54 protein-coding genes and 2 tRNA genes (1 of these 56 cut by a window edge) are annotated in these 57,671 nt (G+C 40.9%); 33 read left to right on the top strand and 23 right to left on the bottom strand.

Annotated features, from left to right (window positions below; genetic code table 11):
• From ACOQOA_RS03705 to ACOQOA_RS03690, 4 genes are all read left to right on the top strand, one after another.
• Positions 1 to 808: the 3' portion of a choline ABC transporter substrate-binding protein gene (locus tag ACOQOA_RS03705; RefSeq protein WP_420547304.1), read on the top strand. Its footprint begins 146 nt before the window's first position; the window shows 808 of its 954 coding nt (coding positions 147-954); the start codon falls outside the window, past its left edge; the stop codon is at positions 806 to 808.
• 118 nt (positions 809 to 926) lie between these two features.
• Positions 927 to 1,772, top strand: coding sequence for a choline ABC transporter permease subunit (choW, locus tag ACOQOA_RS03700; RefSeq protein WP_420547303.1), 846 nt, complete (start codon positions 927 to 929; stop codon positions 1,770 to 1,772).
• Between the two features lie 5 nt (positions 1,773 to 1,777).
• Positions 1,778 to 3,004 (top strand): choline ABC transporter ATP-binding protein, encoded by a 1,227-nt coding sequence (gene choV / locus ACOQOA_RS03695; RefSeq protein WP_420547302.1) that lies wholly within the window; start codon positions 1,778 to 1,780, stop codon positions 3,002 to 3,004.
• A gap of 38 nt (positions 3,005 to 3,042) precedes the next feature.
• Complete coding sequence (locus ACOQOA_RS03690; protein WP_420547301.1) at positions 3,043 to 3,756, top strand: HAD family hydrolase; 714 nt, start codon at positions 3,043 to 3,045, stop codon at positions 3,754 to 3,756.
• Positions 3,757 to 3,766: 10 nt separating this feature from the next.
• Here the strand turns inward: ACOQOA_RS03690 and ACOQOA_RS03685 are convergent, their stop codons facing one another.
• The 3 genes from ACOQOA_RS03685 to ACOQOA_RS03675 form a co-directional block, all read right to left on the bottom strand.
• Positions 3,767 to 4,531 (bottom strand): class II glutamine amidotransferase, encoded by a 765-nt coding sequence (locus tag ACOQOA_RS03685; RefSeq protein ID WP_420547300.1) that lies wholly within the window; start codon positions 4,529 to 4,531, stop codon positions 3,767 to 3,769.
• A gap of 66 nt (positions 4,532 to 4,597) precedes the next feature.
• On the bottom strand, positions 4,598 to 5,767 hold the full coding sequence (locus tag ACOQOA_RS03680) for a GNAT family N-acetyltransferase (protein ID WP_420547299.1): 1,170 nt from the start codon (positions 5,765 to 5,767) through the stop codon (positions 4,598 to 4,600).
• Positions 5,768 to 5,786: 19 nt separating this feature from the next.
• On the bottom strand, positions 5,787 to 6,254 hold the full coding sequence (locus ACOQOA_RS03675; protein ID WP_420547298.1) for a RidA family protein: 468 nt from the start codon (positions 6,252 to 6,254) through the stop codon (positions 5,787 to 5,789).
• Positions 6,255 to 6,456: 202 nt separating this feature from the next.
• On the opposite strand from ACOQOA_RS03675, the gene ACOQOA_RS03670 reads away from it, so the two are divergent.
• A complete protein-coding gene (locus tag ACOQOA_RS03670; protein ID WP_420547297.1) occupies positions 6,457 to 7,344 on the top strand; it encodes an N-formylglutamate amidohydrolase in 888 nt (295 codons plus the stop codon).
• A 7-nt stretch (positions 7,345 to 7,351) separates the two neighbouring features.
• On the opposite strand, the gene yaaA is transcribed toward ACOQOA_RS03670, so the two are convergent.
• Positions 7,352 to 8,137, bottom strand: coding sequence for a peroxide stress protein YaaA (gene yaaA / locus ACOQOA_RS03665; protein ID WP_420547296.1), 786 nt, complete (start codon positions 8,135 to 8,137; stop codon positions 7,352 to 7,354).
• A 116-nt stretch (positions 8,138 to 8,253) separates the two neighbouring features.
• Here yaaA and ACOQOA_RS03660 point away from each other — a divergent pair, with 116 nt between their 5' ends.
• The gene (locus ACOQOA_RS03660) at positions 8,254 to 8,595 is read left to right on the top strand and encodes an ArsC family reductase (protein ID WP_420547295.1); all 342 of its coding nucleotides are present in this window, start codon (positions 8,254 to 8,256) and stop codon (positions 8,593 to 8,595) included.
• Positions 8,596 to 8,601: 6 nt separating this feature from the next.
• Here the strand turns inward: ACOQOA_RS03660 and ACOQOA_RS03655 are convergent, their stop codons facing one another.
• The 4 genes from ACOQOA_RS03655 to ACOQOA_RS03640 all read right to left on the bottom strand — a co-directional run bounded on the left by ACOQOA_RS03655 (position 8,602) and on the right by ACOQOA_RS03640 (position 12,091).
• The gene (locus ACOQOA_RS03655; protein WP_420547294.1) at positions 8,602 to 8,931 is read right to left on the bottom strand and encodes an HNH endonuclease; all 330 of its coding nucleotides are present in this window, start codon (positions 8,929 to 8,931) and stop codon (positions 8,602 to 8,604) included.
• A gap of 11 nt (positions 8,932 to 8,942) precedes the next feature.
• Positions 8,943 to 9,599, bottom strand: a complete 657-nt coding sequence (locus ACOQOA_RS03650) for a hypothetical protein (protein ID WP_155156200.1) — start codon at positions 9,597 to 9,599, stop codon at positions 8,943 to 8,945.
• 121 nt (positions 9,600 to 9,720) lie between these two features.
• Positions 9,721 to 11,181: an NAD-dependent succinate-semialdehyde dehydrogenase gene (locus tag ACOQOA_RS03645; protein WP_420547293.1), complete on the bottom strand. Its 1,461-nt coding sequence runs from the start codon at positions 11,179 to 11,181 to the stop codon at positions 9,721 to 9,723.
• 145 nt (positions 11,182 to 11,326) lie between these two features.
• Positions 11,327 to 12,091: a methyltransferase domain-containing protein gene (locus ACOQOA_RS03640; RefSeq protein ID WP_420547292.1), complete on the bottom strand. Its 765-nt coding sequence runs from the start codon at positions 12,089 to 12,091 to the stop codon at positions 11,327 to 11,329.
• A gap of 36 nt (positions 12,092 to 12,127) precedes the next feature.
• Here ACOQOA_RS03640 and ACOQOA_RS03635 point away from each other — a divergent pair, with 36 nt between their 5' ends.
• Together ACOQOA_RS03635 and ACOQOA_RS03630 are read left to right on the top strand one after the other, a co-directional pair.
• Complete coding sequence (locus tag ACOQOA_RS03635) at positions 12,128 to 12,412, top strand: DUF3572 domain-containing protein (protein WP_420547291.1); 285 nt, start codon at positions 12,128 to 12,130, stop codon at positions 12,410 to 12,412.
• Positions 12,413 to 12,469: 57 nt separating this feature from the next.
• Positions 12,470 to 13,771 (top strand): MATE family efflux transporter, encoded by a 1,302-nt coding sequence (locus ACOQOA_RS03630; protein WP_420547290.1) that lies wholly within the window; start codon positions 12,470 to 12,472, stop codon positions 13,769 to 13,771.
• A 2-nt stretch (positions 13,772 to 13,773) separates the two neighbouring features.
• Here ACOQOA_RS03630 and ACOQOA_RS03625 read toward each other — a convergent pair whose 3' ends face one another.
• Positions 13,774 to 15,102, bottom strand: a complete 1,329-nt coding sequence (locus tag ACOQOA_RS03625; RefSeq protein ID WP_420547289.1) for a class I SAM-dependent RNA methyltransferase — start codon at positions 15,100 to 15,102, stop codon at positions 13,774 to 13,776.
• 147 nt (positions 15,103 to 15,249) lie between these two features.
• Here ACOQOA_RS03625 and ACOQOA_RS03620 point away from each other — a divergent pair, with 147 nt between their 5' ends.
• From ACOQOA_RS03620 to ACOQOA_RS03605, 4 genes are read left to right on the top strand one after another with little or no spacing between them, the layout of a single operon-like run.
• A complete protein-coding gene (locus ACOQOA_RS03620) occupies positions 15,250 to 16,047 on the top strand; it encodes a motility protein A (protein ID WP_420547288.1) in 798 nt (265 codons plus the stop codon).
• A gap of 11 nt (positions 16,048 to 16,058) precedes the next feature.
• The gene (locus tag ACOQOA_RS03615; protein WP_420547287.1) at positions 16,059 to 16,751 is read left to right on the top strand and encodes an OmpA/MotB family protein; all 693 of its coding nucleotides are present in this window, start codon (positions 16,059 to 16,061) and stop codon (positions 16,749 to 16,751) included.
• A gap of 34 nt (positions 16,752 to 16,785) precedes the next feature.
• Positions 16,786 to 17,610: an MBL fold metallo-hydrolase gene (locus ACOQOA_RS03610; protein WP_420547286.1), complete on the top strand. Its 825-nt coding sequence runs from the start codon at positions 16,786 to 16,788 to the stop codon at positions 17,608 to 17,610.
• A gap of 56 nt (positions 17,611 to 17,666) precedes the next feature.
• Positions 17,667 to 19,439: an HD domain-containing phosphohydrolase gene (locus ACOQOA_RS03605; protein ID WP_420547285.1), complete on the top strand. Its 1,773-nt coding sequence runs from the start codon at positions 17,667 to 17,669 to the stop codon at positions 19,437 to 19,439.
• Positions 19,440 to 19,451: 12 nt separating this feature from the next.
• On the opposite strand, the gene ACOQOA_RS03600 is transcribed toward ACOQOA_RS03605, so the two are convergent.
• Positions 19,452 to 20,270 carry a LuxR C-terminal-related transcriptional regulator gene (locus tag ACOQOA_RS03600; protein ID WP_420547284.1) on the bottom strand — a complete coding sequence of 273 codons (819 nt, stop codon included), beginning with the start codon at positions 20,268 to 20,270 and terminating at the stop codon, positions 19,452 to 19,454.
• Positions 20,271 to 20,381: 111 nt separating this feature from the next.
• Between ACOQOA_RS03600 and aguB the strand changes: the two genes are divergently transcribed.
• From aguB to ACOQOA_RS03575, 5 genes are all read left to right on the top strand, one after another.
• Complete coding sequence (gene aguB, locus ACOQOA_RS03595) at positions 20,382 to 21,257, top strand: N-carbamoylputrescine amidase (RefSeq protein WP_420547283.1); 876 nt, start codon at positions 20,382 to 20,384, stop codon at positions 21,255 to 21,257.
• A gap of 16 nt (positions 21,258 to 21,273) precedes the next feature.
• Positions 21,274 to 22,287, top strand: a complete 1,014-nt coding sequence (locus ACOQOA_RS03590) for an agmatine deiminase family protein (protein ID WP_420547282.1) — start codon at positions 21,274 to 21,276, stop codon at positions 22,285 to 22,287.
• A gap of 116 nt (positions 22,288 to 22,403) precedes the next feature.
• On the top strand, positions 22,404 to 22,910 hold the full coding sequence (gene ssb / locus ACOQOA_RS03585; protein WP_420547281.1) for a single-stranded DNA-binding protein: 507 nt from the start codon (positions 22,404 to 22,406) through the stop codon (positions 22,908 to 22,910).
• 181 nt (positions 22,911 to 23,091) lie between these two features.
• The gene (locus tag ACOQOA_RS03580) at positions 23,092 to 24,273 is read left to right on the top strand and encodes a glycerophosphodiester phosphodiesterase family protein (protein WP_420547280.1); all 1,182 of its coding nucleotides are present in this window, start codon (positions 23,092 to 23,094) and stop codon (positions 24,271 to 24,273) included.
• A 176-nt stretch (positions 24,274 to 24,449) separates the two neighbouring features.
• Complete coding sequence (locus tag ACOQOA_RS03575) at positions 24,450 to 25,769, top strand: uracil-xanthine permease family protein (protein WP_420547279.1); 1,320 nt, start codon at positions 24,450 to 24,452, stop codon at positions 25,767 to 25,769.
• 77 nt (positions 25,770 to 25,846) lie between these two features.
• On the opposite strand, the gene ACOQOA_RS03570 is transcribed toward ACOQOA_RS03575, so the two are convergent.
• The 5 genes from ACOQOA_RS03570 to ACOQOA_RS03550 form a co-directional block, all read right to left on the bottom strand.
• Positions 25,847 to 26,701 (bottom strand): ABC transporter permease subunit, encoded by an 855-nt coding sequence (locus ACOQOA_RS03570; protein ID WP_420547278.1) that lies wholly within the window; start codon positions 26,699 to 26,701, stop codon positions 25,847 to 25,849.
• 1 nt (position 26,702) lies between these two features.
• Entirely contained in the window at positions 26,703 to 27,659 is a 957-nt protein-coding gene (locus ACOQOA_RS03565) for an ABC transporter permease subunit (protein ID WP_420547277.1), read from the bottom strand.
• Positions 27,656 to 28,795, bottom strand: a complete 1,140-nt coding sequence (locus ACOQOA_RS03560; RefSeq protein WP_420547276.1) for an ABC transporter ATP-binding protein — start codon at positions 28,793 to 28,795, stop codon at positions 27,656 to 27,658. The genes ACOQOA_RS03565 and ACOQOA_RS03560 overlap by 4 nt, the downstream gene beginning before the upstream one ends.
• A 152-nt stretch (positions 28,796 to 28,947) precedes the next feature.
• Positions 28,948 to 30,042, bottom strand: coding sequence for an extracellular solute-binding protein (locus tag ACOQOA_RS03555; RefSeq protein ID WP_420547275.1), 1,095 nt, complete (start codon positions 30,040 to 30,042; stop codon positions 28,948 to 28,950).
• 280 nt (positions 30,043 to 30,322) lie between these two features.
• Complete coding sequence (locus tag ACOQOA_RS03550; protein ID WP_420547274.1) at positions 30,323 to 30,988, bottom strand: TetR family transcriptional regulator; 666 nt, start codon at positions 30,986 to 30,988, stop codon at positions 30,323 to 30,325.
• A gap of 202 nt (positions 30,989 to 31,190) precedes the next feature.
• Between ACOQOA_RS03550 and ACOQOA_RS03545 the strand changes: the two genes are divergently transcribed.
• From ACOQOA_RS03545 to ACOQOA_RS03525, 5 genes are all read left to right on the top strand, one after another.
• Complete coding sequence (locus ACOQOA_RS03545; protein WP_420547273.1) at positions 31,191 to 32,795, top strand: phytoene desaturase family protein; 1,605 nt, start codon at positions 31,191 to 31,193, stop codon at positions 32,793 to 32,795.
• 4 nt (positions 32,796 to 32,799) lie between these two features.
• A complete protein-coding gene (locus ACOQOA_RS03540; protein ID WP_420547272.1) occupies positions 32,800 to 34,362 on the top strand; it encodes a phytoene desaturase family protein in 1,563 nt (520 codons plus the stop codon).
• 12 nt (positions 34,363 to 34,374) lie between these two features.
• Positions 34,375 to 35,574, top strand: coding sequence for an aminomethyltransferase family protein (locus tag ACOQOA_RS03535; RefSeq protein ID WP_420547271.1), 1,200 nt, complete (start codon positions 34,375 to 34,377; stop codon positions 35,572 to 35,574).
• 146 nt (positions 35,575 to 35,720) lie between these two features.
• On the top strand, positions 35,721 to 37,115 hold the full coding sequence (locus tag ACOQOA_RS03530) for an aminotransferase (RefSeq protein ID WP_420547270.1): 1,395 nt from the start codon (positions 35,721 to 35,723) through the stop codon (positions 37,113 to 37,115).
• Between the two features lie 68 nt (positions 37,116 to 37,183).
• Positions 37,184 to 37,453 (top strand): TfoX/Sxy family DNA transformation protein, encoded by a 270-nt coding sequence (locus ACOQOA_RS03525; RefSeq protein ID WP_420547269.1) that lies wholly within the window; start codon positions 37,184 to 37,186, stop codon positions 37,451 to 37,453.
• Between the two features lie 9 nt (positions 37,454 to 37,462).
• On the opposite strand, the gene ACOQOA_RS03520 is transcribed toward ACOQOA_RS03525, so the two are convergent.
• Positions 37,463 to 38,077, bottom strand: a complete 615-nt coding sequence (locus tag ACOQOA_RS03520; RefSeq protein WP_420547268.1) for a TetR family transcriptional regulator — start codon at positions 38,075 to 38,077, stop codon at positions 37,463 to 37,465.
• Positions 38,078 to 38,370: 293 nt separating this feature from the next.
• On the opposite strand from ACOQOA_RS03520, the gene gyrA reads away from it, so the two are divergent.
• Positions 38,371 to 41,187 (top strand): DNA gyrase subunit A, encoded by a 2,817-nt coding sequence (gene gyrA / locus ACOQOA_RS03515; RefSeq protein ID WP_420547267.1) that lies wholly within the window; start codon positions 38,371 to 38,373, stop codon positions 41,185 to 41,187.
• Between the two features lie 4 nt (positions 41,188 to 41,191).
• Positions 41,192 to 41,686 (top strand): pantetheine-phosphate adenylyltransferase, encoded by a 495-nt coding sequence (gene coaD, locus ACOQOA_RS03510; RefSeq protein WP_420547266.1) that lies wholly within the window; start codon positions 41,192 to 41,194, stop codon positions 41,684 to 41,686.
• Positions 41,687 to 41,728: 42 nt separating this feature from the next.
• On the opposite strand, the gene ACOQOA_RS03505 is transcribed toward coaD, so the two are convergent.
• The 4 genes from ACOQOA_RS03505 to ACOQOA_RS03490 form a co-directional block, all read right to left on the bottom strand.
• Entirely contained in the window at positions 41,729 to 43,417 is a 1,689-nt protein-coding gene (locus tag ACOQOA_RS03505; protein ID WP_420547265.1) for a methyl-accepting chemotaxis protein, read from the bottom strand.
• Positions 43,418 to 43,664: 247 nt separating this feature from the next.
• Positions 43,665 to 43,740: transfer RNA gene (locus ACOQOA_RS03500), tRNA-Lys, on the bottom strand.
• Positions 43,741 to 43,806: 66 nt separating this feature from the next.
• Positions 43,807 to 43,882: transfer RNA gene (locus tag ACOQOA_RS03495), tRNA-Lys, on the bottom strand.
• A 219-nt stretch (positions 43,883 to 44,101) separates the two neighbouring features.
• Complete coding sequence (locus ACOQOA_RS03490; protein WP_420547264.1) at positions 44,102 to 44,797, bottom strand: Crp/Fnr family transcriptional regulator; 696 nt, start codon at positions 44,795 to 44,797, stop codon at positions 44,102 to 44,104.
• A 210-nt stretch (positions 44,798 to 45,007) separates the two neighbouring features.
• Between ACOQOA_RS03490 and ACOQOA_RS03485 the strand changes: the two genes are divergently transcribed.
• Positions 45,008 to 45,724: a DUF502 domain-containing protein gene (locus tag ACOQOA_RS03485; protein ID WP_420547263.1), complete on the top strand. Its 717-nt coding sequence runs from the start codon at positions 45,008 to 45,010 to the stop codon at positions 45,722 to 45,724.
• 8 nt (positions 45,725 to 45,732) lie between these two features.
• Here the strand turns inward: ACOQOA_RS03485 and recG are convergent, their stop codons facing one another.
• Positions 45,733 to 47,817: an ATP-dependent DNA helicase RecG gene (gene recG, locus ACOQOA_RS03480; RefSeq protein ID WP_420547262.1), complete on the bottom strand. Its 2,085-nt coding sequence runs from the start codon at positions 47,815 to 47,817 to the stop codon at positions 45,733 to 45,735.
• Between the two features lie 152 nt (positions 47,818 to 47,969).
• Here recG and ACOQOA_RS03475 point away from each other — a divergent pair, with 152 nt between their 5' ends.
• Both ACOQOA_RS03475 and mfd read left to right on the top strand, forming a co-directional pair.
• Positions 47,970 to 48,260 (top strand): succinate dehydrogenase assembly factor 2, encoded by a 291-nt coding sequence (locus ACOQOA_RS03475; RefSeq protein ID WP_420547261.1) that lies wholly within the window; start codon positions 47,970 to 47,972, stop codon positions 48,258 to 48,260.
• A gap of 31 nt (positions 48,261 to 48,291) precedes the next feature.
• The gene (gene mfd / locus ACOQOA_RS03470; protein ID WP_420547260.1) at positions 48,292 to 51,804 is read left to right on the top strand and encodes a transcription-repair coupling factor; all 3,513 of its coding nucleotides are present in this window, start codon (positions 48,292 to 48,294) and stop codon (positions 51,802 to 51,804) included.
• A 2-nt stretch (positions 51,805 to 51,806) separates the two neighbouring features.
• On the opposite strand, the gene ACOQOA_RS03465 is transcribed toward mfd, so the two are convergent.
• Together ACOQOA_RS03465 and ACOQOA_RS03460 are read right to left on the bottom strand one after the other, a co-directional pair.
• The gene (locus ACOQOA_RS03465) at positions 51,807 to 52,466 is read right to left on the bottom strand and encodes a DsbA family oxidoreductase (RefSeq protein ID WP_420547259.1); all 660 of its coding nucleotides are present in this window, start codon (positions 52,464 to 52,466) and stop codon (positions 51,807 to 51,809) included.
• 67 nt (positions 52,467 to 52,533) lie between these two features.
• Positions 52,534 to 53,874, bottom strand: a complete 1,341-nt coding sequence (locus tag ACOQOA_RS03460; RefSeq protein ID WP_420547258.1) for a diguanylate cyclase — start codon at positions 53,872 to 53,874, stop codon at positions 52,534 to 52,536.
• Between the two features lie 251 nt (positions 53,875 to 54,125).
• On the opposite strand from ACOQOA_RS03460, the gene ACOQOA_RS03455 reads away from it, so the two are divergent.
• From ACOQOA_RS03455 to ACOQOA_RS03430, 6 genes are all read left to right on the top strand, one after another.
• Positions 54,126 to 54,458 carry an NIPSNAP family protein gene (locus tag ACOQOA_RS03455; RefSeq protein ID WP_420547257.1) on the top strand — a complete coding sequence of 111 codons (333 nt, stop codon included), beginning with the start codon at positions 54,126 to 54,128 and terminating at the stop codon, positions 54,456 to 54,458.
• A gap of 236 nt (positions 54,459 to 54,694) precedes the next feature.
• A complete protein-coding gene (gene infA, locus ACOQOA_RS03450; protein WP_155152968.1) occupies positions 54,695 to 54,913 on the top strand; it encodes a translation initiation factor IF-1 in 219 nt (72 codons plus the stop codon).
• 256 nt (positions 54,914 to 55,169) lie between these two features.
• Positions 55,170 to 55,469 carry a DUF2282 domain-containing protein gene (locus ACOQOA_RS03445; RefSeq protein WP_420547256.1) on the top strand — a complete coding sequence of 100 codons (300 nt, stop codon included), beginning with the start codon at positions 55,170 to 55,172 and terminating at the stop codon, positions 55,467 to 55,469.
• Between the two features lie 52 nt (positions 55,470 to 55,521).
• Positions 55,522 to 56,403, top strand: a complete 882-nt coding sequence (locus tag ACOQOA_RS03440; RefSeq protein ID WP_420547255.1) for a DUF692 domain-containing protein — start codon at positions 55,522 to 55,524, stop codon at positions 56,401 to 56,403.
• Complete coding sequence (locus ACOQOA_RS03435; protein ID WP_420547254.1) at positions 56,372 to 57,148, top strand: putative DNA-binding domain-containing protein; 777 nt, start codon at positions 56,372 to 56,374, stop codon at positions 57,146 to 57,148. Before ACOQOA_RS03440 ends, ACOQOA_RS03435 begins: the two co-directional genes overlap by 32 nt.
• Before the next feature lie 37 nt (positions 57,149 to 57,185).
• Positions 57,186 to 57,656, top strand: a complete 471-nt coding sequence (locus tag ACOQOA_RS03430) for a DoxX family protein (RefSeq protein ID WP_420547253.1) — start codon at positions 57,186 to 57,188, stop codon at positions 57,654 to 57,656.
• Positions 57,657 to 57,671: the final 15 nt, after the last annotated feature.

Genomic DNA, 57,671 nt, shown 5'->3' with positions numbered 1-57,671 from the left:
AGCTGCTAGTGTTGTTCTTTCCGCAATGGGGTATGAGCCGGAAGCAAAAGTTCTATCAGTACCTGTAACTTATAAATCTTTAGAATCTGGTGATGTCGACGTATTCCTGGGCAATTGGATGCCTTCTATGGCGGCTGACCTTAAGCCTTATCAAGATGCTGGTACAGTTGAAGTAATTGAGCCTGCAAACTTAACAGGTGCGAAATATACATTGGCAGTGAACCGTAAAGCTTTTGAAGCTGGTTTGAAGTCTTTTGCAGATATTGCGAAATTCTCTGATGACTTAGACGGTAAAATTTATGGTATCGAGCCAGGCAATGACGGGAACCGTTTAATTCAAGATATGATTGATGCAGATGCTTTTGGTTTAAAGGGGTTTGAAGTCGTCGAAAGTTCTGAACAAGGTATGTTAGCTGCCGCAACACGTGCTTCCAAGCGTGATGAAATGGTTGTTTTCCTAGGTTGGGCGCCGCATCCAATGAATGCAAATATCAATATGGATTACCTATCTGGCGGTGATGATTGGTTCGGTCCGAATTTTGGCGGTGCAGACGTTTATACAAATGTCCGTAAAGGTTTAGCTGCTGATTGTCCAAATCTTGGTAAATTGGTTTCTCAACTGCAATTTACATTGCCAATGGAAAATGAAATCATGGGCGCGATCCTTGATGATGGTGAAGAGCCTAATGATGCTGCGAAAGCTTGGTTGAAGGCTAATCCAGCAATTCTTGATGGCTGGTTAGCCGGTGTCTCCACATTTGATGGTGGTGATGCATTGGCAGCTGTAAAAGCAGCAATTGCAGAGTAAGATACTGAATATTAAGTGGAAATGGTCAGGCCTTCACGGGTCTGACCTTTTTCTTTAAAATCATTATAATTTTAAAAACTTTTCATACTTATATTAGGAAATCAGGGGAGTAGTGAAAGTGGAGTGGATTGCTGAGAATAAAATTCCAGTAGGGAAGTGGATGGCAAATTTTGTCGACTTCTTGACAGATTATTTCTTCTGGTTTTTTGATTATATTACAATTGTTTTAGAAGGTTTTACCACTGCTGTGGCGGAATCTTTATTATGGTTTCCTGATTGGGTCATTATCGCTGCTGTAACAGGATTTGCAACTTGGCTTCATCGTTCTTGGAAACTAGGTGTATTCACAGCGCTCAGCTTGTTATTCATTGTGAATCTAGGGTACTGGGAAGAAACTATTTATACTGTGACGTTGGTTATTTGTGCTACCTTTGTAAGTATGCTTTTTGGTGTACCTTTAGGGGTCGTTGCTGCTCATAAACCAAAATTCTGGTTATTCTTGCGTCCTGTGCTAGACATGATGCAAACGATTCCTACATTCGTCTATTTGATCCCTGCATTGATATTCTTCGGTCTAGGTATGGTGCCAGGATTGATTGCAACCGTAATTTTCGCCATTCCTGCACCAATTCGTCTGACCTATTTGGGAATTTCTTCTGTACCTACTCCTTTAGTGGAGGCTGCAGAAAGTTTTGGAGCAACAAAGAAGCAGCTTTTATTCAAAGTAGAAATTCCACATGCTTTCCCAACTATTATGGCAGGTCTAACACAATGTATCATGTTATCTCTTTCCATGGTGGTGATTGCCTCTATGGTTGGTGCTGATGGCCTTGGTATTCCTGTTCTTCGTGCTCTTAACACGGTGAATATTGCTAAGGGGTTTGAGGCAGGCCTGGCAATTGTGATTGTTGCTATTTTAATGGATCGAATTTGTAAGCGTCCAGCACATAAAGGCGGGGAGTAAGAGATATGAGTGAAGATAAGAAAACTGCTGTTTCCTTCCAGAATGTAGATATTATGTTTGGCGAAAAAGCTGAACAATCTGAGGCGCTTAAATTACTAGATGCCGGTGGTACACGTAAGTCTATCTTAGACGAAACTGGCTGTGTTTTGGGCACCGCTGATGCGTCTATCGATATTAAGGAAGGTGAGATTTGCGTTTTAATGGGGTTATCTGGTTCAGGTAAATCAACATTGTTACGTGCGGTGAACGGTTTGAATAAAGTCAGTCGTGGCTCTATTTTAGTTCAAGATGGTGAACGTCAAGTAGATATAGCAACTTGTGATAAAGATACCTTACGTCACATGCGTACTGAACGCGTAGCGATGGTTTTCCAACAATTTGGTTTGTTGCCATGGCGTACGGTTGAAGAGAATGTTGGCCTGGGTCTTGAACTAGCTGGTATGTCTCCTGCTGAGCGTGAAAAAATTGTCCTTGAGAAATTAGAACTTGTTGGTCTTGCTCAATGGAAAGATAAATACGCACACGAGCTTTCAGGCGGGATGCAACAACGTGTAGGTCTAGCACGCGCTTTTGCGACTGATGCGGATATTTTACTGATGGATGAGCCATTCTCAGCGCTAGATCCCTTAATCCGTAATCAGCTACAAGATTTCTTGCTTGGTTTACAAAAAGATTTGAACAAAACTATTATCTTCGTAAGCCACGATCTGGATGAAGCTTTAAAGCTTGGTAATCATATTGCGATTATGGAAGAGGGACGTATCGTTCAATATGGTGAGCCAGAAGATATCGTTTTAAATCCTGCAAATGCGTATGTCGCGGAATTTGTAGCCCACATGAATCCGTTAAATGTGCTACAAGGCGCTTCTTTTATGACGCCGTTGAATGAGCTTGATAAAGAAGGTGATAAGTATATTGCTAACTTTAAAACATCTTTGTTTTTCGGTATTGATTCAAAGGGCAATGCTGTGGACGCGCAGATATATGATGATGCACGTTCTTTAGCTATCAAGACTATCTCAACTGAAGATGATGTCGCCGGACTTAACGATGATTGCATTGTCGTTGCGCCATCCGATATGAAAATGCGTTGGATGATTGAAATTCGACATCGTACAAGTAATCCAATTTTATTGTCAGATGGCGAGAAAATTGTTGGATTGGTCGGCGATGACGAAATCTATGCTGGTATCCTGAGGCAAACTAGCCTAGGACAGGAAGAAGCTGCTTAGCAGCTTCGAATTTTTACCTAGAATAAAGGCAATTTGACATGATAAAAGGCATCGTTTTTGACAAAGATGGCACCTTAACCAACTTTCATGAAACATGGATGCCTGCCATCCATAAAACCGTTGAATTGTTTTCTGGCGATAATCAAGATTTAAAACATAGACTGATGGTAGCCGGTGGTTGGGATCCTGAAGAAAATCGTATTACTTCGGGATCTATTCTAGGGGCAGGGGATATAAATGATCTGATTGATTGTTTTTTGGAAATTCTGCCGGAATTGAACTCTCAACGCGATGAGTTACATGCAGAAGCAGAAGCTATCTTCACTCATTCCAGTTGTGAGGAGGTTGTACCTGCAACTGATCTTACTGAGTTATTCAGCAATCTTCGTGATCGTGGCCTTTTGATTGGCGTTGCGACCATGGATTCTGAGAACGCAGCCAATATGCTGTTTGATAAGTTAGGTGTTCAAGATCAATTATCTTACGTTGTTGGTTACGACAGTGGGCATGGTGTAAAACCTTCCGCAGGTATGGTTGAAGGCTTTTTTAAGAAAACAGGTCTATCCGCTGATGAAGTAATGGTAGTCGGTGACAACACGCATGACACCGAAATGGGGCGTAATGCCGGGGCTGCAACAGTTGTTGGCGTTTTGACAGGTAATTCGCTTGCAGAAGATCTTGATGGCCATGCCGATCACATACTTTCCAGCGTGGCGGAATTACCTGCACTTATTGATCAATTAAACGCTTAATTTTTCTTACTTACAAATCATGGAATATAAGTTTGTTATCCGCTGTCGCCTCAATTAATGTCGACGGTGGTACTTCTACCCAGGTTGTAGCATCGTCTTCTGATGGTTCAGACATAATAATCAATTGATTGTTAATCTGTGCGTAATAGAGAGTAGGCGGCTTATCATCAGTGGAATAGCGCATCGCGTAATAGCGTGGGCCATCTGTAAAGGCTGCTGTCATACGAAATGGTTTTTTACTATTTTTCTCTATCATAACTTGATTTAGATATTTTAACATATCTTTTGTAGCTTTAATCGGATCTTCATCTAAACCGCGATCCAGCATTAATAGAAATAATAACTCGCTATCAGTAGTACCAGTACGTTCTGCATATAATTCATCCGAAATATCAGATTCTAATCTGCGACGTAAATCACAGTAATCACCAATTTGACCGTTATGCATAAACATCCAATTATTATAGCTAAAAGGATGACAATTTTGTCGGCTGGTGGCGGTACCTGTGGAAGCTCTCACATGAGCAAAAAAGTTTCCTGAACGCACTTGAGCCGCGATATTACGCAGATTGGCATCATTCCAAGCTGGTAGAATTTCATGATATGTGCCAGGAGAAGGTCTCTCAGCATACCATCCAATACCGAACCCGTCACCATTGGTGGGGGTTTTAGCCTCTAATGCATGAAGGCTTTGCTCAATTAAAGAATGGCTTGGGGCATAAAGCATTTCTTCCAAGAAAATAGAAGAGCCACGATAAGATAGCCAGCGGCACATGGATAAAACTCCTATACATAACGCGCATATTGGGAAAAATATATTCCATATGTATAGATGTTAAAATTAATTTTTAAAAGGCCCTTGTTCCTTTAAAATTTCAATGCCGCGTTTAACTTCGCCTCTTTCGTGGTTCAAATAGTTTGAAATAGCCGTTTTAAACCCCGGATCACCGATGTAATGCGCAGACCAAGTCATAATGGGCATATAACCCCTTTGAAGTTTATGTTGGCCTTGCGTGCCTGCTTCAACGAATTTCAAGCCGCGCTCGATGGCAAATTCAATGGCCTGATAATAACATGCTTCGAAATGAAGAAATTTATATTGTTCATCACATCCCCAGTTTCGACCATACAGACGTTTATCGCCAATTAAGTTAAGAGCACCTGCAATAGCTTTATCAGTCTCGTCGTAAGCCATTACTAAAAGAATACGATCGCTCATCTGATCATGAATTGCGTCAAAGAACTCTCGATTTAGATATGGCGCCCCCCATTTGCGATCATACGTATCCTTATAAAAACGATAAAAATCATCCCAAGCATCTTGTGTGATATCCTCTCCGGTTAGCTTTTTGAAAACTAGGCCCGCTTCTGAAAGTTTTTTGCGTTCTTTTTTTATGCTTCTGCGTTTACGGCTAACGAAATTAGATAAGGAGTCTTCAAAATCGGAGAAGTCACTGTTCTGCCAATGAAACTGCATGTCGTTTCGTAATAGAAAACCCAGTTCTTCTAAAGACTTTGCATCATCTTCCGGCAGAAAATTTATATGAATAGTTGCGATTTGGTATCTGGCGGCAAGCTGGATCATACCAGATGCTATTGCTTGAATATATCTTGGACGATCGGGGCCATCTGGAACAAGAAGGCGAGGGCCAGTGACCGGTGTGAAGGGAATCGCAGAAAGTAGTTTGGGATAATATTGGCCGCCCGCCCGTTCGTAGGCATCGGCCCAACCCCAATCAAATACATACTCACCTTGTGAGTGATTTTTTAAATAAAGAGGCGCAACACCGATGGTTTTACCAGCAATATTCATAAGTTTTATATGCTGTGGCACCCAACCCGTTTCAGCGGAAACACAGCCAGTTTTTTCAAGGCTATATAGGAAGTCATAACTGATAAAAGGGTTGTTTTGGTCATCAGCCTGACGCGCGCATTGATTCCATTCTTTCCTGCCGATCTCAGCAATCGACTTATGTACGGAAATTTGAAATTCTGCTTCGCCGTCAGGCATGATATGACCTTCTATTTAATTAAGCTTCGATCTCGATAACTGCGTCGATTTCGACCGCTACGTTTAATGGTAAAGAACCCGCGCCTAAAGCAATACGTGTATGTTTACCTTTTTCGCCAAAGATTTCCCCCATCAGATCGGATGCACCGTTGATGACTTTTGGATGGTCTGCAAAATCAGTTGGGCAGTTAACGAAACCATTTAAGCGAACAATACGTGCAACTTTATCAAGGTCACCAACAGCGTCTTTAATTTGTGCAATAATGTTTAACGCACATGTTTTTGCTGCCTCTTGGCCTTCTTCAATAGAAAATTCCTGACCAACTTTCCCTTGGAATTTTAATTCACCGTTCCAAAATGGAATTTGACCTGCAACGAAAAGAAGATTGCCGGATTGATAATGTTGCACATAAGAACCAGCTGGTTGCGGTGCGTTTGGAAGTTCGATACCAAGCTCTTGTAGTTTAGCTTCAACAGTTCCAGACATGGAATTTTCCCTTTAAATTGAAGGCCGATGATACGGCGTTAGAATAGTTCTTTGAAGATAAGCAATATTTAGCGGCTTTCAATGAAAATAATTGCTATTTTTGATAAGATTAGCGTCATATCCGTTTCTATTGGTTGATAATTTTTCGACTCCCAACATATTATACGTAGATATTTGGTTTTAGTTTTATGGAACGGTTTTTATGGCTGTACATTTCCCAGGGGTACTTACATTTCAATCCGCGGATGAGGATCATAAGGATCAGTTACCGATAGTTCTTGATTCTCCACATAGTGGAATGGATTATCCGGCCGATTTTGATACCGTTGTTCCTGAAGAGATCCTACGTGGTATGGAAGATTCCTTTGTGGATGAACTTTATGCCGATGTAGTCAACAAGGGGGGATCTTTTCTTAAAGCTCACTATCCTAGAAGTTACATTGATCCCAACCGTTCAGATGATGATATTGACATCTCGATGATTGAAGGCAATTGGCCATTTCAAGTCCAGCCAACTGAAAAAACGGTCATGGGGCATGGTTTGATTTGGAAAAGTTGTCCAGGACATCCCCAAATGTATGCACGTAATTTAAGTATCTTAGAAGTTAAACATCGTATCGATAAATACTGGAAGCCATATCATACTTATTTAGAGAATGAGATAGAACGCCTCTACAGCTTGTTTGGTTCTGTCTGGCATGTGAATTGTCATTCTATGCCTGCAAGTAGTAGCCCTTATATGCCCGGAGCGATCGGAAATGCACGTGCAGATGTTGTGCTTGGAGACAGAAATGGATCAAGTTGCGATCAGGAATTTACCTATTTACTGAGGGATTGGTTTGTAGAGAAGGGATATAAAGTTCGCATCAATAATCCATATAAAGGCGCAGAATTGGTGCGCCGCTATGGTCGTCCTGAACATGATCGGCATTCTATTCAAATCGAATTGAACCGTGCATTATATATGAATGAAAGACGCGTAGAGCCTACGCGCCATTTCTCACACCTAAAAGCGGATTTGAACGAGATGATAGATGTTATTGGCAAATATGTTGCCCATAAATGTTCCTATCGATCTGCAGCGGAATAGATTGACTTTATTTTTTAGGCGCAGGTTGTTCGCGCGTATAAACCCAGTTTTTATCATCAGATAAATCTGGACGATACTCATACCCACCAGAATTAAATTCACGTAAACCGTCTGCTGTTTCAATTTTGTTTTCAATCATATAACGCGCCATCATACCACGTGCACGTTTTGCAAACATACCCAACATTTTAGCTTGTCCGTCTTTGATTTCTTTAAAGACCGGGGTAATCACATTCACCTTTAATGCCTTTAAATCAACAGATTTGAAATATTCGTTAGAGGCACAGTTAATGACAGTTGGGTCACTATGATCGGAAGTGATTTTATTGATTTCTTTAGAAAGTTTATCGCCCCAGAAAGCATATAGGTCATTACCACGTTCATTTTGAAAACGAGTTCCCATTTCAAGACGATATGCTTGCATCAAATCCAATGGGCGTAACATGCCATATAAACCTGAAAGAATACGCAAATGATCTTGTGCATATACCAAGTCATCTTCAGATAAGCTGCTAGCTTCAAGACCAACATAGGTATCACCAGCAAAAGCAAGCGCAGCTTGTTTTGCATTGCCAAGATTAAACGGCGTCTTGAAATCCTTAAAGCGTGCGACGTTTAATTCAGCGAGAGGTGCAGATATTTTCATCATGCGGGAAAGGTCATTTGCGCTAAGCGTCTTTGCTTGTTTGACCAGTTTACGACTATCACTTAGAAAATCTGGCTGACTATGTGTATCGAATGGTACATTTTCATCCATGTTCAATTTTTTTGCAGGGGATACAAGCGCCAGCATGGGGCTTTCCTTTCCTTAACGAATCCGTTTCATTTTATCTTATTAATTTGATATGTGATTCTTTTTATAGATTCCAAGGCAAACAATCTAGAACTTCATGGATAAGGATTAAGATAATGTCGTTGATCGTATATGGTTTAAAAAACTGTGACACTTGCAAAAAAGCAAAGAAATGGCTTGATGAGCAAAATAAACCTTATGAGTTCAAAGATTTACGTGTAGATGGTTTTTCTGAAGATGACTTATCTCGTTGGTTAGAGATAGCAGGTTGGGAAATTTTGTTAAATAAACGCGGTACAACTTGGCGTGCGCTAAGTGATGAGATTAAAAACTCAACTGATGCATCGAATGTGAAAGCACTTATGCTGGAAAGCCCGGCTTTGATGAAACGGCCGATTTTTGATTTTGGCGATCGTGTTGTGGTTGGCTTTACTGCAAAACAACAAGCAGAATTATAAGATATATTATTTATATTTCTTACCTTTTTTAGTTTTTTTGATACGGCCTATAGATTCTATAGGCTGTTTTCTTACCCATTTAACAAACTTTTGAATGTCTTCATCCTGAAGGAGTTTTTCGGGTGAATTCATTTCTTTAGCAAGGAATTTCTCCGTGTATAAAGAATGGATTTTCTTGTGACAGACACGATGTAGGTAATCCCAATCTTCTCCATTTTGAGATTTTGGTATCCAATGATGTCTGTCTGTTGAAGGACCAAGGATCATCATGCGTCCACAAATCGGGCAGGGGCCTAACTCTTTTTGTTTCGGTTTTGAAATAGAAGAGTTAGGCATGGTAAATTCCTTTAAAGAGCAACGATTCCTTCAGTATGGATTTTTTCAAATCGCTTTTTACCATCTTTTGGTTTGATTTGATCTTCTGGAATAATTTGTGAAGTTTCACCTGCAAGAACCGGCGGTAAAATCACAGCACGTAACAGCATGCTTGGTTCTTTATTATGGGCTTCAAGATCAAAAGTTTCACCACCATTGATAAACCAAGCACCTTGCGGTTTCATTTGCGCAACATCTGTTCCATGCAAGGTTTGAAAACCGCCTGCCATACATACATGGATAGCAGGTCCAAAGAGGCGCATTTGTTCAATTTCATCAGCCGGAGGCATACCAAGACTTTCACAACGAAAAAGAATATCTTCGCCTTCCTCAAACCCGACAGTTTGCTCATTCACTAAACGTGATGTCACACCCATAGGATCCATTTCTGGTTCCTGATCATCTTCAAATAATTCCCAACGCCATAAAAGCGCGCCGTCATGCCCTGTATTCACATAAGTGTTTCCATGTGCAAGTGCTGCTTCTTGAACAGAAATTGAACGCCCATCACCAAGGCCGGCAGAACCTTGCAGGCAGAATAACAGACGACTGGAACCCGGTGTTAGATATTCCACAGCCCCACCTGGACTAATACGGTCTTCATATAAAGCAAAACGAAGCAATAGCATTGGATAACTCTTATCTCATTGAAATCTTTGTTGCAGGTTATAAGGTTTTTCACCTTTGATGCAATGTAAAAGGGCTCGCATATTATGCGAGCCCTCTACAAATAGGTATTTATTTATAGCTTTAAATATCACCCATGCAGAGATATTTGACTTCCATATATTCATCTAATCCCTGATGACCGCCTTCACGACCAATACCGGATTCTTTAATACCGCCAAATGGTACGGTTTCAGCCGAAATGATACCTGTATTAATACCAACCATACCATATTCAAGGCCTTCACCTACACGCCATACACGACCAATGTCACGACTGTAGAAATAGGATGCTAATCCAAATGGTGTGTCATTAGCAATCTGAATTGCTTCTTCTTCAGTTTTGAATTTGTAAAGAACTGCGACAGGGCCAAAGATTTCATTATTGGCAATTTCCATATCCAAACTCGCATTGGTTAGAATGGATGGCGTATAGAAGTTTCCGCCCAACTCGTGAGGATCGCCACCTAGCAATGGTGTCGCACCAGCGGCTTTGGCAGAAGACACCAAGCTGTCAATCTTTGCGATTGCTGCATCGTTAATCACAGGGCCCATTGTAATACCTGCTTCAAGGCCATGACCTACGTTAAATTCAGCAACAGCTTTTGCAAGTTTTTCGCTGAATTTGTCATAGACACCTTCTTGGACCAGAATACGATTGGCGCATACGCATGTTTGCCCTGCATTGCGGAATTTACAAGCCAAAGCACCTTGAACAGCAGCGTCAAGATCTGCATCGTCAAATACGATGAATGGAGCATTACCGCCTAATTCCAAGCTAACTTTCTTAACGGTTGAAGATGCTTGACTCATCAATAATTTGCCCACAGGTGTAGAACCTGTGAAGCTAACTTTTTTAACAATTGAGTTGCTAGTTAACTCACCGCCAATCGCGGCAGCATCATCACGATCACCTGGAATGATAGATAAGACACCAGCAGGGATGCCTGCGCGTTCTGCAAGTTCGGCAAGGGCCAAAGCTGTCAATGGTGTTGCTTCCGCAGGTTTTACAACTTGCGGGCATCCAGCTGCGATAGAAGGGGCTGCTTTACGTGTGATCATTGCCGCAGGGAAGTTCCACGGATTAATGCCAGCGGAAACCCCGATACCTTGCTTGATTGTAACAAGACGTTGCGATGGATTATGGGTTGGGATTGTATCGCCATAGGCACGTTTTGCTTCTTCTGCAAACCACTCAAGGAAAGAAGCTGCATACATAACTTCGCCTTGAGACTCTGCCAAAGGTTTACCACATTCAGATGTCATGATAATCGCAAGATCTTCTTTGTTTGCCAACATTAGATCAAACCACTTACGTAGAATGGCACCACGTTCTTTTGCTGACTTTGCTTGCCAAGCAGGCATGGCTGCATCAGCAGCTTCAATGGCACGACGTGTCTCTGCCTGACCGCATTTTGCAACATCAGCGATTTTCTGACCATTTGCAGGATCAGAGACTGGATAAGTTGTTTGATTATCGGAAGATACCCATTCGCCGTTGATATAGGCGTCTGTGCGTAACAAGCTCATATCTTTTAGTTGCATTGATTTATCCTTTATCCCTGCGGTTATCAGTGATGTTTTGAGAAAAATTTTTTGTGATCACATTTTCTTAAAATTCTTTAATCATGAATGCAACTTTTTTCTGACTGCACCATCGATCAAGAACGAGCGTATTACTACACGAATATTAATGAATGGCTAGAATAAACAATCTCTTGAATGGCAAAAGTGTTTTGCCGTTAAATTGCTTGGGATAAGCAGTTAAAATGAGGTCTCGATAATGTTTTTCAAAACGAACTTTGTTTTCATCATTTAACGCCTGTAAGAACGGCCTTAAATATGAACCGGTGGTCCAGTCCGCTACGGGGTTGTCGCCTTCTAACTCTTGTAAGTAATCTGTCTCCCAAATGTCCACCTGACGGCATAGCGGAGATAAAATCTCATAATAATGATCAGGGTTATTTACAGGTATAGGATTAAATAAGTCCTTTAATTCATTGAAAAGTCCTGCTTCTTTTGCTGCTTTTTTAACATATTCATGTGTTGGTCTTCGATAGTTGTTGGGCATTTGAACCGCAAATACACCACCATCTGAGAGCTGTTTTATAAGATTGGGAAATAGGATTTTATGATCGGGAAGCCATTGAAGACAAGCATTTGAGAAAATTAAGTCCAGAGGTTGATGCGGAGAAAATGTCTTAGCGTTTTGTTTTATCCAATTTATATGGGAATAAGTTCGTTTTGCTTTTGCCAACATTTCATCGGAAGAGTCATATCCCGTAACGTTTGCATTTATCCATTTTTGGGAGATAAGGTGAGTAACATTACCCGGACCACAACCCAAATCAGCAATTTCATTGAAATTCCTGTTTGGAATTCTGCTAATCAGGTCAAGAGCGGGTTGCAATCTGGTTCGTTCAAAGGATAAATAGACATTCGGATCCCATTCCATGGTGTACCTCAATAATAAATAATCAGGATCAAGACTATGATAAGCGAAAAAGAACAGGCAGAACAACTCGCTGCAAGCGCTCTTAGCTGGATTGCCCAAAACCCGGACAGGTTAGGGCGATTCTTGGCAATATGTGGAGTAGGGCCTGCGGAAATTCGTGAGCGTGTTGGCGATCCGGCATTTATGGGAGGTATTTTAGACTTCCTATTGGCGCATGAGCCGGACTTAATTGAATTTGCAGAATGGGCGGGTGTGGATCCATCTTTCCCAATGCAAATTCGACCGGCATTGCCAGGTGGTGAGAGCCATCATTATTCCTAAGCGAATAAATTAATGTATCAGTCTCCGACTAATGACGCATGGTTTTGGCGTAGGAAAGTGTGGAAGCTTTCTTATCCAATCATTTTATCCAATTTATTCATACCCTTACCAGGTATTGTTGATACCGCAGTTTTAGGGCGCCTAGATGATGAATCTTACTTGGGTGGGGTTGCACTTAGCGCTGTTATCTATTCCTTCATTTATTGGGGAGTAGCTTTTTTACGAAAAGGCACAACTGGCCTTGGTGCACAAGCGTACGGCGCCAAAGATATGCAGGAAGTATGGGCCGTATTGTTTCGTGCAATTGGCATGGCTGTCTTTTTAGCTATCTTACTAATTGTTATTCAAATACCGATCGCTTGGTTGTCTTTTTGGGCTTTTGAGGCAAGTGAGCAAGTCGAAATACACGCTCAAACATATTATTACATTCGAATTTGGGGAGCACCCGCATCGTTTTTGAATTTCGTTTTTGTTGGATGGTTACTGGCATTACAAGATTCAAAACGTCCGATGATTCTTCAGATCATAGTTAACATTTTGAATGTTATATTGGATTTATGGTTTGTTTTAGGTCTTGAGATGACTGTCGATGGCGTTGCTCTTGCCACGGTTATTGCCGAATATGCAGGCGTTATTGTTGGACTTTACTTTATTTTTGGACGCAGGGATTTATGGCCAGAAACAGGACTAAGTAAATCGGTTATATGGAATTGGCAAAAAGTTAAACGAATGACCGTTGTGAATAGAGAGCTATTTATACGCTCTTTGTTACTCATGTTTGCTTTTGCTTATCAAACCGCAGAAGCAGCAAAGATAGGAGATACATTTTTAGCTGCAACAGTCATTTTAGGACATTTATTCCATATTTGCTCTTTCGGGCTAGATGGTTTCGCGCATGCAAATGAAACACTTGTAGGTCAAGCCGTTGGTGCAAAGGATCGGAAAACTTTTAGCGCCGTGAACCGCGCAAGTTTTGAGCTAGGCCTCCTTGTGGCGCTCGGAATGTCCGGAATTTATTATATTTCAGGCGAATATTGGATTGGTTTTTTTACAGATTTACCGGAATTAATAGCGGTTTCTTCGGAATATCTTATCTGGATGGTGTTGATGCCATTATTTGGCATGTGGTGTTTCATTTTTGATGGGATATATTTTGGATCAACGCATGTGGTTGAAACCCGTAAAGCCATGATAATTTCTGTTGGAGGATATTTGCTATCTATGCAGATATTGGTACCAACCTTTGACGAACATGGTGTTATGGCAGGAATGTGTGTGTTAATGACGTTACGTGGATTAACCCAGTGGTATTATTATCCGGCATTACGAGATTCAATCCCGATGAGGAAGGAAACGTGAATCTAAAATGACTCACGCTTCAAAACCACAACGGCTTCCAGATGGGCTGACCAAGTAAACTGATCCACGGGTGTCACTTCAATAATTTCATATCCGCCATCTACAAGGATACGCAGGTCACGGGCTAACGTTGCCGGATTACATGAAACAGCGACAATTGTTTCAACATTTGACCAAGCGAGACTTTCTGCCAAACGTTGTGCACCCGCACGAGGAGGGTCGAATACAACTGCATCAAATGCATTTAGTTCTTCACTGCTGGGTGGGGTTTTCGCCAAATCAACGGATTCAACGGTAATCTTTTGACCTGCAACAGCTTTACGCATGGCTGATACTTGATCTTCTAATCCGTCCGCTGCATGTACAATTGGTTTTTGGGGAAGAGCGGCTAGAGGAAGAGTAAATGTGCCGCAGCCACAATATAGGTCGGCGATTTTCTTTGCATCACCAACAGCCTTGCAAACCAGTTCGACAAGAATATCTTGTCCTGCCTGACTTGGTTGTAAAAATGCACCAATAGGAACAGCAACATCCGTATGGGCAAATTTGATATCTGCCGGTAACAAAGCACATACAGGTTCTACCCAGCCGTCATTTTCCCAAGCGATACGAGCCACCTGATGCTGATTAGCGAATTCGATCAGATTTTCCCGATCCTGAAGTGTTAATTCCCCATTATTGTTGGGAACAAATAAGATGTCTAAACCGTTTTGTGTTTCGGTTGCCTGCACATCACCGCCCATAGAAAAACCTTCAATGGATCCACTAAGATGACGTAAAACTGATAACGCTTCTGAAAGTTTAGGTGATAGAAGCGGGCAAGTTTCAATATCGATGATTTGCTTACTAAACGGGCTATTAAAGCCGAACACACATTTATTTTGCGTTGGTTTCACGGCAAAACGTGCGCGTCTGCGTGTTCCCGCTGGAACCGATTTTGTTGGGTTTACAGGGAAATCATCTAAGCCTTTTTGATGTAATGTTTTGGTGAGAGTTTCTCTTTTCCAATCTGCGATTGCATCAGTCGCCATATGCTGCATGGAACAACCGCCGCACCGTCCGAAGTAGTCACATTTCTGCTCCACTCGGCTTTTTGATGGATTTTGAATGCTTTCAAGTTTGGCAGCGATACCTTCACCGCGTTTTGCAATAGTTTTTCCAACGGCAATCTCTCCGGGTAAACTATAAGGCATATAGATCGTACGACCTTTATCATCTGTAGCAATTCCATCTCCGCCAGCGCCAAGGCGGGTGATTTCCACTTCCACAGGGTGAGAGGTGAATTGGGGTTTTTTTGACTTTCGATTCCGACGATTATGATTTGAAGGCATTATTTTGTTTAACTTTTTCTGCGATTCTAGTACTTTATTCGTATAGTAATCTATAAAGGGGTATCAGACATAGCCGTTTTTACGCGCTAACCATGGGAATAGCAACTTGTCTGATATAATGAAAGTTACAGGTAAAGACAGGTCAAAATGTCTATTAACAGTTTTATCGGCTTTTTAGCTGCATTTGGGTTATTTATTGGCTCCATTTTTTTGAGTACAGATAATCCGTATATTTTTGTCGATGCGCCTAGTTTAGTTATGGTACTTGGCGGTACTTTAGCAGCTACTTTTTTGGGGCAAGAAGCCCGATATGTAATGCTTGCATTAAAGGCGGCGTTGAGCATTTTTACACCTCAACGTATTGGGCGTAGTATTATGAACCAAGAAGTCGGTCGTGTAATTAAATGGGGATATATCGCCCAACAAAATGGTATAGTCGGTTTGGATGACGAATTAAAAAAAGTTAAAAACGATCCGTTCATTTCATTTGGGTTGGAGATGATTTTATCTGGGCATTCGGGCGAGGATGTGCGTGAAAATATGTTGCGCATGGTTGATACAACTTTTGAACGTAATATGGTGCCTGCGAATATCTTGAAAACAATGGCTGGAACGGCGCCTGCATTTGGAATGATTGGTACATTGGTGGGATTAATCATTATGTTGGATAATATGGGGGGAGATCCCAAAAGTCTTGGCCCTGGATTAGCTGTGGCTTTAAATACAACTTTGTACGGCGTTGTTATTGCTCGAATGATTTTTATGCCTGCAGCGAATAAAATGACACAAAGAAATCAAATTTCTCGTTTTCGTATGGAATTGATGGCAGAAGGTATGGCTTTATTATCTGATCGAAAAAATCCTCGTTTGATTCAAGATCGGATGAATAGTTTCCTTGATCCAGCTATTCAATATGACATTGATAAGCAAATGGCGAGTCAATGAGGGGGTGAAGCATGAGACGTAAGAAGCAAGATGTTGAAGAGGAAGACTCAGAAGATTGGCTCGCGACTTATGCTGATGCTATTACACTTCTTATGGCTTTCTTTGTCATGCTTGTTTCTTTCTCAAAAGTTGATATTCCAATGTTTGAACAAGTACAGGCTGGTATTAAAGAGTATGTAGGTGGTCAAGACGACCCGACCAAAACACCAATATTCGAGTTGCAATCTATTTTATCAACATCGATTGAGGAAGAAGATAGTTTGCCACCCGAAAGTGTAGATGTTGGGTTTGATGATGTTGGTGTTGTTATTAATTTCGGGAGTGGCTCTTTTTTTGAGGACGGTTCAGCGAATTTGAGTGATCCGGCAAAATTGATACTTAAGAAAATTAAGCGTGAACTTCAAGAAACCCCTTATGATTTGTTTATGGTAGATATTGAGGGACATACAGATTCTGACCCAATTGCAGATACATCGATTTATCCGTCTAATTGGGAGTTGTCTGCGGCCAGGGCTGCATCTGTCGTAAGATACTTGATTTCACAAGGTATGGACGCGTATCGTATGAAGGCATCCGGATATGCAGATACAAAACCGAAAGTACCGGAAAAAGATGTAATGGGTAATTCATTACCGGAAAACAAAGCTCAAAATCGACGAGTTTCAATTCGTCTTTTCCCTGGTTTTGCAAATGAAGCATTTTAACGGATATCTGTTCGCAGGAAGGTAACTTTTTTTAATGTCGTTTAACGTTAAATTCTGGGGTGTAAGAGGGTCTATAGCATGCCCATCTCCACAACATATTGGTTTCGGTGGAAATACTAGTTGTGTAGAGGTTAATGCTGGTGGAGAGCGTTTGATTTTTGATGCAGGTACCGGGTTAAAAGGCCTTGGCGAAGCAATGGTACAAGAAGAGGGAGGGAGTGCCTATATTTTATTATCCCATACTCATTGGGATCATATTAATGGCTTTCCATTTTTTACACCTGCTTATATGCCGAACTTTAAACTAAAGGTTATGGCGGGGCATGCCCGTGAGCAGGGCGGGATTTTAAAACTGTTTAAAGGGCAAATGGCACAACCTTTCTTTCCGATTCCTTTGGAAGCGATGCAAAGTGATATGGTTTTTGAGGATTTTACCTCTGGTGACGATATCGCTATCAGTGATCAAGTGATTGTGAAAACTGCAGCGTTACATCATCCAAATGGTGCTACAGGCTATCGAGTGGAGTATAAAGGACGCGCGGTTTGTTATGTGACTGACACAGAACATATCCCGGGCGAAACCAATGAAAATGTGGTAGAGTTGATTAGGGATGCAGATCTCGTGATTTATGATTGTACCTATACTGAAGAAGAATTTGTTTCAAAGGTTGGATGGGGACATTCCACTTGGGAGGAAGGTATTCGGCTTTGTAAACTTGCAAATGCACGAATGATGGCCATATTTCACCATGATCCAAGTCATACGGATGATGTGATGGAGCAAATTGAACGTAACGCTCGTAATGAATGGGATGGTGCAATTGTCGCACGAGAACAAATGAAAATTACGGTTGTGTAATGAGTTTGAAATAAACGATCTATAAATATAAAAATAAATCAAGGTTAACCAAATTAATGTATTACGATAGAAGAGAAAGCGATAGAGATGAAGGGGGCGACCGCCGTAAAACGGATGTCGGACGTAGATCCAGTGAAAAATTCTTTTATCGTCTTGTTGATTTGGGTATTGCACTTTCAGCAGAGAAAAACCTTAACCGTCTCTTAGAGATGATTTTGCTTGAAGCAAAAGAAATTACATATGCCGATGGTGGTACATTATATTTGGTTAACGATAAGGCCGATGGCCTTTCGTTTGAAATTATGCGCACAGATAGCCTCGATATCGCAATGGGTGGCACGACGGGTGTTGATATTACATTTCCACCGGTACCGCTTTATCGAGATGGTGAGCCAAATTTAAATAACGTTGCGTCTGCTGTATATCATGCCAAGAAAGCGAGCAACATTCCTGATGCATATGAAGATCATGAATATGATTTTTCAGGTACAAAAGCATTTGATGCCAATATGGGGTTTAGATCTAAATCCTTCCTAACAGTGCCAATGATCAATAATGATGATGAAGTGATTGGGGTCTTACAGCTTATTAACTCAAGAGACGAAGATGGTGAATCTGTTCCATTCAGTCGTTCTTTACAACCAATTATTCAAGCTCTTACATCTCAAGCAGCTGTGGCTTTGGAAAACCAGCAGTTAATTCAGGCGCAGAGAAAACTATGGGATTCCCTTTTGCAAATGCTCGCATCATCGATTGATGATAAATCTCCTTATACAGGTGGTCATTGTCAGCGAGTTCCAGAAATAACGAAAGATCTGGCGCGTGTTGCTTGCGAGTCTGATTATGGAATTTTTGCCGATTTCGATCTAACTGAAGATCAATGGTATGAATTACATGTAGCTTGCTGGCTTCATGATTGTGGTAAGATCACAACACCGGAATATGTGGTTGATAAAGCATCCAAGCTTGAAACAATATACAACCGCGTACATGAAATCCGTACTCGATTTGAGGTTCTTCTTAGAGATGCAGAAATAGCATATCTAAAACGTTGTCTTGACGGGGAAGATAAGGTTCAAGCAAAAGCAGATTATGATGCAGAAAAAATGCGCCTTGAGGAAGAGTGGGCTTTTGTAGCGAAAGCCAATGTCGGCGGCGAATTTATGGATGAAGAAGATATTGTGCGCTTGAGAGAAATCGGTGTACAGGAATGGACACGGAACTTTGATAGCACGTTAGGGCTAAGCCCGATGGAAAGTATGCGTGTTAAAGAGTTGGATATTCCGGCAGCTCCTGCAATCGAAAAATTGTTGGATGATAAGGTTGAACACAAGGTTGATAAATATAATTTGGGTGAGCTTTACAATCTGGCAATTCAACGCGGTACCTTAACCGCTGAAGAACGTGAAACTATCAATGACCATATTGTTGTGACCATTAAGATGTTGGAACAGTTACCATTTCCAAAGAAGATGCAGCGTGTTCCCGAATATGCGGGAGGACATCATGAAAAAATGGATGGTAGCGGTTATCCAAATGGCTTGAAAAAAGAAGATATGTCCTTGCCCGCAAGAATGATGGCAATTGCAGATATTTTCGAAGCGCTAACAGCTGCAGACCGGCCATATAAGAAAGCTAAAACTGTTTCAGAATCCTTGAAGATTATGACATTTATGGTCAAAGATCAGCATATAGATCCTGATCTTTTTAAGCTATTTCTAGAGGCAGGTGTATGGAAACGATATGCAGATACATTCTTGCGTCCTGATCAGATAGATAATGTAAACGTGGCTGATTTTATGCCTGAAGATAAGTATCTAACACATTAAGTTTTATAACTATTATTTCTTGGTTTCTGTTAAAGGGCCGATTGCAGAAATTACGAGCGCAAATAATTCTGCTTGCGATGATATTCTGAGACGGTTGTATATATTTCTTCTATGAACTTTGACGGTATCTGAACTTATTTCAAGTAATAGGCCAATCGATGTTGCTGAATGCCCTCGCAAGGTAAGTGCAATTATTTCCGCTTGTCGATCTGTTAGGGACAAGCCTTCTTTTTTCTCAATTGCGCTTTGAATTCGTATTTTTAACGGATCACTTTCTTCTTCCAGATGTAGGCGAGAATCGCTGAAGTTATTCCATTGTTGCTTCATGAGTGCCAGCAACATTGGGGCAATAAGTTTTAAGTGATTAAATTCTTTTTTTGTCAGGCGATCATCGTAATCCAGTAGCCTGAATAAAGATAGAACAAGCGTATAGCCTGTTTCTGTATAGGTGATGAATACCACTTCATCACTGATGTCGGTTTCTTGATAATATGACTCAAAATACGGTGTGTTTTTGAAACGATCCGGTGCAATTTCATCTAATAATTTATAGCATCCAGGCTCAATCTGGTTGAGATGCGCTGTGTAAACAGGGTCAAGTAAATACGCACGCCTAACATATTCGGTCAAAGATTCCTCAGTAATGTCATCAGAATATACTTTATGGAGAATTATAGGTTGTCTTTCTTGGTAGTAAGCAAGGGTAACCGCATGATCAAAATAGATCATTTCCTTTAAAAACTGCTTATATACCTGATCAAAACTCGGGGTATGAAGTGCGTTTGTTAACTTAGCTAACGCCGTAATAACTTGGTCTGTTTTACTGATCATTCTTGAAACTATCTACGTAAATTTACCATTAAGGTAGTACTACTGTAATTGTATATTTTTAGCAAATATTATCCATAAGATGATTATAAATAATACATCTAGGAGTTAAAAATGACAAAGGTAAAGGTTGCAGCAACGCAAATGGCATGTAGTTGGGATATTGATAATAATATCCGAAAAGCAACAGAGTTGGTGAAAGAGGCAGCTCAACAAGGAGCGCAAATTATCTTACTACAGGAGCTCTTTAAAACTCCATATTTCTGTATCGAAGAGGATTATAAGTTCAATAAGCTGGCAGAACCTTTAACAGGAAGTGAACTTATAACGCATTTCCAAAAATTAGCAAAAGAACTGAAAGTAGTACTGCCGATTTCTTACTTTGAGCGCGCAGGGAATACTCGGTTCAACTCAATTGCTGTTATTGATGTTGATGGGCAAATCAAAGGTCATTATCGAAAAAGCCACATTCCACACGGGTCCGGATATCAGGAAAAGTTTTATTTCAGTCCAGGAGATAGTGGATTTCAAGTGACACAGACAGCTTATGCGAAGATAGGTGTTGGTATTTGTTGGGATCAATGGTTTCCAGAGGCAGCGCGTTCTATGGCGTTAAAAGGGGCAGAGATATTGTTTTATCCTACAGCAATTGGAAGTGAACTCTCAATGGAAGGTCACGATAGTAGTGGTCATTGGCGCCGTGTAATGCAAGGGCATGCTGGTGCTAACTTGGTACCGGTCGTAGCCTCAAACCGGGTAGGAAAAGAAGTTGCAACAAATAGTGATAACCATCTGACGTTTTATGGCACCTCCTTTATAGCAGATCAGTTTGGCGACATCATAAAAGATGCAAATCGCGATGAAGAGGCAGTTTTAGTCGCAGAGTTTGATCTGGATATTTGTCATGAGATGCGTGATTCCTGGGGCGTTTTTCGGGATCGTCGCCCTGATTTATATGGAGATATTTTGAAGATGGATGCATCTATTTAAAAATTGGGAGGGTAGAATGACTTTAGTAAACGAATTAGGTGATGGTTTTCATATGCCCGCTGAGTGGGAAAAACATGATCGTTGTTGGATGGCTTGGCCGCGGCGTAATGGGTTTAATTGCAAAGCGACTAAAAAGAATTATGCAACAGTTGCAAAAGCGATCAGTGAATTTGAAACTGTGTCGATGGTAACACATCCAGATGATGTTGATGAAGCTAAACAAATGCTGGGTAATCACGCTGAAATTGTAGAGATTCCTATCGATGATGCGTGGGCACGTGACAGCGGTCCCAATTTCTTAATTGACGATAAAGGAAATATCGCCGGTTCATGTTTTTCCTTTAATTGTTGGGGAGAGAACTATTTCCCGTACGATCAAGATGCGAAGATGGCTGAACGCATTATGAAACATGAAGGTTTCCAATATATTCAGTCGTCCTTAAAAGCTGAGGGGGGTGGAATCACAGTTGATGGAGAAGGAACTGTTATCACAACTGAATCGTGTTTTTTAAATCCGAATAGAAACCCGGGTTGGACCAAAAAAGAAGTCGAAGATGAACTCAGATACTGTTTGGGAGTTGAGAAAGTTATCTGGATTCCAGGGAATGTGGATGAAGACGAAACAAATGGTCATGTGGATGGTATTGCAGCTTTTGTTCGGCCTAGTATCGTTTTAATGGAAAAGGCGTTTTCCTCAGAACATCCATTCTATCATGTCTTAAACGAGAATATCCGCGCTATGAAAGGGCAAACAGACGCGAGAGGACGAGAGATCGATATCACCTTTATTGAGGATGCGTGGGGTGCAAAAGAAAAAGGAGATCGATTCTGCCTATCATATATTAATGCCTATCTCGCAAATGGTGCGGTGATTATGCCGAAATATAATTTACCAACCGACGAACGAGCCCGAAAGGTTTATGAAAAGCTGTATCCGAGTCGTAAAATTGTGCAAATTCAAATAGATGATATTGCGCAGGGAGGCGGGGGAATACACTGTATTACCCAACAACAACCTTCTGCAAAATAGAAACCCTTGCAAGTCAAGTGTTGTGATTAAAGCAACACTTGATTATGCTACGCCTCCTAAATGAAGTTATTCGTATATTGAATAAAATTGATCACTACTAAATTATTGGGGGCCTTATGTCTGGCAGCTTAAATAAAGTTATTCTCGTTGGTAATCTGGGCGCAGATCCGGAAATTCGTAACACTCAAAACGGGGATAAAGTTGCGAATTTACGTATTGCGACAACTGAACGCTGGCGCGATCGTGATGGTAATAACCAAGATCGTACTGAATGGCATCGTGTGGTGATCTTTGGTAAAATTGCTGACGTATGTGAGCGTTATTTACGTAAAGGTTCCAAGGTACTGATTGAAGGCAAACTTCAAACACGTAAATGGCAAGATCAAAGTGGTGCAGATCGTTATTCAACCGAAGTTGTTGTATCTGGCTTCGGCGGTAATATGACTATGCTAGATAGTCGTGGTGAAGGCGGCGGTGCATCTGCCGGTGGCGGTTTCAGTGGCGGCCAACAGTCTAGCGGTGGCGGCTATGATGACGGCTTCGGTGGCGGCTACGGTGGTGGCTCAGGTTCCGGTGGTGGTTTCGGCGGTAGTGCTGACCTAGATGATGAGATTCCGTTCTAGTGTCTATTGACTAGATCAAAGAGAAAATTAAAGCTGCTCTGTTCTTTTGAACAGAGCAGCTTTTTTATTTATTGCATGTGACTTTCATATGAACTTAACAATTTGTTTTTAATGTCATAAATTGGTTCGAATGTGAGACCTCGTTGATATTATAATGAGTTTTAAAAGGAATGGTTTTGTTATGAAAGCGCTTTTATTCAGTGCGGTGTTATTATGCTCAACGCCGCTTATAGGTTATCAAGCCGTTGCGGAAGATATTTCAACAAGACCATTACAACTTATAAAACAAATGGAACCCAGTGCCTTAAAGGACAAGTTGCTTTCATGTCAGAGCCAACCGATTACGAAAACGTCTTTCTCTATAGGACATAGAGGCGCCCCTCTAAATTTTCCAGAACATACAATTGAGTCATATATTGCCGCGGCTAACATGGGGGCAGGTATACTTGAATGTGATGTTACCTTCACAAAGGATAAGGTGCTGGTATGTCGTCATTCACAAAGCGACTTACATGAAACAACTGATATTTTGACCAGCTCACTTTCAGATACATGTGCCATTCCGTTCGAGGCAGGAAAAGATGATGAAAAAGCCAAGGCGTTATGTCGTACAAGTGATATCACTTTAGCGGAATTTCGCTCACTTAAAGGTAAAATAGGGAAAGTTAATAAGGAAGCCCAAACAATTGATGAATATCTATCCGAGAATAGTGGGGAAGGTCGGCTTATTACCCATTCAGAATCTATAGATCTGTTTAAATCATTAAACGTTAAGTTTATTCCGGAGTTGAAACGACCTATTGTTGATATGCCATATGATGGATTTTCTCAGGAAGATTATGCTCAACAATTAGTTGATGAATATCGAGAAGCAGGTATCCCTGCAGAAGATGTTTTTATTCAGTCATTTAACTTAGACGATGTAATGTATTGGCTCAAAAATGAACCAGAATATGCCAAGCAAGCTGTATTCTTAGATGGACGTTATCGCGATGAAGGGTTTAACTTTTTAAATCCAAAGTCTTTCGAACCTACTATGAAAGAACTAAAAGAGACTGGTCTCAATTTTATAGCACCTCCATTGTGGATGTTAGTACAATCAAAAGATGGTAGAATTATACCTTCCCCATATGCCAATGAAGCCAAGGCCGCAGGGCTTAAGATAATTGCATGGACTGTTGAACGTTCAGGATCTCTTAAAAATGGTGGAGGTTGGTACTATCAATCTATCTCTGATTTGATCGACAATGATGGTCAGGTATTTGAACTACTAGACGTACTTGCGCAAGATATCGGGGTTTCAGCTGTATTTTCAGATTGGCCAGAAACAACCACTTATTACGCGAATTGTATGCAATTGTAACGTTGCATTATGTGACCTTAATTCCCACTAAATTACTGTGTCTTCACAAAGAAATTGGAATCAGCCTATTTTACGTTTGTGTTACATAATGTGACACATTTGGGGATAGGGGCCATAAACTAAATATAATCATTAGCCTCTATATCAAATTTTCCTTTCTTGAACAGGAGGCTATTATGATTGAGGGAACAAGCAAGTCGGATTTGCAAAATCCGGACTATACACCCCCTTTACAACAAGCAGTACCACTTGGAATCCAGCATGTTCTGGCAATGTTTGCCAGTAACGTGACGCCAGCTATTATCATTAGCTTAGCTGCAGGTTTTGCTTTTGGATCTGCAGAGATGGTTTACATGATTCAGATGGTCATGGTTTTCGCAGGTATTGCTACACTTATACAAACGGTTGGTCTTGGGCCAATTGGGGCTAAACTTCCAATCGTGCAGGGAACAAGCTTTGCCTTTATTCCAGTTATGATCCCTGTAGTTAAAACTGCAGGGATGGCCGCGCTTTTTGGTGGAGTTGTGATTGGCGGGATATTCCATTTCTTCTTGGGGACTGTAATTGGTAGAATTAGAAATGCGTTACCTCCGCTAGTTACAGGTATTGTTGTTTTAACTATTGGCCTCTCCTTGATACCTGTTGGTATTAAATATGCTGCAGGTGGTGTGCCATTGATGGGAAAACCAGAGTTTGGTACATGGGAGCATTGGTCTTTAGCTCTAATTGTAATCCTTGTCACATTGGGATTGAAGTTTTTTAGTAAGGGTATGTTGTCGACGGCAGCAGTTTTAGTGGGGTTAGTTGTCGGATATTTAGTCGCTATTCCAATGGGAATGGTGAATTTCGGTAAAGTAGGGGGCGCGGAATGGTTTGCTGTCCCATCCCCATTGCAGTTTGGTTTTGAGATTAATGCAGCCGCTATCATTGGCATGTGTTTGATGGGGATTGTATCTGCCATTGAAACTGTTGGGGATATTTCTGGTATCACCAAAGGTGGTGCAAACCGCGAAGCAACGGACAAAGAAATTGCAGGCGGTACCATGGCAGACGGTGTTGGGACTGCATTAGCTGGTTTATTTGGTGGTTTGCCAAATACATCTTTCAGTCAGAATGTAGGACTTGTTTCCATGACAGGTGTTATGAGTCGCCATGTGGTTTCGTTTGGGGCAATTTTCCTTATTATTGGCGGTTTGATCCCCAAATTTGGCGCTGTTATTTCCTCTATGCCAACAGCTGTGTTAGGTGGCGGTGTTATCGTTATGTTTGGTATGGTCGCCTCAGCAGGTATCAATATGCTAAGCGAAGTGAATTGGAACCGTCGCAATATGTTGATTTTAGCGGTTTCAATGTCCGCAGGTTTAGGGTTACAAGCAGTTCCTGAAGCACTTCAGCATCTACCATCGACAATGAAAATATTGATGACATCGGGATTGTTACCATCCGCATTCTTGGCTGTGATCTTAAACTTAATTTTACCAAAACATGAAGAATAAGTTTTAGATAGAATACATAGAAAAAGGGCTCAGTAAAAACTGAGCTCTTTTTCGTAAAGCGTAACAAAATTAATAGATTAAGCTGCTTGCTCATCCTTTGTTGCTTCCATTGCTGCCATTTGCTCATCGGCCTTACGCTGTTTATCCTGACGTAACATCAGCCAACCTGCGATGAATACCCCTATAGCCACAGTCAGAATGATCAATGTAGCAAGTGCATTGATATCTGGGCGTAAACCCGTTTTGACTTTAGAGAAGATATACATTGGCAATGTATTTGCGCCGGGACCTGCGGTAAAACTTGCGATAACCAAATCATCAAGAGACATGGTAAAGGCCAGCAACCAGCCAGAAATCATACCCGGGGCAATCAACGGTAATGTAATATCGAACAATACGCGAAGCGGTTTACCGCCTAAATCCATGGCTGCTTCTTCCAAAGACTCATCCATCCCAGCCAAGCGTGCTTGGATAATGACTGCAACAAAAGCCATGGAGAAAGTGATATGGGCAATGGTAATTGTCCAGAATCCGCGTTCTGGGACTCCTAAGGCATTTTCCAAAGCGATGAACAACATCAGTAAGGAAAGACCCGTAATTACTTCAGGCATGACCAATGGTGCGGAAATCATTCCTGAAAACAGGGTGCGCCCTTTGAATTTACCAAAACGTACAAGTGCAATACCTGCCATAGTTCCTAAGACAACAGCTGCACAAGCAGTGACAAATGCAATTTGTAAACTCAAAATGGCAGAATCGATAACCAACTGATTGTTAAGTAACTCACCATACCACTTAGTTGAGAATCCGCCCCATACGGTTACGAATCTAGAGTCATTGAACGAATAGATAACCAATAACACCATAGGAATGTAAAGGAAGGTAAATCCAATACACATTAACGTGGTAACAAATTTAGAATTTTTACTCATTTTATGCTGCCTCCGTCTCTTTTGCTTGGTAATGCTGATAAATCATCATCGGAACAACCAGCAAGATCAGCAAAGCAATGGCAACAGCAGAAGCAACAGGCCAATCTTTATTGGCACCAAACTCGTTAAAGAGTTGCCTTCCGATCATAGCAACATTACCGCCACCTAATAGATCGGGAATAACATATTCACCCGTAGCAGGAATGAATACCAACATTGATCCTGCAACAATTCCAGGAATTGATAGTGGAAGAGTAACAGTTAAGAAGGTTGTAATTGGTTTTGCACCTAGATCTGCAGCTGCTTCATTTAGTGTCATATCCAGTTTTTCAAGACTTGCATATAAAGGCAAAATCATGAACGGCAAATATGAATACACGATCCCGACATATACAGCGAATTGTGTGTATAGGAATTGATGAGGCTCATCCAAAATACCGAGGAAAATCAGGATGTCGTTTAGCTCTCCACCTTGGCCAAGGATGCCCATCCATGCATAAACGCGTAACAGGAAAGAGGTCCAGAAAGGTAAGATAATAAGTAATAGTAAAATATTACGGACAGATGTCGAAGATCGCACAATGCCATATGCAATAGGATAACCAATCAATAAACACATGATCGTCGAGTTAAAGGCAATGACCACTGAATTGAGATATGTCTCATAATAGAGCTCATCTTCCCAGAGATATGAGAAGTTCTCAAAGATCAAAGTGACAGTTAAATATCCATCTTCGGCCCATTCCCATAGAGGCGTATAAGGAGGTCTTGCATAAGCCGGTTCCGCCAGAGATACTTTAAGAACAAGGATGAAAGGTGCTAGAAAGAAGATTAATAACCAAGCATATGGTATTAATAATAAAAGAAATTTCCAGCTCTGTTGGAGTTTGTCATCCAACCAGGAAAGCGTAGATCGCTCCTGTATTGATGACTCATTTGAGATCGCATTATCACTCATTTTGTCAACAATACCGTCGCGGACGGCTCCCATGTTAATGTTACTTTATCATCCCAGTCCACAGCCCATTCTGCATCTTTTGGACGCACAATATTTTGTGCAGTGGTTTGAACGATACGACCTGAGTCCAATTTAACACGATAGATGGAGTGATTTCCCATATATCCAATATCATCAACAGAACCACGTAGTTGGTTCGGACCTTTGGTTACTTCTTCTTTATTTATAACAAGTTTCTCTGGGCGAACTGCCACCCAAACTTTTTGCCCTTCTTTCACATTCTGACCATGATCGATGTAGAATTCTGTGCCGTCTGTGCCTTGTACAGTTACATGATCAGCACTGTTATCGGTTACACGGCCTTCAAACATATTTACGTTTCCGATAAACCCAGCCGTAAAGCGGCTTTCTGGATATTCGTAAATTTCAGTTGGCGTACCGATTTGAATGATATCACCTTGATCCATCACAGCGATTCGCGTGGAGAGCGTCATTGCTTCTTCTTGGTCATGCGTTACGACCATAAAAGTAATACCAAGCTGTTCTTGCAAATCCATCAATTCAAATTGAGTTTGTTCACGGAGACGTTTATCCAAGGCACCTAATGGTTCATCTAAAAGGAGCAGCTTTGGTTTTTTTACTAATGCGCGTGCTAAAGCAACACGTTGACGTTGACCACCAGATAATTGATGTGGTTTACGAGAGGCAAATTGGCCTAATTCCACCATATCAAGGATTTCGGTAACGCGGCTTGCAATTTCTAGTTTTGGAACACCATCACGTTTTAAGCCATATGCCACGTTTTTCTCTACAGTCATATGCGGGAAGAGAGCATAAGATTGGAACATCATATTCACAGGACGTTCATAGGGTGGAATACCAGCCATGTCCTGACCATCAATAAATATATGACCAGATGTGACTTCTTCAAATCCTGCGAGCATTCGTAATAATGTCGTCTTACCGCAGCCAGACCCACCTAAAAGTGAGAATAACTCACCCTGATATACGTTTAGATCAATACGGTCGACGGCTGTGAATGCACCAAATTTCTTGGTTACATTTTGGATCTTGATGAAAGGCTCTATGCTTGAATCAAGCCAAGGCCGATCTTCAATTTTAGTATCTAATGGCACCCTGCTTACTCCGATTAATTGTTACTTAGTTTGATCGTCTATATTAAAAATGTGATCACAATATGTAAAGTTTTAATGTGATCACAATTTTAATAAGTAGAAAAAGAAAGGCGTAATCCAGTTAGGAAAACGCCTTTCTTATTAAGTTACAATTAGTTGGCAGACTTAAAGTTTGTCCATGTGCGTGTGCGAACACGGTTTACTTTTTGTGGTAATGTCTCACCAGTATACATTGTCGCAACTTCTTCTGCTGGAGGGTAAGCTGCCTTACTGCTTCTTACCACTTCGTCGACAAGCTCATCGGCTGCATGGTTAGTATTTGCATACCAAACCGCATTAGAAGCATCAGCAGCAACTTGTGGGCGATTCATATAGTCAATGAATTTATGGGCACCATCTACGTTACCTGCATCTGATGGAATCATCCAGGAGTCTACCCAAAGCGCTGATGCGCCAGGGTGAGTAAAGAAGTCAACCTTAAGATCTAAGCCTGCTTCATTTGCAGCATCTTGAGCTAATAGGCCATCCGGACCCCATGTAACCATGACGCAAAATTCTTTTTCTGCTAAGCGTGTGTAAGCATAGTTATCAAATGTTTTAATATATGGGCGAACGGATGCTAGTAATTCGCCAGCTTTTTTGTAATCTTTTTTATTTGTCGAATTTGGATCTAAGCCAAGATAACCAAGCGCCATTGGGATAACATCTTCAGGGGAATCTAAGAAAGATACGCCACATTGTGCCAGTTTTTCCATATTTTCTGGTTTGAAAATCATATCAAAATTCAATGGTGCATTTGGTAGTACTTTTTCAACTTCGGAAGGAACGAAAGTAACGCCATTTGTGCCCCATGTGTAAGGTACCATGTATTTGTTACCTGGATCCCACTTTTCCATAAGTTTCAAAATATCTGTACGAATATTTCCATAATTAGATAATTTGCTCTTATCGATTTCGTGTAAAATACCTGCTTTAACAAGCTTCGCAGAGGTAGAAGAGGAGTGGTCTACAACGTCATAGCCTGTTTTACCTGCTAAAAGTTTTGCATCAACAGTTTCAACTGAATCATATGTATCATAAACTACATTGTAACCGGTTTCTTTAGCGAAATCTTCAATTGTTGTCTCACCAATATATTCAGCCCAGTTATAAATGCGTAAATCTTCCGCGCTAGCAGAAGTCGCAGCAAACGTCATCGCGGCGGTTGCTGCACCTGCAAACGCAGATTTTAATGTTGCTTTCTTCATTTAGATAGTCTCCCAAATTTTTTAAAAGTGACCTGTTCTGCCCGTTTTAAGCCTGTGCATGGCTGTATCTAAATAATTATTTAATAGTAGGATGCCAAAATATGATTTGATCACAATATAAAAAAACGACCAAATTTTGACTTCTACTCTTTCTGGAAACTTTAGGTGATTGCAAAATCTCCAGAAAATACCGGAAAAACAGACACTTGCATATAATGCCATTATTTTTCCGTTTTGGCAAAGCAGATACAAGCTTTGCAAAACTTTATTCATCTAACCCTTATTTTAGCCTGCGTTTGTACATTTCAACTTGATCCATACAATCTGGATAGATTGATGATACAACATCCAGTGTCGCGTTAAGCGATTTTTTTCGATCAAATCTTTGTGGCGTTAAAAGGTAACGATTCCATAACCCGTTAATCATACTTTCAATTGTCAGCATAGCACTATGGCCATCCATCTTGGCAGTAGAGGCGGCGCTTAGCTTTTCACATTCTGTCTCGATGATATTGCCGAACTCTATATCTACGTCATTATATAGCTCTTTATACAATGGGTGTGCTTTTGCTTCTCCCCAGAAAGCATGCCATATCCCGATTTTCTTTTCGTTACATATCTTGGGATCGAAATCTGTTCGTATCATTGTACAAAGGCGATCGATAGGTTCATCTGGTGCTTTTGAAAGTGCGGATTGTAACGTGTTTCTATATTCGCTTGTCATATAGCGCAACGTTTCCTCAAAAAGTATCTCTTTACTTTTGAAATGGAAGATTACAATCCCTTGAGACAAGCTTGCTTTTGTTGCCACCTTTGCAAGGGTTGTACCCGCAAAACCAACTTCATCAATACAATCTAATGTCGCATCAATAAGTTGTTGTCGCCGAAAGGCCTTATTTGCGGCCCGGCTGCGACTAGGTTTTTTAACCTCTGGTTTGATAGTCATGGTATTCATTGTGATCAAATTTTCTGATTCTTTTTTACTTTCGTCAATTAAAAAATATTGTTTAATAAATACAGTATATTACAAGTAATAATTAAATGAGCGCTCAGTTAATAGTGGACATTATTAAATTTTTATGTGTAGCATATGGTCGTTTGAAGAAACTCGGAGAGTGGGTGAACCCACATTTTCTAGGGGAGTGAGTATGAAAAAATATGACGCTATTGTCGTCGGAGCAGGACATAATGGCTTAACCACAGCCAGTTTCATGGCCAAAGCGGGCCTAAATGTTCTTGTTGTTGAGAAGAACGATTATGTCGGTGGAGCTGCGTGTAGTTTGGAATTGCACCCGAATTGGACATATTCAAATTGTTCCTATGTATGTAGTTTGTTGCGGCCGGAAATTGTACGTGATTTAAATTTGCCATCTTATGGTTTACAGGTGGTTCCATATTCTGGTGGTGGCACTTTTATGGCAAATGGAGATCACTTAGCGCATTATACTGATCATGATGCTTACCGCCAGGAAGTGGCTCGTCATTCCAAGCGGGATTCAGAAGCTTATGAGAGGTTTTCGACATTTCTGTCAAAGCAATGTCGTTTTGTTAAACCGTTATTAATGCGCATGGCACCGGACCCCACATCATTTAATCCACGTGATTTACACGAATTGATGTTTTTGGCGAAAAGATTTGATGAATTTTCCGAAGCTGATATGCATGAAACTATCCGTTTCTGGACGATGTCTGTTGCCGAATTCCTTGAAGAATATTTTGAAAGTGATGTGGTTAAGGCGACTATTGCCGGAGCCGGAATTATCGGTACAGCTTTAGGTCCAATGTCACCGGGTACAGCCTATGTATTACTACATCATTACATGGGGGAAGTTGATGGCAATATCGGTGCATGGGGATTCGCCCGTGGCGGTATGGGAGCCATTTCCAAAGCTTTAGCTGCTTGTTTCAAAGATCATGGTGGTGAAATCGTCATGGGGAGTGGGGTTGACCAAATTCTTGTGAAAAACGGTCGCGCCGTTGGCGTTGCTCTAGAAAATGGTAACGAATATTACTCAGACACTATTGTTTCGAATGCCGATGTGAAGCGTACATTCTTGCAACATGTTGAACGTAAACAACTTCCCGACGATTTCGTTAGGAAAGTGGAACGTTTTAAGATCCGTGGTTCTTCGGGAAAACTGAATATTGCCCTCGATGGTATGCCAACTTTTGCAGGGGTTGAAGATAATCATCCAATACTAAATGGTGATATGCATTTCACTGATTCTTTGGAACGCATGGAGCGTGCGTATGATGATTGGAAAAATGGTACTTGGTCAAAGGATCCGTATGTCGATATGTTGATACCAACCCGTACAGACCCAACGATGACGCCACCCGGTAAGCACTATATGACTGTGTTTATACAATATGCTCCTTATGAACTGGCAAATGGTGAAAGTTGGGATGGGCCTGCTCGTGATGGACTAGCGCAATCCGTTATCGATCAAATTGCAGAACGCAGTCCGAATTTCAAAGATCTCATCCTTCATTATGAATGCCGCACACCTTGGGATATTGAACAGGAGGCGGGTATTACCGAAGGGAATATTTTCCAAGGTGAATTAACTTTTGATCAGTTGTTATTTAACCGTCCTGTGCCGGGATATGCGCAATATCGCTCTCCGATTAAAGGTCTTTGGATGTGTGGATCATCAACCCATCCAGGTGGTGGAGTGATGGCTGCACCAGGGGCAAATGCCGCACGTGAAATCCTGCGTGATATGGGCGCAAAACAAACTGTGAGAGGATAAGGGCATGACAAAAAATTATGATTCAATTGTCATCGGCGGTGGCCATAACGGTTTAGTATGTGCCGCTTATCTTGCAAAGGCAGGACAAAAAGTCATTGTTCTTGAAGCGAACGAAAAAGTAGGCGGTATGGCAATCACCGGTGAACTTGGTGGTGTTAAAGTGCCGACTATTGCACATGTTGCGCGTGCTGTGCACCCGACGGTGATAAAAGATCTGGGATTAAATGTGGAAATAGCCAAAGCTAATATCCCAATGATTGCGCTAGATACTGATGGACAGCACCTAAAGTTCAAAGGAAATCAGGTTAGTGGAATGAACGGCGCGATAGTATCTGCGGAAGATATCAAAGGATACAAATCAGTTCATCGGAATTTACAACGATTTGCAAAATTCCTTAGTCCTATGATGGAGGCGAAAGCACCTAGGTTAAAAAATCGAGATCGAGAGGATACCTGGAACCTTATTAAACTTGGAGTGAAGCTACGCTTGTTAGGTAAACAAGATATGCAAGAATTTTTGCGTATTGCTTTGCTTAATATCGCGGACCTTCTGGAAGATAATATTGATAATAAACAACTCATTGGTGCGGCTGCTATGGATGCGTGTTGGGGAACGCATTTGGCACCGCGATCACCTGGATCAGTTTTGACAGCAATGTATCGTGAAACTGGTCATATGAAAGGAACACGTGGTTCTGCCCATATTGTGAAAGGCGGCATGGGAAATATTACTGATAAGCTTCAAAAGATTTGTACTGATCTTGGCGTAAATGTTCAAACGAATGCCAAAGTTTCCAAGATTGTCATCGAAGATGATTGCGTTAAGGGTGTTGAGTTAGCAGGTGGTGAAATTATCACGGCGAAAAATATCTCTTCAAACGCTGATCCTCGCCGAACAATGTTGGATATGGTTGGCGCAAAGCATCTAGATATTAATTTTACACGTCGAGTAAATAATATCAGAGATAAAGGTGATACAGCTAAAGTGAACTTGGTTTTAGATAGATTACCAAATTTCAAAGGGCTTTCCGAAGAAGATTTGAAAGCACGCTTGTTAGTATGTCCAGACATCCTTTATGCTGAACATGCCTTTAACCATTGTAAATACGGTGAAATGGCGGAAAAGCCGGCTCTTGAAATTACAATTCCATCAGTTTCTGATAGCAGTCTTGCAAATGGTGGAAAACATGTGATGTCTATCGTCGCACAATACGCACCTTATAAGTTAAAAGCCGGTTGGTCTGAGGAAACACGTAATCAGTTATTTGAAAGTGTTATCAAAGTTTTAGAACAATATGCCCCCGATATTCGGGAATGCATCGATGTAAGTGAAACTTTAAGCCCAGCAGATATTGCTGAACGCTTTAATAATAGCGGCGGTCATTGGCATCATGTGGAAATGCAAGTTGATCAAATGTTGATGAACCGTCCGATCCATGGAGCTGCACAATATAATACACCAATTGAGGGGCTGTATCTATGTGGCGCCGGTGCCCATCCGGGCGGCAATGTGACCGGTGTTCCAGGCATGAATGCGGCCAAACGTATCTTAAGTCAAAAGAAATAGGGGAGGTTGATCATGTCTATTGCTATTGAAAGATCAAAACTGGGTATTAAAGAGACACCTTTCTTTCCACGTTTAAAGGAATTAAGCACAACAGCCCATTGGGAGCATTGGGGTGGGTATTTATCGCCTTCAGAATTAGAATCTCTTGAGTTGGAGTATTTTGCAATCCGTTCAAATGCCACAGTCTTTGATATTTCACCTATGTGTAAATATCGCATTCAAGGACCTGATGCAGAGAAATTTATGAATCGATTGGTCACACGTGATGTGCGTAAGGTAAAGCCCGGGCGTGTATCTTATGTTGTGTGGTGCAATGATGAGGGACATTTACTAGATGACGGGACAATTTTCCGTTTTGGTGATGATGATTTTCGTCTTTGTTGTCAGGAACGCCAATGGGATTGGTTGATGTCTGCAAAACTTGGTTTTGATGTTGAGATAATAGAGGAAACTGATCAGATTGCTGCTATTCAATTTCAGGGGCCCACCACATGCTGGTTCTTAAAGCAATTAGGTTTGGAAAGTGTTGAAAATCTCAAAACTTTTGACCTAAAGTATTTTAATTGGAATGGGAGCAAACTCCTTGTATCTCGCACCGGATTTACAGGGGATCTGGGGTATGAGTTGTGGATTGAGAATGAAAAAGCTCTTGATCTGTGGGATGCTTTATTTGCGTTGAAAGATGAACGCCATATCCGTGCAATTGGTAGTGGAGCGTTAAATCTTGCACGTATAGAGGCTGGTTTCTTGGCGCCGCATGTTGACTTTCTGAGCGCGGATCATGTTCTACGTTCTACTCGCGGACGTACGCCGTTTGAAATGGGCCTTGGATGGCAAGTTGATTTTAACAAAGGACAATTCAATGGTCGGCGTGCCCTCTTAAAATCGCAGGAAGATAAAACAGATCGGTATTGCTTTGTTGGATTTGAGATCGATGGGAATAAACCTGCTGATCATTCGCTTATCTATTACAAGAAAAAGCAGGAGATCGGACATTTTACCTCTGCCATGTGGTCGCCAACTCTAAAGATGAATATTGGGATGGCACTTTTAAAGCTTCCATATGGAGATAGTGTTCAAGAAGATCTTTGGACAGAAATCTATACTGAAAAAGAACTGAAATACGATGTTACCATGGCTAAACTCAAAGTGACAGATCGTCCTTTCTTTAGAAATAAACGACGAACGGCTACACCACCGGCAGATTTCTAGTAAATATAAATTCACATTTTGCGACAAAGGCTTGTCTAAAAGGGTCAAAATTCCCGAAATTAGACAAGCCTTTGTCGTTAAAAAGCATTTGTGATCACGAAAACATATGTATTATTCTTTTTAAATGATAATTTAATAGGTGTTACATGACTGAAAATTTGCAAAACCGTTTATACGATACAGAAGAAATTCAAGAAAAGGATAATGCTTTCATTCATCCTTGGGAAATGATGGATACTGTTGGCGATAATAAGCGTACAGTTATTGCAGAAGGTGATGGCATCTATATTTATGATTCAGACAATAACAAGTTGATGGACGGCCCTGGTGGTATGTGGTGTGTGAATATTGGCCACCGCCGTCAGGAAATGGCTGATGCGATCGCTGAACAGGTTATGCAGCTATCTTATGCGTCACCATGGTCTATCACTAACGGTCCTGCATCTGTTTTTGCGGACGAGATCGCAAAACGTGCCCCAACTGACATGAATCATGTATTTTTTACAACAGGTGGGTCTACTGCGGTTGATTCCGCGGTGCGTATGGCGCATTTGTATTTCCAATTTCAGGGTAAGAAATCAAAAACGCAGATTATTTCTCGGGCTTATGGGTATCATGGATCTACTTTCTTAGGCGCAGCGATCACTGGTAAACCGCGCGAAGAAGAATGCATGACGGTTGCAGAGGGCCTGGTGCATCATATTCCGTGTCCAAATCCTGCTCTTAAACCAGAAGCTATGAGCATGGCAGACTTTCTTGATGAGAAAATTGCAGATTTGGAAAATAAAATTCTTGAATTAGGTGCTGATAATGTTGCTTGTTTTGTCGCTGAGCCCATTATGGCTTCTGGTGGTGTGATTGTACCGCCGGAGGGGTATCATAAACGCACATGGGAAATTTGTAAGAAATATGACGTGCTTTATATTTCTGATGAAGTTGTTACCGCATTTGGCCGTTTGGGGCATTATTTTGCATCTGAAGATGTGTTTGATATCGTGCCAGACTTTATTACTACTGCAAAAGGCCTAACTTCTGGTTATGTGCCATGTGGTGCAGTTGTTGTTCATGATCGCATTATCAAGGCGTTTAAAGAGGGCGACAATAATGCCATGTATTCAAATGGCTACACATATTCAGGTCATCCGGTTGCCTGTGCTGCTGGTTTGAAGAATATGGAGATTATTGATAACGAAGGATTGTTGGCACATGTACGTGAAGTCGCACCTTATTTTCAATCTCGTTTGCGTGAATTACTGGAAATGCCTCTCGTAACGGAAGTACGCGGTATGGGGTTAATGGCAAGTGTCGAATGTCGCGTTGAAGGCGAGGACGACATGGGCACTTTGTATAAAGTGGCTAGTCTTGTTGATCAATATTGTCAGGAATTAGGGTTGATCGTAAGACCAATCTATTCTTCCTGCGTGATGTCACCACCACTAACAATCACTAAAGATCAAATTGATGATTTGGTTGGCATGCTTCGTCAAGGTATTGAGCGTGCGCAAGATGATTTGATTAAAGAAGGTGTTTTAAAAGCGTAGATGCCTCTAATTTCCTGTAAACTTTACAAGGCAGTTGAAAAATCGACTGCCTTTTTTATCTTAAGCAAATGAGAAAAGTAGAAGAACTTAAAAATATAGGCCCCAAAACGGCGAGATATCTGCTTGAGGTAAATATCATCACCGAATATGACTTGCGTGAATGCGGAATTGAGGAAGCTTTTCGGCGGGTATTTTTTCGATTTCAAGATGAATTAAAGTTTACATCCGTATATCTATATGCGTTGGAAGGTGCGTTGATGGATATCCATTGGAATGATATCCCTCAAAAACGTAAAAATGATCTTAAAGTTATATTTAAGAAAATATGCAGTAAGTGATTTATTTTATTACCATTTTGAGAATACGCTTCTTAAGAAATTCATACTTTCTTCGATGCTGGTTTCACGATCATAATCTGGATTTACCAGCAAGGTTTGGCTTGCATGTTCCATAATGCCAATGATGCCCAAAGTGATGGCGCGGGGATTCATGGGGCGATCCTCAGCCGCACATAAGGCCTCGATTGGGGCGTAATAAGCGGCATAATAAGCTGCATCATGTTCTTCACAGATACGAGTGTAATCTTCGCGAGAACGAGATTCGCTATAAAAAGCATACCATAAAGCGGTCTTGCGATGATCAAATAAAAGCTCTGATAAACTTGTATTCACTAATGATATGAGTTGTTCCTGTGGAGAGTTACCTGCTTCATCCAACGCCTTTTTATGTGTCTCAATAAATTCATCGGCAACAAACTTTAAGGTGGCGTGGAGCAGGGCGGTCTTGCCAGAAAAATGAAAGTTTACCATTGCAGCGGTCATATTGGCTGCAGCCGCAACTTTTTGAGAGGTGACGTTGGATAAACCATGTTCAGCCACAACTTCCAAGGTAGCATTTATAAGAGCTGCACGACGAACCTCTTGTGGTTCTCTTGTTCTTTTCTTTTGTGGTTGTGTTGCCATCTATCTTGTTCTTTTTAGCTATTAAACGCGTATTTTCTAGCAGAATTTATCTCACAGGCAATTTTGTCAAATGCTTTTGCAAAAATATCGATAATCAACTGTTTCAATTTCGTATATTTTGTTGCTGTTACGGGAATAGATATGCTAAAAAATACAATATATAGGGGTTGGTTGGGTTCTTTTACATTTGGCAGAAATTAGTTGTTTGATTTTAGGCTAGAATCTGGCTGATTCAGTTCATGTTATTTTTTAATGACTTTATATAAGTTTGATAGTTTGGAAGAGAGAAGACGTTGAGCGACACATCAAATACAGCAGAAGTAGTTGATATTTCTACGGTTACCATCGAATCTGAGATGAAAAAATCCTATCTCGATTATGCGATGAGTGTAATCGTAAGTCGTGCATTGCCGGATGTACGTGATGGAATGAAGCCGGTGCATCGTCGCATTCTCTATGCGATGAAAGAAAATGGATACGATTCTTCCAAACCTTTCCGTAAATCTGCCCGTATTGTCGGGGATGTAATGGGTAAATATCACCCTCATGGTGATAGTGCGATTTACGATGCCATGGTACGTATGGCGCAAGATTTCTCTTTACGTTTACCTTTGATTGATGGTCAAGGTAACTTTGGCTCTATGGATGGTGACCCGGCCGCTGCGATGCGTTATACCGAGGCTCGCCTACAAAAATCCGCCGAAGCATTGCTGGATGACATTGATAAAGAAACTGTCGATTTTGTACCAAACTATGATGAATCTACGAATGAACCAAATGTTTTACCTGCACGTTTCCCCAATCTTTTAGTGAATGGAGCAGGCGGTATCGCGGTTGGTATGGCCACAAATATTCCACCACATAATTTGGGTGAGGTGGTTGATGCCTGTATCGCTAAAATTGATACACCAACCATCACTATGGAAGAATTGATTGAGATTGTTCCAGGGCCAGATTTCCCAACAGGCGGTATTATCCTTGGTCGTTCTGGTAGTCGTTCTGCGTTAACTACTGGTCGTGGCTCCGTTGTGATGCGTGCCCGTACCGACTTTGAAGAAGTACGCGCGGGACGTAATGCGATTATCGTGAGCGAAATCCCGTATCAGGTGAACAAGGCCCGCATGATTGAAAAAATCGCGGATGTTGTTCGTGACAAAACTGTTGAAGGCATTGCTGATCTTCGCGATGAGTCAGACCGTGACGGTGTGCGCGTTGTAATCGAATTAAAACGTGATGCGGTCGGTGAAGTTGTACTGAACCAGTTATTCCGTTACACACCTCTTCAAACAAGTTTTGGTGTGAACACACTTGCGTTGAATGGTGGGCGTCCACAACAGATGAACTTGTCTGAAATCTTGGATGCATTCATCGATTTCCGCGAGGAAGTTGTTATTCGCCGTACGACATATGAATTGCGTAAAGCACGTGAGCGTGCACATATTTTGGCCGGCTTACTTGTTTCCATTACGAATATTGATCCTGTTATCGAATTGATCCGTAAGGCGCCAGATCCGGCAACAGCACGTGAGCAGTTGATGGAACGTGATTGGAATGCAGGATCTGTTGAAGGGTTCATTCGTTTGATTGACGATCCGGGCCATGAAGTTGTCGATGGTAAATATCGTCTTTCTGAAGCACAAGCACGCGCCATTCTGGAACTTCGCTTACAACGTTTGACAGGTATGGAACGTGAGAAGCTAGAAGCTGAGACCGAAGAACTTGCTGCAAAAATTAAAGAATTCTTAGAAATTCTACAAAATCGTGTTCGTCGCTTTGAGGTGATCCGCGGTGAGTTAGTTGAGGTTCGTGACCAGTTTGCAACTCCACGCCGTACGTCTATCGAAGAAAACGAATTCGAACATGACATCGAAGATTTGATCCAACGCGAAGATATGGTGGTTACAGTTACGCATGGTGGTTATATCAAGCGTGTCCCTCTCTCAACATATCGTGCACAACGTCGTGGTGGTAAGGGTCGTTCCGGTATGTCAACGAAGGATGATGATTTCGTTGTAAATGTGTTTGTGACAAACACCCATATTCCGGTTCTCTTCTTCTCCAATAAAGGGATGGTATATCAAATGAAGGTATATCGTTTGCCATTAGGTAATCCGCAAGCGCGCGGTAAAGCCATGGTAAACTTATTGCCTTTGGATGAAGATGAAGTAATTACAACTGTTATGCCATTGCCAGAAGATGAGACCACATGGGCTGATCTTCATGTAATGTTTGCAACGGCAAGCGGTAATGCACGTCGTAACTTGTTAAGCGATTTCACCAATATCAAAGCCAATGGTAAGATTGCTATGAAATTGGATGAAGGTGATAAGCTGGTTAACGTTTCAGTTTGTACTGAAAATGATGACGTGTTGCTTGCGACGGCGAAAAGTATGGCAATGCGTTTTGCAGTGACAGATATCCGCGTATTCGCTGGACGTAATTCTACGGGGGTTCGCGGCATTCGTTTAGCTGATGGAGATGAAGTGATTTCCATGTCTATCATTCGTCACAGTGATGATACTTCTGATCAACGTCGTGATTATTTATCTGGTTCTAACGCGAAACGTCGTTTGAATTCCGGGAATGAATATTCAAATGCGGAAGATAAAGCGCGTGATGAGGAAAAAGCAGCGATCTTCAACGACCCGCATTATGTGGATATGGAAGAGCGTGAAGAGCTACTTCTGACCGTTGCATCCAACGGTATGGGGCAGATGTGTTCGGCCTATGATTATCGTGTGACAGGGCGCGGTGGTAAAGGTCTTGGAAATATGGATTTACGTGATGATACAACTGTTGTTGCATCCTTCCGTGTTGAACCAGGGCTTGATGAGATTATGCTCGTAACCAATGGCGGTCAAATCATCCGTATGCCATTGGATAGTGTACGTCGAGTGAGCCGTAATTCTAAAGGTGTTCGGTTGTTTAACGTTTCTGCAGATCACCGTGTCGTTTCTGTCGCCCGTCTTCGCGATGAGGGGGATGATGAGGAAAACATGAATGAAGAAGGTGTGGAGGGCGAAGTTACTGCATCTGAGGCACCTTCTGTAGAAGACGGCGTTGCCGCAGAAGCAGTAGAAGAAACACCAACTGACGGTGAAGAAGGCTAAACTCATGGAAAGAGTGGGGATTTATCCGGGAACATTTGACCCGATTACAAAGGGACATTTAGATATCATTGAACGTGCAGCAAGACATCTTACTGATGTGTTGATTGTATCTGTTGCCGTGAATGCCGGTAAAGGTCCACTCTTTTCTTTAGAAGAACGAGTCGCATTAGTTGAACAAGAGATTGCAAAGTTAGATGTCCCAAGCAAGATACTTGTGCAGCCCTTTGAAAAGCTCTTAATGCATCACGCCGAAGAAGTCGGCGCGAACATGATTGTTCGTGGATTGCGTGCAGTTTCAGATTTTGACTATGAATTTCAGATGACTGGTATGAATGCTAAGATCAATTCTTCTATCGAAACAGTTTTCTTAATGGCTTCTGAAAGCCATCAGTTTATTGCCAGCCGTCTTGTAAAAGAGGTAAGTGCTTTAGGTGGGGATGTTTCTAAATTTGTAAGCCCTGCTGTTGAGAAAAGTCTCAAAGACAAGCAGGGCTTATAAGGTATTCAGTTTTAGGATGTAGAAAAGTGTAGGGGGCCGTTATCAAACGGCCTCTACTCGTTTTAGATAATCATTGATCTCGGTTTCGAGAGCTTCGCGTTGGCGATCCACTGTGGATGATGCATCGAGAAGCTTATTCATATTATCTACTGTTTCCTGACTGGATGCATTGACTTGAGAAATATCAGTTGCAACATTATCTGTTTCTGAAGCAACAAATTGGATATTTGTAGAAATTTCCTGTGTTGCTGCTTCTTGCTGTTGAACTGATGCAGCGACACCGGATGAAACTTCATCCACTTCAGCAATACTGCTTTCGATAGATGTTACAGCTGATACAGCATGCTGTGTTTCCTGTTGAACACGTTGAACCAGTTGAGAAATCTCATCAGTTGCACTAGACGTTTGGTTTGCGAGAGATTTAACCTCATTCGCAACTACAGCAAAGCCTTTACCTGCATCACCGGCACGTGCAGCTTCAATTGTTGCGTTCAACGCTAATAAATTTGTTTGTTCTGCGATATCTTCGATTAGCCCAACAATTTCTCCGATACGTTGAGAAGATTCATTTAGGCCATCAATTACTTCTTTAGCTTCTCCAGTTTTTTCAACTGCATTTCTAGTCGTTTCGCTGCTGCGCTGTACTTGTGCACCAATTTCACGAATAGAATGGGACATCTCTTCTGTTGCGGATGCGACTGCAGTTGTACTTTGGTTTGCTTCGCGCACGGCATTGCTCGCTGTTTGGGATTGAGTATTTACCGAGTTGGCAATAGAGGAGGTGTGTTCAGCGGTATTTGTCATTTCTTCAGATACGTTATGTAATTCATCTAAAGAACCTGCGATACGTGATTTAAACTCTTCTGTGATGTTTACAAGATTTTTTGTGCGTTGTTCCCCACGCAATGCTGCTTGTTTTTGATCTTCAGCCATTTTGGCGTTGTCAACCATGCTATCCTTAAAGATAGAGACCGTTCCTGCCATATCTCCAAGTTCATTGCTCAGGGAGAGGCCTGGGATTTCAGTTTCAAGTTTACCATTTGAGATTTCACCCATCGCATGAGTTAATCTTTTAATAGGTGCAATTACGGAACGACGAATCAAGAAAATGGTAGCAATACTACTAACCAATATGCCTATAGCAGCAACAATTATAATCAATGTTATTAATTGTTTTCCACTCTCAACCATATCTTCTCTGGCAGAGGTCATTGCTGTTTGGCTTTCATTGATAATGTCTTGTAATACAAGCTCCGCAGCATCAATAATTTTACTGCCGCGTCCATCAGAAATTCGAATTGCTTTCTTTTGTTTCTTTTTATCAATTGCGGCGATTACACGTGTTCTAATTTCGCGATAATCCGCAAGATGCTGATCAAAAAGGGCAATTTTCTCCAATTCAATTTCGTTAGAGACGACTTTTAATTCTTGAAGCTTCGAATCTAATTCGGAATCGAAATCATTAATTTGATCTATGTATTTATCCTTTAACGCTGTTGTGCGCGAAAGGATTAAACTCTTTTCAGCGCGTGACATTAAAAAAAGGAAGGTTGCAATATCTTTACTCAAAATCTCCTTTTTGACTTCCACATCAATAATGCGTGTGGAGTTACTTTGTAGGATGTTTTTTGAATAAATGGATAGAGCTGCGATAGAAACTGCTACTGCGGCCATAAAAAATACGGCGACATAGAATCCTAACGCTATCGATTTTTTCTTTGTAAATTTCACTGGTATTTCCCTGCAAATATATTTTTTTGTTTTGTATGTAATATATCGGCTAATGACATGAAGCTAATATCAATACAAGTTTGATTAGTTTGCATTTTATTTAAATGTCATTTTTCAACTGTATAATAACAGTTGCTCCCATATGGGGAATATAACCACGATTATTATAATCAATGCAATAGTATAGCACATATACTATGAAATAAGTGGATTAAATTATCTGAAGAATAATAGGAGAGAAAATAAGTGGTGGGCCGTACAAGATTCGAACTTGTGACCATTCGATTAAAAGTCGAGTGCTCTACCAGCTGAGCTAACGGCCCGTTGTCACTTATATGTTGAGAACATTCTCAAATAAAAAAAGACCTTGGAGGTCTTTCAGAAGAAGATGGTGGGCCGTACAAGATTCGAACTTGTGACCATTCGATTAAAAGTCGAGTGCTCTACCAGCTGAGCTAACGGCCCGTTCCATTTTCATTGTCGAAACATCTTCGTTGTCGACGCGGCGGAAAATAGGGGTGGTTGCCTGTTTGGTCAATGTCTTTTTTTAATTTTTTTAATTTTTTTTTCAAAAAGATGTAAGAAATTGCCCAATAATAATATTGTTTCATCATATGGCTGGTGATCGGAATTTAATGATTCAATATTGCCTCATTAAATAATGCGATAAATAAAAGATAGATTCTAATCACCTTTAAATTCTTCGACCATTTCTTGAAGACGAGATAAATCTCTTACAACTAGGGTGTTTTTTGATTTTTCAATAAGTTGCTTTTTTGACAGCTCACTAAAAACACGTGCTACTGTTTCTCTTGTGGTACTAACACGGCTTGCTATATCACTATGATTAGGAACAGGATCGATACGAGATTCATTATTTGATATACGGCCGTTTCGTGCCAAACGTAATATTTCCGCATAAACACGGTTGTTTGCCCCAAGAGTACTTAAATCCATTATGCGGTCGACTGAGGTACGAATTATTTTTGACATGCGTTGCATGAGGGTAATTGCAGTATCAGGATGTTTGATAAGTAGATCCTTAAAAGCCGTTTCGGATAAAGTTGCCACTTCTGTTTGGGTGAGGGCTACGACATTCGCTGAGCGTGGCTCGCCATCAAGGGCGGATAACTCACCAAAAAAAGTACCTTCATGTATGTCATCGAATGAAATTTCACGGCCAGAAATTGAATAGTTGACTACTCGAGCAGATCCTTTGGTGATAAAATAAATGTCTCTGGTATCACTTTGACGATCGATGATTTGCTCATTCGCAGCAAATTCCTGCCAACCACATCTTTTATTCCAAGTATCAAGATCTGAATCTGAGAAATTCTTGAATAATGGTATTGTACGTAAAGTCTTAATGTCAGCAGACAACTTAATCTCTCCCCGATTGAGAATGGAATTATTTTAAACAAATGTTTTGTAAAAGTCCCTCAAAAACTTAAGATTCGATCAAGGGAATGCCTAAGAATGTAAAAAAAAGTAACTATTTTGTGTTTAGAGAGGATTTGCTCTTTATTCAATAGCAATGCTTCCATATATAGTCTGATCAACTATCCTTTTTTACTTTCAGGATTAAAGTGGATGTCACAAGATAAAAACACAGATAAAGAACATAAATTTGGCGGTGGTTTTTTTGCGCGTATCCGCGCGTATTTTTTAGCTGGGGTTCTAGTAACTGCGCCGATTGCAATTACTTTTGCAGTTGCTATTTGGTTTATTGAACTTGTTGACAACCAAATCGTGCATTTGATTCCCGATCATCTGAATCCTGACACATATTTGCGTGAAACTCTTGGACTGCAAATTGGTTTGCCTGGATTAGGATTAATTGTCTTATTTGTCGCGATTACATTGATCGGTGCGCTTACTGCAGGCTTGGTGGGGCGTTATATTGTTCATGCTTGGGAAGTGGTCTTGAATAGAATGCCTGTTATCAGTGGCGTTTATTCTGCTTCCAAGCAAATTCTTGAAACTTTACTGAAGAATCAATCTGAAGCATTTCGTCAGGCCGTGTTGGTTGAATATCCGCGTCGTGGTGCATGGACGATCGCTTTTGTGACCGGAAATACACAAGGCGAAGTGAAACAAAAACTTGAAAATGAACAAGTAAGCATCTACGTGCCGACGACACCAAATCCAACATCTGGTTTTTTGTTATTTGTTCCAAAGGAAGATTTAAAACCATTGGACATGCCTGTTGAGGATGCGTTGAAGCTATTGATATCTCTTGGAATTGTTAATCCATCTGATAAGAAGGATAAAATGGCGAAGATCGTGAGGAAATCATTTAAAGGGTAAAACCTAATTTATCCTGAACGTAAATTTCCAACAGCTTGGTCTCTTTCGAATAGATATAAAAGGTTACGTAATTTCTTTCCACGATCGCTAGTTAGTTCTGGATCTCGACTTATGACGATTCTAGCATCATCATAAGCTGCCTGCATCAGGTCGGCATGTTCTGCTAAATCTGCAAGTTTCATTTCTGGTAATCCAGATTGACGTGTGCCAAGAACTTCACCTGCACCGCGTAACTCCAGATCTTTCTCTGCAATGATAAAACCATCTTCTGTTTCACTCATGACAGAGAGACGCTGTTTTGCAGTATCTGTTAATTTATTTGATCGAAGTAAAATACAGGTAGAAGCTTTATCACCACGGCCAATACGCCCACGTAACTGATGCAATTGTGCTAATCCAAAGTGCTGCGCATGATCGATCACCATAACGGTCGCTTCGGGCACGTTTACCCCAACTTCAATCACTGTTGTTGCGACAAGAAGATTGCAATCACCTTCAACAAAGCGCAGCATTGCAGCATCTTTATCTTTTGCTTTCATTTGACCGTGGACTATTGCTACACGTTCTTCACCAAAATGTGCAGATAAATCACGATAACGATCTTCAGCAGCAGGAAGGTCAAGAAGTTCTGATTCTTCTACCAATGGGCAAACCCAATATATTTTTGCACCGTCTTTAATTTTACGTCCTAAGCTATTTATGACTTCACTGAGACGATCCTGACTCACAACGATGGTTTGAATTGGTTGTCTTCCTGGAGGTTTATCGACGAGCCGAGATACATCTAAATCTCCGTAAGCAGACATCATCAATGTTCTTGGAATAGGTGTAGCTGTCATAACCAGCATATCAACTGCAGCTCCTTTAGACGCTAATCCTAATCGTTGATGCACGCCAAACCTATGCTGCTCATCAATCACTGCGAGAGCTAAATCTTTATAAATAACATCATCCTGAAAGAGGGCATGTGTTCCGATCAAGATATCAATTTCGCCAGCTTCAAGTCTTTCAAGAAGCGCTTTGCGTGATTTTCCTTTATCTCTGCCTGTGAGTACAGCAAGTTTAATTCCTGCTTCTTTTGTTAAAGGTTCGAGTGACTCATAATGTTGTCGTGCTAAAATATCTGTTGGTGCCATTAGGGCTGCTTGTTTACCGCATTCAACAATATTTGCCATCGCTAAAAGTGCGACGACGGTTTTTCCAGACCCAACATCTCCTTGTACCAAACGCAACATACGTGAATTTGTGGCCATATCTTCATAAATTTCGTGTAGTGTAGTTTCTTGTGATTTTGTGAGCTGAAAGGGAAGCACATTAATAATTGACTTGCGAAGAAGGCCATTTCCTTTGTATGGAAAGCCTTTCTGACGTTTAGCTTTGGCACGCATGATAGATAATGCAAGTTGATTTGCAAGTAACTCATCAAATGCCAAGCGTTGTCGAATAGGATGTTCTGGCAATAAGCTTACGCTACTACTAGGATTGTGAGCTTGTGACAAAGCCTCATTCCAGCTAGGCCAATCTTGTTTCTTTAAATAGGCCTCGTCTTGCCATTCTTCGAAATTCGGTATTTTTTCAAGCGCTTGATGTGTCGCTTTGAAAACGGTTTTTGCTGTTAAACCTGCTGCAAGAGGATAGATTGGTTCAATCTTCGGTAAGCTATCTGCTTGATCTTCTGGAACGATGAAATCCGGGTGCGACATTTGTAGACGATTTTGATAACGCTCAGTTTTACCACTTATTAATCTTGTTTCACCAATAGGCAGCTGTGCTTCTAAGTATTTTTTATTTCCTTTAAAAAATACCAAGGTTAAAAAACCAGTATCATCTTTACAAATGACTTTATAAGGACGTCGGCGATCGCTAGATGGTTCATGTCCCATCACTTGCACCTTTAAGGTGGCAACTTTACCAGGAATACATTTCTCAATAGTCGGCATATAGGAACGATCAACGATTTCACGCGGTAAATGCCATAATAAATCAATGACATGTGGTCCAGTGAGTTTTTCTAATAACACAGCAATGCGCGGACCGATGCCAGTCAGACTTTCTAATGGTGAAAATAAAGGGAATAATTTTTCAGGTCGCATGATTGTCACGTGTTTATGAATCGTTCTTATATGACTATATAGATGACTCGTCAGAATTTCCAAATCTAAATGGGTTGAACTTCATAAAACAGGATTTACCTATCTTGTCAGGACACGTATACAAAACCACTGGTTTTGTGAGGAGCATAAACATGACTGAAGCTGTTGGATCCGAAATGGATGCGCATGAAAAACGTTTAAAAAAATTGGAATTCCGATCTCAACATCGCGGCATAAAAGAACTAGATATCCTTGTTGGTGGTTTTGCTCGTAAACATCTGAGAGAATTAAGTACTGAAGACTTGTACGAGTTTGAATGTTTAATGACGGTACCGGATCAAACTTTCTATTCAATTTTACGCGGTGATGTTGAAGCGCCTGAACATGTGAAGTCTGATCTTCTAGATAAATTAATCGCCTATACAGCGGAACAGGGTAATTAAACTCTCAAGAATTTGAAGGTAATACAGCGTTATGGAACTGCTGAAAGCAAAATTAACGGCACCAGGTTTAACTACAATATGTAACACACCAGATGGTGTGGATGCCTTAATTTTGGCAGAGGCAATTGGTAAGTCAGAAGAACCGATTATTTATATTGTTCGTGATGATAGTCATGCTGCTCGATTAACACAGCTCGTTTCTTTTATGCGTCCGGGCGTAAAGATTCTTAGTTTAGCAGCATGGGATTGTTTGCCTTATGACCGTGTTTCTCCAAATTCAGATGTTGTTGCTTCACGGTTGAGTACTTTATGTAAGTTAGCACATAAAGGTGAGGGCGTTGTTGACCTTTTACTTGTTACTGTAAATGCAGCCTTGCAACGTGTCTTGCCAAAGAAGTTGCTTGAAGCTGCTTCGCTATCGGCAAAAGTTAATCAGCCATTACCTCATGATAAGCTTTTTTCTTATCTTGAACAGAATGGATATCAGCGTACAGGTACTGTGAGAGAGCCGGGTGAATATGCTGTTCGTGGTGGTATTATTGATCTATTTCCTGCCGGGTATGAAAATCCGGTAAGGCTTGATTTCTTTGATGAAGATCTAGAAACCATTCGAAGTTTTGATGCGGTTAGTCAAAGAACCATTGGTGAAAAGCAAGAGTTAGATTTAATTCCTGTAAGTGAAGTACTTCTGCATGATGAAAGCGTAGCTTTATTCAGAAAACGCTATAGGGAAAGCTTTGGCGCAAATACGGAAAATGATCCATTATATGAAGCGATAAGTGCAGGACGCCGGTATGCTGGTATGGAGCATTGGCTTCCGTTTTTTCATACAGAATTAGAAACTATTTTGGACTACTTGCCTGCATCTCCTATTTTGATGGATGATCATGTTCAAGAAGCATTATCTGCGAGATGGGAAGCGGTTCTTGATTATTTTGAAGCACGCCAACATATGTTGGAATCTCACGCAAAAAATAAATCCTTACAGGCAGGTGAAGGCGCCGTATATAAACCTATAGCGGTTGATAGTTTATTTGTGATGCAAGAAGAATGGGCTAAACGTCTCGACTTGCGTCCAGTTTGTGAACTTACCAGCTTCTCTATGCCTGATGATTTAGGCGGGAAAGTTGTGTTGGACGCTGAAGGAAAACGCGTAACTGACTTTGCATCTGCACGAAATAATCCAGATCAAAACGTGTTTGACGCGGTGACGCAACGATTACAGGATCATAAAAAGAAAATAGTTTTGATTTCTGCATATACAGAAGGTTCAAAGGAACGGCTATCTGCCTTACTAAAGGATCATGGTCTAGCAGGTTTACCTACAATTTCGAACTGGGCAGAAGCCAAAGGATTAGCATCTGGGCAAGTTGGACTGATTGTTGCTGAGCTTGATCGCGGTTTTCAATATAGTAATGTTATTGTTTACACCGAACAGGATATCCTTGGTGAGCGTTTATCGCGTCCACCCAAGCGTAAGAAACGACGCGGGGAAGAATTTATTACCGAGGCGTCTGCACTAGAGGTAAGTGATCTGGTTGTCCATGTGGAGCATGGCATTGGCCGATATGACGGATTGGAAACTGTGAATGTGGAGGGAGCTCCGCATGATTGTGTCCGATTGATCTATGCCGGGGATGATAAACTCTTTGTACCCGTGGAAAATATTGAAGTTTTATCACGATTTGGATCGGAAGATGCTGCGGCACAGTTGGATAAGCTTGGTGGTGTCGCTTGGCAAGCACGTAAAGCTAAAATTAAAGAACGTATTAAGATTATTGCCGATAAGCTTCTCAAAGTGGCAGCGGAACGTATGTTACGTAAGGGAGAGCGTGTGGCACCTCCTGAGGGGGCGTATGATGAATTTTGTGCACGCTTCCCCTATTCAGAAACAGATGATCAAGCCCGTGCAATTGGCGAGGTGATTGAGGATATGGGATCAGGACGTCCCATGGATCGGCTGGTTTGTGGTGATGTTGGTTTCGGTAAGACAGAAGTTGCCTTACGTGCAGCTTTTATTTCTGCCTTAAGTGGTCAGCAAGTAGCCGTAGTTGTACCGACAACTATTCTTGCACGCCAACATTTTAAAAACTTCGAAAGCCGTTTTTCTGGTTTACCTGTTCAGGTACGTCAGTTATCGCGTCTGGTAACAACAAAGGATGCAAATGATACCAAGAAGGGATTAGCAGACGGCACTGTTGATATTGTGATTGGTACGCATGCACTGTTGAGTAAGAATACAAGTTTCAAGAATCTTGGCCTTGTAATCATCGATGAAGAGCAGCATTTTGGGGTGACACAGAAAGAGCGGTTAAAGGAGTTCCGTGCAAATGTGCATGTGTTAACGCTGACGGCGACACCAATTCCGCGTACTTTGCAAATGGCATTATCTGGGGTGCGTGAAATGAGTATCATCGCAACCCCACCTGTGGACCGTTTGGCGGTACGAACTTTCGTCACACCTTATGATTCCGTTGTTTTAAAAGAGGCTATTTATCGCGAACATTTCCGTGGCGGGCAGGTGTATTATGTTTGCCCTAGAATCAAAGACTTACATCAAGTTCATAAACAATTGACTGAGCTTGTGCCAGATCTAAAAATTGCCGTTGCTCATGGACAATTGAATCCATCAGACCTTGAAGACGTAATGAGTGATTTTACGGATGGGAAATACGATATTTTACTTGCTACGAATATTGTGGAAAGCGGATTGGATATTGCGACAGCAAATACTATGATCCTTCATCGATCTGATATGTTTGGTCTAGCACAATTGTATCAATTACGTGGTCGGATTGGGCGATCCAAGATACGTGCTTATTGTTATCTGACTTTACCCACGGACAAGATTATTAGTTCCACGGCACGCAAACGCTTAGAAGTGATGCAAACCTTGGATAGTTTGGGCGCAGGTTTCTCTCTTGCAAGCCATGACATGGATATTCGCGGGGCAGGGAACCTGCTTGGGGATGAGCAATCTGGACATGTGAAAGAAGTTGGCGTGGAGTTATACCAAAGGATGCTTGAGGAAGCTGTGGCAGCCGCACGTGAAGATTTCAAGGAAGAATATGAGGAAACCTGGTCGCCAGTTATAAATCTTGGTTCCGCAGTACTTATACCTGAAAATTATGTGCAGGATCTTTCCGTTCGTCTAGGGCTCTATCGTCGATTGTCAGATTTATCTAATCGTAAGGAATTAAACGCTTTTGCCGTGGAAATGGCAGATCGGTTTGGCCCGTTACCTCAAGAAGTGAAAAACTTGATTGAAGTCGTGACAATTAAGTTACTATGTAAGAAAGCTGGCATTGAAAAAATGGACGCAGGACCAAAAGGGGCTGTTGTAACATTCAGAAATAATGAATTTGCCAATCCAACTGGTCTAATTGGTTTTATGCAGCAACAGATGGGCACGGTAAAGTTACGACCGGATCAGAAACTTGTTGTTATGCGTCCTTGGGAAGACGCAGAAAAACGTATGTCTGGTGCAATGAAATTTGCAGATAAATTAGCGCGTATAGCTTTGGCTGCCCAAAAAGCAGCCTGAGGCTATTGGCTTTCGATTTCTGACGCAGCTTGCAGAGCCAGATCGAACACTGGTTCAAATGCAGAGGGCTCTTGTGCGCCGGACAGAGCATACTGACCATTTACGATAAAGAATGGGACACCTGATATACCAAGACGCCTAGCTGTTGTATCTTCTTCCTCTATGTCGGATTTAAAGATTTCGGTATCAAGAAACTCAGTAACATCAGTCCCATTCATGCCTACCGCTGACGCGATTTCAATAAGTGTTTCTTTATCGCCTATATCTTTGCCATTCATAAAATAAGCTTGGAAAAGTTCTTCTTTTAAGTCAAAAGCAATCTGCGCATTCTGACTTTGTGCAAACCGAATAAGACGATGGGCTTTCACTGTATTCGGTGTCCGCTTGATTTCATCAAATTTGAAATCAATGCCTTCAGTTTCACCTGTGGTTTTTATATGCCCGTAAACCTGTGCTGCACCTCCAGGGCCCCCAAACTTATTTTCAAGATACGTTTTGCGATCCATGCCTAGTTCCGGCATAGAAGGGTTGAGTTGAAAGGCACGCCAACGAATCTCTATATTCAAATCTGGGCGGTTTGCTAAGGCTTTTTCTAATCGCTTTTTACCGATATAGCACCATGGGCAGATCGGGTCAGAAAAGATGTCAATTTCGATTTTCATAAACTTAAATCCATCGTTATTTGAATATAAGTATAGGTAGGGTGTTAAGGCATTCCAAGGGGGGGGACTAGAAAATTGAATTATGCGTCCGTTTAAGGAAGGTCTCAGCATCATCTCCAGATGCAAGTCCGCATACACCTAGGTCGACCCAAACATTGATAGCTTCCATGATTTCATCCGTCAGGCGAAATTCAGAATGATGCAGAATTCCAGTAATTCTATTAGCAACCATGGATGCAAGCTTTTCTGATGTATCCGGTAATAAGACTGCAAATTCATAGGGACCTACACGAGCAGTCATATCTTCTATACGCAACAATCCCTGAATCCAATCCGCCATTTGTTGTAAAAGCATATCACAGGCTTCTTGACCAAAACGTTGAAGTACATCTGGCGCATTTCTGATCGCAAATATCGCCATAGATAGATTGCTACTACGTTGTTTGTAATCATCAATTTGGCGTGTCAGATGGTTAATAAAAAAATCTTTGGAATATACACCATTTAGACTATCCGTCGTGGCATCTGTTTGAGTTGCTATCATAGGATCTCGCATACTCCATTTCATCCGTTGCCCTTTGACCAGCATTTTACAATGTGTTGCAACTAAATTTAAATCTTGGCAATCTTCGATAACATTTGTTGCACCTGCGCGATATCCGGCATCAACGTTTAAAAGCATGCCTGTTTTCGTTAATATAATTACCGGCATATTAAATTGGCGAGGATTGTTCCGAAGATGACTGCTTAGATAGAGTGCTTGGTCGGCAGCCTGTTCATTTGTAATTGAAATGATACATGCATCGAATCTCTCTGCGTCCAATCTATCAGCAGCGCGATAAAAATCGTTCTCGCAATCGATGGCGAGGTCCATAGATACAAGTTCTTTTTTTAACTCTTCGACATTATCGCCTTCAGACCCAATTATGAGAACCTGACTTTTTTTATCTGCAAAACGATCATGCGTCCAAGGGTCGATGAACACGTCAAAATCACTTGCAGTATGAACTCTACGTTCTAATTCATGTTGCATAGTAGAAAGTCTGGTTAGCAAACTAATTCTGCGAGTTAACAGATTATCACTAGGGACGCCTTCCAACATATCCTGTACTTCAGCTTCAATAGCCTCCAATCTATCCTCTTTGGAAGATGAAGCGTTAAACAGTAGAGTTGGAAGAGGGCGCGGTGCTGTTAATTCTTTTATCTGTTTTGCTGCATTTGCTTGCTTGATATCATCGAATTGTCCCAAAAGCACAGCATCCGGGCAATTTTGTGCAACTTGCATTGAAAATTCAGAAAACTGGGATGATTTGATTACGTCATATCCATCAGAAGCAAGTTTAGCAGAAAGACGAAGAATTGCTGTTTCATCTTTGTCGCCGATTAGCACTTGTGCCTTGCTTGTCATATTACACCCCTTAAGCTCAATATAATATAAGCTTAATAATATCAAAAAATTCAATTTTTATTGTATCTTTTTTGATCTTTCCGGCAATAAAATTCGTGTTTATCTAAGTTGAATTACATATAAAATTCAACTTATTATATACTATGGAAAATGTATTTATAGGCATGGTAAATATAAGCTTTGGGTGGACTATTGAGAAAATTCTGCTTATTAAGATTTCTAAATCATGAAAATATTCTTGGGAGTCAATTATGATATTCGATCATCGCACATATACAGTTCATCCACATCGCTTCGGAGAGTTCCTGAAAATCTATGAAGAATTGGGTTTTGAAGTGCAAACCAAGCATTTAGGTAATTTGGTTGGATGGTATACTTCCATGGATATTGGTGAATTACATCAGGTTGTACATATTTGGGCATATAAAGATTTACAGGACCGTGCTGAAAAACGTGCGAAGCTGGCCGCAGACCCTGCATGGGGCAAATATCTAGCAGCAGGATTGCCTTGTCTGCAAAAGATGGAAAATAAAATTTTGTCCGCTGCACCTTTTTACAAACCGGATTTTGAATTGAAAGATTAACGAATCTCTCACTTCAGGTCCATGAAAATGGGTGACACATATTGGTTGTTTCGCCCATATTTCTTTATGAAATTATCATTTACTGCATAAAGTAAGTGAAAAATCACGTGCAATACTTGCTTTTTCTGGTGAATTGTCGCATATGATGCGGCGAAATCATGGGAATCAATGCCGAAGTCATTCGATTTCAGGTTTTTTCTAATTTAATTTATTGAACGAAAAGAAGACTTTTCTCTATGGCTAAAGAAGATCTGATTGAGTTTCAGGGCACTGTCACTGAAAAATTACCTAACGCTATGTTCCGTGTAGAACTGGATAACGGACATGAAATTATTGCGCATACAGCAGGTAAAATGCGTAAATTTCGTATTCGCGTGATGGTTGGTGATAAAGTAGATGTTGAAATGACACCTTATGACCTGACCAAAGGCCGTATTATTTTCCGTCATAAATAATTTTATATGAAACGTACCTCACAGAAATGAGAGGTATATGTTTTTTGTTAGCGACTGATCATCTGATTGGTCGCTTTTCGCGTTTGATATCAAGGGATTGCTTGATAAAGTCCTGTTAACATCTTTGTTATTTTCATTTGAGTGAAAAATTGTTCATAACTTAATCATCAAACACGGGGTTGTTTTTTAGTGTTAACAAAACTGGTGTTTCTTGGTTAAGATGAAATTTAAACATTTGAAGAAAGGGAGTTTCCCCATGGATAAGTCTAAACGCGTTGCAATGTTGTCTGTAGCTGCTGCTTTCGCAGGTGCTGTTTCTACAGCTGCTATTATTGGTGCTCCAACAGAAGCACATGCTGGTAAAGTAAAATGCTATGGTATCGCAAAAGCTGGCGAAAATGATTGCGCTAACAAAGCTGGTACACATTCTTGTGCTGGTCAATCTACAGTTGATTTCGATGGTGGCGAATGGAAAGTAGCTGCATCTGATTCCGCTTGTTCTGAAATGGGTGGCAAGTTAGAGCCATTTGACGGCGTTAACCCTGTTAAATCCTAAGGATGAATGTTCATTACGACTGTGAAAATAAACCTCTTTAAGGTATTTACACATGGGGCAAGGTAATTCATCCTTTAACTTTCAACGTGAGCTGATCCCTGCAAAGGCAGGGGTCGGTTTGCGTACCCAACATATGGCACATTTCGCCTTAGGTGCTGCCGATATTTCTTGGGTTGAGGTTCACGCAGAAAATTATTTCTGTGATGGAGGGCCTCGGCTTGACGCATTATTTGCGACTAGAGAACATTATCCTGTCAGCGTGCATGGAGTGGGACTATCTCTTGGTACTGCTGAAGGTGTCTCAAAAACGCATCTCAAAAAACTCAAAAAACTATGCGATACCATAAAACCGGGATTGATATCGGAACATCTGTCCTGGAGTGTTTCTGGCGGGGCATATTTAAATGATTTACTGCCTTTACCATTGAATGAAGAGAGTTTTAACGTTTTTGTAAATAATATTAATGAGACGCAAAGTTATCTTGAAAAACAAATTCTTGTTGAAAATCCTTCAATTTATTTATCAACAAATGGTGATGAAATTTCTGAACCTGAATTTCTGAATGCATTAGCTGAGGAAACGGGATGTGGAATTTTATTAGATGTGAATAATATATATGTATCGGCGCAAAATACCGGATCATCAGTTGAAGAATATCTAGAGACTATTAGCTTTTCTAACGTCCAAGAGATTCATGTTGCTGGTCATAGTCCAGAAATTATTAATGGAGAAACTATTTTAATTGATACGCATGGCGATGTTGTTTGCGATGCGGTTTGGGACATTCTGAAAAATGTTATCTCTAAATTGGGTGTTATTCCTGTATTGATGGAATGGGATACTGATATCCCAGCCGTTGATAGATTATTGGAAGAGGCGCAAAAAGCTCAAAAGATATTGGATGAATATGGAGCTTTATCAGATGTTGCGTGAGTTTCAATCCGGTTTCAAAACGGCGGTTCTGGAAAATCAACCTTCGTCAATGTCTGAGTTTCTTCAGGACGAGGCACATGTGGCGCGTATGTCCATTTATAGAAACAATATCTTTGTTTCACTCATGAATGTATTAATCGCAGCCTTTCCAAAAACATCAAAACTTGTAGGCGCAGATAACTTTCAAGTTCTTGCAAAGAAGTTCGTTGAAAAACGTCCGCCTGATGAAGCGCAACTTTCCGATTATGGCTCAAAGTTTCCAGATTTTTTAACCTCATGGGAGCAAGTGGTTGCAGATATTCCTTATTTACCGGATTTAGCACGTTTGGACTGGGGATATCAGGAAGTATATTTCGCACGAAATTATGATCCAATAGATCCTTCCTTATTTGCGCAAATGTCACCAGAAAATCTTTTTGAGACGAAATTAGATATTGGTCCGTCTGTGAGATTGTTAAAAAGCGACTATCCAGTCGCACATTTTTATGAAATGGATGACTTTGGAATTGAACAGTTATCACCTGAAGTAGAATACATAATGGTATATAGACTTGGTGATACAGAACAAATTATGACAGATCGGTTAAGTGAAGCCGATTTTCATTTTCTTGAAAAATTGAAAGCGGGTTTTAGTTTGGGAGATACGTTCCTTGATATTATCGAGGAAGATCCACTTTTCGATTTACAAGCTTCATTAACACAGTTTCTTCACAAATCTGTGTTTATGAAATTAGGGGATAAATAGGGTAAAATAAGCTTGAAATAGAATAGGAGCCTCGTTTATGAGCGGGAATATCATCGAATTAATAAAAGGACCTACCATGAAAATCAGACAGCTTTTAAGCTGTTATGGTAGTCCTTTGATTGACTTAATTATTCGCCTTTGGATCGCGCGAATTTTCTTTAATTCTGGCCTGACAAAAATAAATGATTGGGAAAATACAGTTTTCCTATTTGAGTTTGAATATGCTGTGCCAATCCTTCCTCCGGAAATTGCTGCATTTTTCGCAACTGTTTTTGAGTTAGGCATGCCTATCTTATTGGTTTTTGGTTTGTTTACGCGTCTTTCGGCAATACCTTTGTTGGCAATGTCTCTGGTTATTCAGTTTGTGTTAGGTGCAAATAGCGCTGCCTATGACAATATTGAGCATTATTACTGGATGATCTTGTTACTTGTTATCATTATCAAGGGCCCGGGAATGATTTCTTTAGATCGGTTGATTTGCAAGAAATTCTGTGGCGGCGAAAAATAATAGACGTCAAGCGAT

Source organism: Curvivirga sp., from assembly GCF_965219885.1.
Classification (GTDB): domain Bacteria; phylum Pseudomonadota; class Alphaproteobacteria; order UBA8366; family Aestuariispiraceae; genus Curvivirga.
This window is presented reverse-complemented; position numbering and strand designations above follow the sequence as displayed.

Excerpts from the sequence above, each read along its gene's own strand:
- choV (WP_420547302.1), top strand. The coding sequence starts at position 1,778 with ATGAGTGAAGATAAGAAAACTGCTGTTTCCTTCCAGAATGTAGATATT.
- ACOQOA_RS03690 (WP_420547301.1), top strand. The coding sequence starts at position 3,043 with ATGATAAAAGGCATCGTTTTTGACAAAGATGGCACCTTAACCAACTTT.
- ACOQOA_RS03685 (WP_420547300.1), bottom strand. The coding sequence starts at position 4,531 with ATGTGCCGCTGGCTATCTTATCGTGGCTCTTCTATTTTCTTGGAAGAA.
- ACOQOA_RS03680 (WP_420547299.1), bottom strand. The coding sequence starts at position 5,767 with ATGCCTGACGGCGAAGCAGAATTTCAAATTTCCGTACATAAGTCGATT.
- ACOQOA_RS03675 (WP_420547298.1), bottom strand. The coding sequence starts at position 6,254 with ATGTCTGGAACTGTTGAAGCTAAACTACAAGAGCTTGGTATCGAACTT.
- ACOQOA_RS03670 (WP_420547297.1), top strand. The coding sequence starts at position 6,457 with ATGGCTGTACATTTCCCAGGGGTACTTACATTTCAATCCGCGGATGAG.
- yaaA (WP_420547296.1), bottom strand. The coding sequence starts at position 8,137 with ATGCTGGCGCTTGTATCCCCTGCAAAAAAATTGAACATGGATGAAAAT.
- ACOQOA_RS03660 (WP_420547295.1), top strand. The coding sequence starts at position 8,254 with ATGTCGTTGATCGTATATGGTTTAAAAAACTGTGACACTTGCAAAAAA.
- ACOQOA_RS03655 (WP_420547294.1), bottom strand. The coding sequence starts at position 8,931 with ATGCCTAACTCTTCTATTTCAAAACCGAAACAAAAAGAGTTAGGCCCC.
- ACOQOA_RS03650 (WP_155156200.1), bottom strand. The coding sequence starts at position 9,599 with ATGCTATTGCTTCGTTTTGCTTTATATGAAGACCGTATTAGTCCAGGT.
- ACOQOA_RS03645 (WP_420547293.1), bottom strand. The coding sequence starts at position 11,181 with ATGCAACTAAAAGATATGAGCTTGTTACGCACAGACGCCTATATCAAC.
- ACOQOA_RS03640 (WP_420547292.1), bottom strand. The coding sequence starts at position 12,091 with ATGGAATGGGATCCGAATGTCTATTTATCCTTTGAACGAACCAGATTG.
- ACOQOA_RS03635 (WP_420547291.1), top strand. The coding sequence starts at position 12,128 with ATGATAAGCGAAAAAGAACAGGCAGAACAACTCGCTGCAAGCGCTCTT.
- ACOQOA_RS03625 (WP_420547289.1), bottom strand. The coding sequence starts at position 15,102 with ATGCCTTCAAATCATAATCGTCGGAATCGAAAGTCAAAAAAACCCCAA.
- ACOQOA_RS03620 (WP_420547288.1), top strand. The coding sequence starts at position 15,250 with ATGTCTATTAACAGTTTTATCGGCTTTTTAGCTGCATTTGGGTTATTT.
- ACOQOA_RS03615 (WP_420547287.1), top strand. The coding sequence starts at position 16,059 with ATGAGACGTAAGAAGCAAGATGTTGAAGAGGAAGACTCAGAAGATTGG.
- ACOQOA_RS03610 (WP_420547286.1), top strand. The coding sequence starts at position 16,786 with ATGTCGTTTAACGTTAAATTCTGGGGTGTAAGAGGGTCTATAGCATGC.
- ACOQOA_RS03605 (WP_420547285.1), top strand. The coding sequence starts at position 17,667 with ATGTATTACGATAGAAGAGAAAGCGATAGAGATGAAGGGGGCGACCGC.
- ACOQOA_RS03600 (WP_420547284.1), bottom strand. The coding sequence starts at position 20,270 with ATGATCAGTAAAACAGACCAAGTTATTACGGCGTTAGCTAAGTTAACA.
- aguB (WP_420547283.1), top strand. The coding sequence starts at position 20,382 with ATGACAAAGGTAAAGGTTGCAGCAACGCAAATGGCATGTAGTTGGGAT.
- ACOQOA_RS03590 (WP_420547282.1), top strand. The coding sequence starts at position 21,274 with ATGACTTTAGTAAACGAATTAGGTGATGGTTTTCATATGCCCGCTGAG.
- ssb (WP_420547281.1), top strand. The coding sequence starts at position 22,404 with ATGTCTGGCAGCTTAAATAAAGTTATTCTCGTTGGTAATCTGGGCGCA.
- ACOQOA_RS03580 (WP_420547280.1), top strand. The coding sequence starts at position 23,092 with ATGAAAGCGCTTTTATTCAGTGCGGTGTTATTATGCTCAACGCCGCTT.
- ACOQOA_RS03575 (WP_420547279.1), top strand. The coding sequence starts at position 24,450 with ATGATTGAGGGAACAAGCAAGTCGGATTTGCAAAATCCGGACTATACA.
- ACOQOA_RS03570 (WP_420547278.1), bottom strand. The coding sequence starts at position 26,701 with ATGAGTAAAAATTCTAAATTTGTTACCACGTTAATGTGTATTGGATTT.
- ACOQOA_RS03565 (WP_420547277.1), bottom strand. The coding sequence starts at position 27,659 with ATGAGTGATAATGCGATCTCAAATGAGTCATCAATACAGGAGCGATCT.
- ACOQOA_RS03555 (WP_420547275.1), bottom strand. The coding sequence starts at position 30,042 with ATGAAGAAAGCAACATTAAAATCTGCGTTTGCAGGTGCAGCAACCGCC.
- ACOQOA_RS03550 (WP_420547274.1), bottom strand. The coding sequence starts at position 30,988 with ATGACTATCAAACCAGAGGTTAAAAAACCTAGTCGCAGCCGGGCCGCA.
- ACOQOA_RS03545 (WP_420547273.1), top strand. The coding sequence starts at position 31,191 with ATGAAAAAATATGACGCTATTGTCGTCGGAGCAGGACATAATGGCTTA.
- ACOQOA_RS03540 (WP_420547272.1), top strand. The coding sequence starts at position 32,800 with ATGACAAAAAATTATGATTCAATTGTCATCGGCGGTGGCCATAACGGT.
- ACOQOA_RS03535 (WP_420547271.1), top strand. The coding sequence starts at position 34,375 with ATGTCTATTGCTATTGAAAGATCAAAACTGGGTATTAAAGAGACACCT.
- ACOQOA_RS03530 (WP_420547270.1), top strand. The coding sequence starts at position 35,721 with ATGACTGAAAATTTGCAAAACCGTTTATACGATACAGAAGAAATTCAA.
- ACOQOA_RS03525 (WP_420547269.1), top strand. The coding sequence starts at position 37,184 with ATGAGAAAAGTAGAAGAACTTAAAAATATAGGCCCCAAAACGGCGAGA.
- ACOQOA_RS03520 (WP_420547268.1), bottom strand. The coding sequence starts at position 38,077 with ATGGCAACACAACCACAAAAGAAAAGAACAAGAGAACCACAAGAGGTT.
- coaD (WP_420547266.1), top strand. The coding sequence starts at position 41,192 with ATGGAAAGAGTGGGGATTTATCCGGGAACATTTGACCCGATTACAAAG.
- ACOQOA_RS03485 (WP_420547263.1), top strand. The coding sequence starts at position 45,008 with ATGTCACAAGATAAAAACACAGATAAAGAACATAAATTTGGCGGTGGT.
- recG (WP_420547262.1), bottom strand. The coding sequence starts at position 47,817 with ATGCGACCTGAAAAATTATTCCCTTTATTTTCACCATTAGAAAGTCTG.
- ACOQOA_RS03475 (WP_420547261.1), top strand. The coding sequence starts at position 47,970 with ATGACTGAAGCTGTTGGATCCGAAATGGATGCGCATGAAAAACGTTTA.
- mfd (WP_420547260.1), top strand. The coding sequence starts at position 48,292 with ATGGAACTGCTGAAAGCAAAATTAACGGCACCAGGTTTAACTACAATA.
- ACOQOA_RS03465 (WP_420547259.1), bottom strand. The coding sequence starts at position 52,466 with ATGAAAATCGAAATTGACATCTTTTCTGACCCGATCTGCCCATGGTGC.
- ACOQOA_RS03460 (WP_420547258.1), bottom strand. The coding sequence starts at position 53,874 with ATGACAAGCAAGGCACAAGTGCTAATCGGCGACAAAGATGAAACAGCA.
- ACOQOA_RS03455 (WP_420547257.1), top strand. The coding sequence starts at position 54,126 with ATGATATTCGATCATCGCACATATACAGTTCATCCACATCGCTTCGGA.
- infA (WP_155152968.1), top strand. The coding sequence starts at position 54,695 with ATGGCTAAAGAAGATCTGATTGAGTTTCAGGGCACTGTCACTGAAAAA.
- ACOQOA_RS03445 (WP_420547256.1), top strand. The coding sequence starts at position 55,170 with ATGGATAAGTCTAAACGCGTTGCAATGTTGTCTGTAGCTGCTGCTTTC.
- ACOQOA_RS03440 (WP_420547255.1), top strand. The coding sequence starts at position 55,522 with ATGGGGCAAGGTAATTCATCCTTTAACTTTCAACGTGAGCTGATCCCT.
- ACOQOA_RS03435 (WP_420547254.1), top strand. The coding sequence starts at position 56,372 with ATGAATATGGAGCTTTATCAGATGTTGCGTGAGTTTCAATCCGGTTTC.
- ACOQOA_RS03430 (WP_420547253.1), top strand. The coding sequence starts at position 57,186 with ATGAGCGGGAATATCATCGAATTAATAAAAGGACCTACCATGAAAATC.